We start from the raw sequence: 50,537 nt of genomic DNA on the forward strand, positions 1-50,537 counted from the left end.
AGATTATCAAAGCTTTCGCGCAATATTGCTCTGGCAATGCTTACCGGAGGTGTTATTGGTGTATCCTCTCTGGCTTATGCTCTTTCCGGTGACGAGGGGGATATTATCAGAAGCGGTCAGGTAGCCACCAAGCCCATGAATGTGGCCGGGCTTTACGTGCCGCCCTCGGTAATGCTTGTTATGGGCCGAGAACACAATCTTTTTGCTGAGGCCTACGATGATGCTTCGGACATCGATGGCGACGGCTATCTTGACGTGATGTACGATCCCTCCATCACCTATGAGGGTATTTTCGATCCGACGGTTTGCTATTCCTATAACAACAATACGAATAATCTTTCCCAGGCTCTTCCCGGCAATATCATAAATGGCTACTGGGTTCCGGCTGCCAAGGCGACCTACGAAACCAAAACATTTGAAAAGCTGTGGCATGCCGGAACCGAAAAGGGAACTGCCAGAACCGTTCCGGTGTGCAATGCCGGAGGCAAAACTCACCACTGGCTGGGCAACTTTCTTAACTATGTTACTACGTCTCGTATCGATGCCATAAGAAAGATCCTTTACGGCGGAACCAGACTTACGAACTCTCATCTCACCAGCGCAAACTCGAAGCCGGTGCATTACAAGGGAACCGACAAGGACGGCAAGTCTTATAAGGCCGCAATTTTGAAGCACTCCCGGGTAATCCGCGACGGGCATGCCTGGGGCAAGGTTCTCGGTGATGCCATGTACAAAGAGGGAGGCAATCAGGTTTTTCGGGTTAAGGATTTTACCGGTTTAAGCAGCAACAGCAAAGATTCTGCCGGAGCGTATTTCTTTGGCATTGCTTCCTATGACAGCGATAAATTCACTGACAATGCCTTTGGTCAGGGACGATTCATGCGCATAGTCTACAACAAAAGCGCCGGCATGCCTGGAGTTAAAACCTCCGGTTCAAAGAATATCTGGGACTGGGTAAGCCGGCAAACCGACAATTCCTGGATCGGGGCTGTGGGAACCAGCAGTTCGGCTACGTCATCGGGGCAGGCATGGACCGGATTTCCTTCAAGCGATATTGGCGGCATTCCCATAAGCACTGTCTATGACAGCGGAGCCAGTACAAATATGGCGGAAGCCAGCGTGGCAGTGGTTGTCTGCACCCCGGATTTCCATTCCGAAACTGACTGCAGGAACTATTCCTCCGATCGCGCCAATCCGGAGTGGCAGCCTGCGGGGCTCCTCCAGCAATATGGCGAGGGCAGCAGTCCCAGAATCAAGTTCGGTCTTATTACCGGAAGCTGGAAAAATAATCTGGGCGGAGGCGCACTAAGAGCCAATCTGGGAGATTTTGCGAGTGAGGTATATACCTCCAACCCTCCTAAGGATTTCAGGCTCGGTGATTTTAATTACAGCGCTGTTACCTGCGCCAGCGGCAGCAACTGCGGTTTCGTAAAAGCCATCGATAATATGAACATTGCAAGAAAAAATGATGGCGATCAAAGCAGTGGTAATTATGATGGATGTGACCGCAGCATGTCTGATGGGTCAGATGGTGTTTATAGAATTGCGAAGATTCAAAACGGCACCTGCAATGACTGGGGAAATCCGGTAGCCAAGCTTCTTTACACAGCTGCGCTTTACTTTAAGAACGAGCCTATTTCTCAGGAAGCTGACAACATGTCAGCCTTTGGCTCTTCTTCCGTCAGCATCGGTCATGTGCAGCAGAAGGATCCCTACACTCTGGTGGATTATTGTTCCAAGCCGGTGGCTCTCCTGATTGCCGATGAGAATATTTCCTTCGATTATGATAATGCGTTTGGCGGCGCCAAACCATTCGGCTCTGATAACAATAACATAATAACAGAGCTTAACAATGTTGTTTCTGCAAAAGGGTTTAAGGCCGGGGACTATATTGTCGGCGGCAATGCCACTAAGCAGAATGATATGTACTACTACGTGCCCTCAGTGAAGCAAATTGACAAGCTGGGAGATGTGGAAGGCATTGCCCCTTCTGCGGCTTACAGCCACGGAAGCTACAACGTAGCCGGTGTGGCTTCATACTACAGCACTCATGTAATAAGAACGGCAGAGTCTTCTGAAAATGAAGAAAACAAGGAAGATCATTACATGAAGACCTATGTGGTGGCCATGAAACCAAATCTTCCGGAGATTAACATTAATGTTGACGGGAATCTGGTGACCATTCTGCCGTTTGCCAAAACCATGGGAGATGTGAACAAATGGTGCAAGCTTAATGACGCCGCCAGCGATGATCAGAAGAAGGTAAGACAGTGTCAGTCCACTAACCAGATTGCTGACTTTTATGTTCAGGAAATTACTGATACTTCCGGTGTGTTCCGTATAAATTACGAGGATTACCAGTACGGTTCAGACTACGATATGGACTGGGTTGTTGAATACGACTACGAGGTTATCAAGGGCTCTGAAGGTTCATATGTCAGAGTGGTGACCCGGCATCTTGACGGTGATAAATATGCGCCGCAGCATGCCGGATACCTGATAACCGGTGTTGAGCATGCGGGAGTTTACGTTGATTTGGGCAAAACAACGGCGCATAACCCCACCGGCGATGCTTCCAAAAACGAAATCGGTTACCCTCAGGGCAATACCGACGAGGCGAGTGAAGTATATAATTTCTACGATCTTGATACGATTATAAGCGATTACAATATTATTAATTGCCGGGAGCTTAAGTATGCTTCCACCAGGGATTTTAACAGCGAGGTTCCTTGCCGTTTCCAGGGAACTTATAACAGCAAGGCTGATTATAAGCTGGATGGGCAGCAGCTTAATTCCAGTAATATTGACAAATATTACGGTTATATAACTAAACAGGATTTCACCGTAACCGCTAATGGCGTGACTGAAAATATTAATCTTTATTACGCTAACAGACTTGATATTGCCAAGGTAATGAATGTTTTGGAGAGCAACGACAAAACTGAATGTTCAAAGGGTTCTCACGTCGGAAAGAAGGATAAGGCCGGTATTACGGCAAGATGCTTTGATCCCGGTGATAATGCCGGCAGCAAGTATATGTGCGGCGGTCATAACCGTTTCAAGCATCTTTTCGGAACTCCGTGCCGCAGAGATCATGGCAAAGCTGCCAGCCGTGTCTTCAAGGTTGCCTCCTCCTCCAAAAATTACTGGCTGAAATCCCCCCTGTGGTATGCCGCCAGATTTGGTCTTGGGACGGTTAAAGATACCTTTGATCCAAGCGATGCAAAAGAAAATAATATTGCTAACTACTATGAAGTAACTAACATGACCAAGCTTCGCGACGGTATTGCCAGGATGCTTGATCAGATTAAGAACGTGCATTCCAGTTCCGGATTCTCGCCGGTGTCCAATGAAACCAAGGCGGGAATTTTCATCTATCCTTCGATATACGATCCTTCCGTCTGGTCTGGCGATGTTTATCAGGCCACGGTAAGCTCCGTGGGAGGATATGACCTTTCCGGAATTCGCGACAGAACATCAGCTGCATCCGGATTTAATGCGGTTTCCCCTGATAATCGCTTCGTCTTTACCTACGATGTTACCGCTGCTGATACAAACAGGAGACTTGTGAGATTTTATTCCGCGGAGGACACGACAGCTGACGGAAACATCGCCAAAGGCGCATTCAGCAATCTTACCTGCAACATTATCAGACAGATCCTGCAGGAGGGCGGTGAATGCTCCGGAACCGGAGGAGAGGGTGCCACCCAAACATATGACGGGCAGTACTATTCTCTCGATGACAAGTACTCCAGGATGTTCATGAACCGGTTTGTGCGCTGGGTGCTGGGAGAGCATGACAATGAAGGACTTAATACTTCAGATAACGCCTCCAAGCGTCTTCCTCTTAACGGCGGCGGCCGCGGCTTTGAGGGCACTCCTCTGAGACAAAGAATTGCCGATGGCAAAAATTTTGTCCTGGCTGATATCATTAATTCCACGCCGACATATTTTGCTGACGGCGAAAAAGGATATCTGGCCGTAGGCGCCAATGACGGCATGCTGCATTTTATTGACACCTCAACCATGCAGCCGGTGCTTTCATACATTCCTTCTGCGGCATGGAGTCATATGAAGCAGCTCACTTCGCAGTCTTATGATCATTATTCGTTTGTAGACAGCACTCCTCAGGTGTACAAGCGGGGCAATAAGACTTACATTTATGGTTCCTTCGGGCTGGGACTCAGAGGGGCGTACCTTCTGGATGTGACCGGCATTTCTTCTTTCGCCTCCAAGACTGATGACGGGAAACTTGCTTTCGCAAACGGTATGCTGCAGTGGGAGCTTACTGACAAGTTTAAGATTGCCGACGATGTCTACGCCGGTTCCGACTATGTAGGCAATTATCAGGAGGCTCCTACCCTGATTAATGCCGGCGGCAACAAGGATAATGTTCATAACAAGCCGTATCTTATCTTTACCGGAGGTGTTAATTCCGTGGCATCATCTGCTTCCGGCAAGGCTCCGGGAGTGTTTATTGTCAATATGCTTGGTGAGACTGCCTCTGATGAAAGCTGTTATGTGAGCAATGAATCCGGGGAATTTAATGTCCCGAAGACCGCTTCGGTTGTAAAAGGTCTTAAGCTTCCCTGTGTTGTAGCATCTCAGGCGCTTGCTGATGCACAGCATGTTCACGATGCTGACATTCACGCATTTTCCGATCCCTGGGATTTGGGCAGAACTCCAGATTATACCAGTGTCAGACTGGCTATCGTCTCCGGCAATGATGCCAATGCGCTGGGATTCTATTTCGGAGATTCCTTCGGCAATCTCTGGAGACACTCTCTCGGAAATGATGCCTATGTCAATAAGCCTTACAACTGGTTCAAGAAGTGCGATTCTGACTGCAGTGACACCGTCATCGCTCCTAAGGTGATGTTTGTTGCCAGGGATTCCAGCGGCAGAAATCAGCCGATAACCGTAACTCCGGAAACCGGCTATTATGGCGGCGACGGCATTGCGGTGGCGGTGGGCACCGGTTCCTACATCTACACCTATGATTCCAATGTGGTTTCCAAGGTATACAACTCTTCCCAGTCAGTATATCTCCTGAGAGACATGGGATCTGTGGCTGCCTCCGCTGCCGAATTCAAGGGCAGATGCGGCAGCAAGACCGATGTTAACTGTCTGAAGCCGCTTAATGTATCGTCTGCAGTGAAGGATGATAAGTATTATCGCTCGGCCACCGTGAATACTGAATACAATAAAACACAGAACTACGGCTGGTATATGGATCTCATTCCTTATGATGCTAACGGGCCGATAAGCAATTCCGGCGAAAGAATCGATACCAACATGCTGATTATTGATAACAAGCTGACCATTACGCCGAACATTCCGGCGGTGGGCGATAACTGTCGTGGCAGCGGTACTTCATCTCTGCAGCAGATCGATTACATGGCAGGCACGTTAAGCACTGAGAAGGAAATTGATGCTCTGGTTACGCACCTTTCCGCTACCATTCATTACGATGAAAATGGCATGCCCGGCGTAGTAATTCATGCTACGGTAGATAATGCGGAGAAGAAAGAAGGGGACGAAGCCATTCATTCCATCGAGCTTACTCAGGATGTGAATCCCACCAGAAGCTCGTCCTGGATTAGACTGTTCTAGTTTTATCTCCTGTTGATGGGTTATTAAGAAAGGGGGCAGAAGCCCCTTTTTATGTCTGGTGTATTCCTCGTTTCTCGGGATTTTCCTGCCATAGAGTTTTACTCTTTCCTTCTTTATTCGCATGCTGCGCGGAAACAATTGCCCGGTATTGTCTTCTCATGGTTCAGTGTCAAAGCAGGATCTCCGCGCTTTTCGGGGAGGAACGCCGTGATGGTCAGGAGACCTGCCATGCGTGATTTTGCTTCTGAGATAGAGTAAAATACCTCCGGATTTTTAAGGCTCTGTTCGCATGGTCATGCCGGACAGGTTTTTGCTATGATTATGAATACAGGGAGCTCCGGTAAAGGATTCACTACTGTTCCGGCTCCGGTTTTTCAGTAAAAGATAAGAAGACAGCCATGGAAAAAACATACAACCCCAGCGCCATTGAGAAGGCTATTTACGAAAACTGGGAACAATCCGGATATTTCAAGCCCAGCATGGACACCCTGCGTCCTTCCTACAGCATCAGCCTGCCGCCCCCTAATGTGACCGGTTCTCTTCACATGGGACATGCTTTTCAGCAAACCATCATGGATATCCTGATTCGCTATCACAGAATGCTGGGTGACAATACCCTCTGGCAGGCGGGCACGGATCATGCGGGCATTGCCACTCAGATGGTAGTTGAAAGAAAAATTGCCGCCGAGGAAGGCAAAACCAGACAGGATTACGGTCGGGATGCCTTTATAAAGAAGATCTGGGAATGGAAGGAAGAGTCCGGCGGCACCATTACGAGACAGATGCGTCGTCTCGGGGATTCCGTTGACTGGGACAGAGAGCGCTTCACCATGGATGAAGGACTGTCCCGGGCTGTCCAGGAAGTTTTTGTCCGTCTTTATCAGGAGGATCTGATTTACCGCGGAAAGCGTCTCGTGAACTGGGATCCCAAGCTCCGCACCGCCATCAGCGATCTGGAGGTGGAGAACCGCGAGGTCAAGGGCTCCATGTGGCATATCCGCTATCCTCTGACTGACGGCAGAAAAACCGCTGAGGGTCTTGATTATCTGGTGGTGGCCACTACTCGTCCGGAAACTATGCTGGGCGATACCGCCGTGGCTGTTAACAGCGCGGATCCCCGGTACCGGGATCTTATCGGGGCCAAGGTAACGCTGCCGTTTACCGGAAGAGAGATCCCGGTGATCGGCGATGATCATGCGGACATGACCAAGGGCACCGGCTGCGTGAAGATCACTCCGGCTCATGACTTTAACGATAATGAAGTGGGCAAGAGACATGCTCTTCCCATGATAAACGTGCTCACTGAAGATGCCCGTATCAGAGAAAAGGCCGAGGTGTTTAATGTAAACGGCGAGCCTTCGGATGCGTACAGCCCGGAACTTCCGGCCAAATACCGGGGGCTGGATCGCTATGAAGCCCGGGAGGCCATTGTGCAGGATCTTAAGGAAGCCGGACTTCTGGTTAAGATCGAAGAGCACACCCTGATGCAGCCCTACGGCGATCGCGGCGGCGTTCCCATTGAACCCATGCTTACCGATCAGTGGTATGTCCGCGCTGCCATTTTGGCCAAGCCGGCCATTGAGGCTGTGGAAAAGGGCGACATCCAGTTTGTGCCGAAGCAGTATGAGAACATGTATTTCTCCTGGATGCGGGATATCAGAGACTGGTGCATTTCCCGGCAGCTGTGGTGGGGTCATCGCATTCCGGCCTGGTATGACGAGAGCGGCAGGGTTTATGTGGCTCACAGCGAAGAGGAAGCAAGAGAGCAGAATCATCTGGGCCCGGATGTGGTGTTAAGACAGGATGAGGATGTTCTGGATACCTGGTTCTCCTCCGGACTCTGGACCTTCTCCACCCTGGGCTGGCCCGATAAAACTCCGGAGCTGGAGATGTTCCACCCCACCAATGTTCTCGTTACCGGCTTTGATATCATCTTTTTCTGGGTAGCCAGAATGATCATGATGACCATGCACTTTATGAAGGACGAGGACGGCAATCCTCAGGTGCCCTTCCGCAAGGTGTATGTAACCGGCCTTATCCGCGATGAGGAAGGCCAGAAGATGAGCAAGTCCAAGGGCAACATTCTGGATCCTCTGGACATGATTGACGGTATTGACCTTCAGGGACTTCTGGATAAGCGCACCAAAAACATGATGCAGCCGCAGAAGGCTCAGAAGATCGCAAAGCGCACCGAAAAGCAGTTCCCGAAGGGCATTGAGGCTCACGGCACTGACGCTCTCAGATTCACCTTGGCCGCGCTGGCTTCCACCGGCCGGGATATCAACTGGGACATGAAGCGTCTCGAGGGCTACCGGAACTTCTGCAACAAGCTCTGGAACGCCAGCCGTTATGTTCTGATGAACGCCGAGGGCAAGACTTTGACCAGACCGGATCCCGAAGATCTCACTCTGGCGGATCGCTACATCAGAAGCAAGCTCTCCAAGTGCATTGCCGATGTCAGAGGAGCCTTTGATAACTACCGCTTCGATCTGGCAGCCTCCGCTTTGTACGAATTTATCTGGAACGAGCTCTGCGACTGGTACATTGAGCTTACCAAGCCTATTCTCTGGGCTAAGAACCCCACCTCGGGCTTCGGTTCCGAGAAGCAGAAGAATGCCGTTCTCTTTAATCTTCTGGAGGTGCTGGAGGTAACTCTGCGTCTCGCCCATCCGATTATGCCGTTCATTACCGAGGAGATTTACCGGTCTGTGGCTCCTCTGGTATGTCCGGATTATAAGGAAGGCGACACTATCATGCTGAAGTCCTATCCCGAAGCCGCTGATTATCCGGTGGATGCGGATGCCCTGAAGGAGCAGGATTACATCAAGGAGTTTGTGGTGGCCGTGCGGAATTTCCGCGCTGAGAAGAATCTCTCTCCGGCCCAGAAGCTGAGTCCGTTTATGAGAGGCGATGCCGCTGAAATCGACATCATTAACAGAAATTCCGAGTTTGTTAATGCTCTGGCCAATCTGGAATCCGTATTCCCGGCTGACGGGGACATTCCTCCGGTTATCGCGGTAATCGTGGGCCGGAGCGAAATTCTCTTCCCGGCTGCCGGAGTGCTCAACAAGGATGCGGAACTGGCCCGGATTAAGAAGGAAATCGCCTATGTGGAATCCGAAATTGCCCGGGTGAATCAGAAGCTCGGGAATCCGGCCTTCACCTCCAAGGCTCCGGCTCAGGTTATCGAAAAGGAAAGAGCCAAGCTTCCGGGCTATGAGGAAAGTCTCGCCAAGCTCAGGGATCAGCTTAAAATGGTGGAGAGTCTCTGAATCGGGATGATCCCCTAAGGTATTTCATGAACAGAAAGGAGCGGCCTCAGGTTTGGATGTCGCTCTTTTTTTGTAATTGAAGACAGGGTTAAGTTCTCCGTTTCCGCAATGTGCTATATTGACTGGGGCGCCCGTCCGCTGAAAGTCAGTGTGGCGCGGGAGCAGGCAATACCGCCAAAAGCCCCGGGCAGTCAGTGTATAATGCTCCGGTTTATGCCAGACTGTTTTTTAGCTGCAGCCTTCCCTTCCTGTGTCGGAGCGTTTTCCCGTCCGGGAATTACGCAGCGTCCGGACAGTTTGAGAGAAGATTTTCCAGGAGTTTTTCGATGCGTTTTTTTTGTGGTCTCCTTATCCTCTGCTTTACCGCAGCAGTTGTCTGGGCCAGCGGCTTTCTGACCTGGCAGCTCGGCAGCATAGAATTTACCGTAACGGACAATCCCGAACCGGCATTGGTTACGGTTAAACGCGGAGACAGCGCCGGCACGGTGATCCGGGAAATTTTTCATGACCGGTTTGACAGCCGGGTGCTCCGGCTCTGGCTTAAACAGAATCCCGGACTTACGAAGCTCAAGGCCGGCACCTATGAAATCCCTCCCCGGACCGGAGTCAGGGAGGTTTTGGCCATTATCCTTTCCGGCAAGGAAAAGAGCTATCAGATCACTTTGGTGGAGGGAACTCGGGTCAGCGATATTCTCAGGGTTCTTCAGGGCGCTGAGAAGCTTAAGCATGAGCTTCCCCAGGATGCGAAGCCGGAGGATCTCCCGAAGCTTCTGGAAATTTCCGATCATCCGAATCCCGAGGGACTTTTTCTGGCAGACACCTATCAGTTCCGTTTGGGAGATTCCGATGTTTCCGTGCTTAAAAGAGCCTACGAGGCCAGTCAGAAATTTCTGGAGCAGGAATGGCAGCGCCGTGATGCAGACCTTCCTTATGCTTCTCCCTACGAAGCCCTTATTATGGCCTCCATTATCGAAAAGGAATCCGCAGTCAGCTCCGAACGGCCGCAAATCGCCTCGGTGTTTGTCAACCGGCTCAGAAAGGGAATGAAGCTCCAGACTGATCCCACAGTGATTTACGGCGTGGGAGACCGGTATCAGGGAAAAATTTACCGCAGCTTTCTGGAGGATAAGAACCCCTATAATACTTACGTTATTGAGGGCCTGCCGCCCACTCCCATTGCTGCTCCCGGCAAGGATGCCATAAAGGCGGCTTTGCACCCGGATGCCACGGACTACCTGTTTTTTGTGGCCCGGGGGCCGGACAGCAGGGAAGGGCATGTGTTTTCCAAAGATGACCGCTCTCATAGCAAGGCGGTTTCCGATTATCGCAAGGCCGTGCGGGAATATAAGAATGATCATGCTGCGGAGATCCGGGCCGCCTCGGAAAAACCGGATACCGCAGCGGATAAGGTGAGCCCCGAAGCGGCTGACGCCAAAACAGGAGCTGTCCCCGGGGCAAATGAGACTCAGGCTCCGGGAGATAACGGGGCCGCTTTAGAAAGCGAAGACGGCAAGGACAGCAAAGACGGCAGCAGCTCTGATTGAGCGCGGAAATTCGAAACCAGCAATATTGTGTGAACAGGGAATAGCAGGGAAATGCCAAAAGGACGTTTTATAGTTGTGGAAGGGGGCGAGGGCGCCGGCAAAAGCACCATGATCGCTGAAATTGTCAGCTATCTCAGGGAGCATGGCGTGCCGGACAGCGCTATTGTTAAAACCCGGGAGCCGGGGGGCACCCCCATTGCCGAGGATATCAGAAAAATTCTCAAGGATGTCCGGACTGATGACCGGCTCTGCGCCGAATCCGAGCTTCTTTTGATGTACGCCGCCCGGGCGCAGCTGGTGAAGACGGTTATTATTCCGGCTTTGGAGGCCGGACAGTATGTGGTTGGGGATCGTCATGATCTCTCCACCCTGGCCTATCAGGGCGGCGGCCGGGGGATTTCCCGGCAGCTCATAAAGAGCATTCGGGATGCGGTGCTGGGGGACTTTTATCCGGATCTCACCATTCTCATGGATCTGCATCCCGCCGTGGGGCTGGCCCGGGCCGGGAAGCGCGGCGCTCCGGATCGTTTTGAAAAGGAACAGCTGGACTTTTTTGTCCGGGTCAGAAATACCTTCTTAAGCGAATATGAGGCTCATCGCGATCGCATCTCTTTGGTACGGGCTGACCGGGATATTGAAACGGTGCGGGCGGATATCAGGCAAATTCTGGAGTCAAAATGCATAGCTGGCTGATTCCCGCTTTGGGCATATTTACGGAAATGCAGTCCGGAAACCGGCTGCCTCATGCGCTTCTGGTCACTGCGGCGGCGGGACTGGGAGGCACGGATCTGGCCATGGAAATGGCACGGCGCTTTCTGTGCTCCGGGGACAGAGCCGAGGGGTGCTCCTGTCATTCATGCAGCATGTTCCGTGTCGGGGGGCATCCGGATCTCACCCTGATTTCCGGAAGTCAGAGCGGCACCATTGGCATCGATGAAATCCGGCAGGGGATTTCCGCCATGGAGAAGACCGCCACCAATGATCACGGTAAGGCTCTCATGATCCCGGAGGCTGACAAAATGACGGAGGCGGCAGCTAACGCTCTTCTGAAAACTCTGGAGGAGCCGCCCCCGGAAAGTCTTATCATTCTCACCACGGGAAATCAGCGGAATCTTTTGCCCACAATTCTCAGCCGCACCATGAAGATCCCGGTGCCGGTACCGGGGATGCAGGAGCTTCAGGCTTTTGTCAAGGAAAAAACCGGCCGGGATCAGGATTTTCGGGCAGAGATATTTCTGAGCGGACACTCTCCTCTCAAAGCGGCGGAGTATGCGGAAAACGGCACCGGGGCAAAGGTTCGTCAGGCTCTGGAGCAGTTAAACGGGGTATTAGCCGGCTCCTGTTCCGTGCCGGATCTGGCGGACTTTCTCCTTTCCGAGCTGGAAAGCCGGGATCTTATCTGCTCCTTTTTTTACGGCATTCTCCGGGATGCTCTCATGCTGGAAACCGGGAGCCGCCATGAGGATCTGGTATTTCTCGGGGCTTACCCCGATCTGGCCGCCCGGGTTTCGGAGCTGGATCCGGATTCCGTGCTGCAGGGCATTAAGAGGCTTAACGACCTGAAAATGGTGAAAAGCAATCAGTTTTCCTTTGTCCGGAGCTTGCAGATCGCCTCCTGGATAGAGCTCCTGACGGGTAAAAACTGAACAGAAAATGTATAATGTCCGGCATGGTGATGACAAAAACACGGAGCCGGTTCCGGGGCTTCGGGGTTTTTGTTTTTCCTGTAAAATTCTGAACTGAGTCTGGCGCTGTGAATACCATATCGAAATACATACTTAAAAATACTCTGAAGACCCAGGTGGTGATTTTCAGCATTCTGATGCTGATTTTCATGAGTCAGTCGTTTATCCGTTTTATCAGTCATGCCTCCCGCGGCAAGATTCCGGCCGAGCTGGTGACCCAGCTTATGAGTCTGGCGATTCCCGCCATGGCAAATTTCATGCTGCCCCTGTCATTGTTTCTGGCGATTCTGCTGACCATGGGCAATCTCTGCTCCCAGAGCGAAATGGTGGTCATGCGTTCCGTGGGCTATTCGCAGAACAGAATTCTGGCCATTGTGCTGTGTCTGGCCTTTATTACCGCCGGCATTAACGGGGTGTGCACCGCCTTTCTGGCGCCCTGGTGCGAGGCGAAATCTCTGGAAATCATAGACAATGCCAGAAAGGATCCCTCCATGTTCACTTTGGACAGCGGCCGCTTTCTGAATCTCATGGACAATGTTATCTATATTGAAAACATGGAAGATGCGGATCCCAGCGGCGCCGAGCACAAAGCCGGCAGCGGGGGCAGCGAGCTTCCGGATCATCTTAAAAATGCCTCCTCCGGCAATATCATGAGACAGATTTACATTCTGAGCCAGGGGAATGAATCCCGGCATATTCCGCCTTCCGTAACCATAGCAAACGAAGGCCGGGTAAGATATGACAAAAATTTTCTGCCGTGGCTGACATTGAAATCGGGACTTCGCTATGAGGGGCCTCTTAAGGACGGACAGTTTGAGGTGCTGTATTTTGATAAGTACACGGCTCTGATTCCGGAGTCGCAGAAGACCTTTGAACCGGCTAAGGTTTCCGCCAAGTCCACCAGGGATCTTCTGAAAACAAGCGCCACCGTTCCGGAAAAGGCCGAACTGGAATGGCGCATTGTGCAGCCCCTGAGCGTGCTGGTGCTGTCTCTCATGGTGGTGCCTTTGTCCATGGTCAATCCCAGAAAGGGGCGTTTTGCCAAGGTGATTCCGGCCATCATGTTCTATCTCAGCTATTATCTCTTTGCCTTTGGCATTAAATCAGGCATGACCAGAGGACATGTTTCCCTGATGCCGGGGCTCTTTATCCTGCCGGTGATCTATCTTCTGCTTTTTGCCATTCCCTTTAATTTGTCAGATACGGAGCGCTTCAGAAGACTGGGGAGCCGTTTCAAGCGGAGGAGAAGCAGCAATGTTTAAGGTGGTTGACCGGTATGTGGGGCGCAACGTGGTGGTCTGGGCCTGTTCCTCCACGCTGGGCCTCGTGGCTTTGTCCTCCCTTATCAAATTTGTGGATCAGCTCCGCAACGTGGGCCGGGGCGATTATGACATGGCGGCCATTGCCGAATATGTGTCCTGGACGGTGCCGGGACAGATCTGCATGTTTTTCCCCATGGGGGTTCTCATCGGCACGGTGCTGGCTTTGGGCAATCTGGCCACGAGCTCCGAGCTTATCGTAATGCAGGGCCTCGGGAAATCCCGGCTGGGCATTGTGTCTTCTGCCTGCTTTTGGCTCCTCCCGGTGGTTATTGCGGTTTTTCTCATGGGCGAGTTTGTGGTGCCCGATTCGGAAAAGAAAGCCGAAAGCGTGCAGACCGCCGCCATTTCCGGCGGTCAGGTGGCGGTCACGAGCCGCGGTATCTGGTTCCGGGAAGGGAATTCGTTCATTAATATTGCCAGGGTGCTTACCGACGGCAGTCTGGATGCGGTGTACCGGTATGACTTTTCAGATACGCTGCCCAAGCAGCTTACCCGTTATATGGTAGCCCGGAAGGGGATCTGGCAGGACGGCAAATGGCACATGACCGATGTTTCCGTGTACTCCTTCAGCATGGATCGGGTGGTGAAGGAATTCCCGGAATCTGCCGACTGGGAGCTTAATCTGACCCCGGAAAAGCTTGACGTGGTAGGCGTGGGAGCCGATGAGTTCAGTATCCGGGGGCTGGTGAGCTACATTGATTACATTACCAAGAACGGTCAGAAGGCGGATCGCTACTATCTGGATCTCTACCGGAAGATCATCGCTCCCTTTATGACTCTGGTAATACTGCTTCTGGCGGCCAGCACGGTGTTCGGGCCTTTGAGAAGCGCCACCATGGGAGCCCGGGTGGTAGTGGGCATTGTGGTGGGCTTTGCCTTCTACGCCATAAACGAAATTCTGGCCCCCTTCACTATTTTCTGGGGCATTCCTCCCGTTATCTGCGCGGTGATGCCCACCGTGCTGATGCTGGGGGCGGGCATCTATCTTCTGAAAAGAAGCTCTTCCTGAGGAAAGGCTCCGGGCGGCATTTTTGCGGCCGGGCGGAGCCGGTATTCCGGGGCTCCTCCGGCTCCGGGACGCAATCCCGGCAGAAAAAACGAAATTTCTTGCAAAGCCCGCGTTTATCTGTATAATTGACTTGCTTTCAGCGGGCCAGGATGGCGGAATTGGTAGACGCAGTGGATTCAAAATCCACCGGTAGTGATACCGTGAGGGTTCAAGTCCCTCTCTTGGTACCAGCAGATCTGGTAATCTCTCTTTTTGCTCTTCTTGTATCGTTTTCACCTCATATCCTCGCATTTTTTCTTTTTTCGTAATGACGGCTTCCGGGTATTCTGCCCGAAAATTGTGGATAAAACGGCCTCTTTTCCTTAAAATTACCGCAGATCAGATAACGGATTTTTCCTGGTTATGGCGGGATTCTGCCGCTGCGCTGCGGGATAAGTTCGATAAGACTTTTTGTCCGGGGGATTTATGAGATACAGACTGCTGGGATGCCTGTTTTTGGGGCTGGGGCTTACCGTATCAGGCGCGGCAGCTGCCGCCAGCGATATTAACGGTGATTCCTGCTTTCAGGCCGTGTCCGAAGAGCGTTATGACAATGCCTTTACCCTTTGTGAAAACGAAACCGAGAAGGGCGATGCCGAGGCTGCCATGCATCTTGGGTATATGTACCTTAAGGGAAAGGGCACCGTAAGAGACTGGGATCAGGCCCGGAAGTATCTGGAGCAGGCGGTGGATCAGGGAAATCTCATGGCCTACAAATATCTGGGCGTGCTTTACTGGAACGGACTCGGCGTGCCCCGGGATATTAACAAGGCCCGGGATCTGTTCCGTCAGTGTCTGAAATTCGAACCCGGCGAGGATCTGTCCTGCACCGCTCAGTTTGCGGAAACCCTGACCTTCGGGTCAAACTCCCGGCAGAATGCCATGGAAGCTGCCGAGCTTTACAGTACCCTTCTTAAGAATCGCAATTACGAATACGCCTACTATCTGGCCAAGCAGCAGGTTGAGCTTCAGGAAAATGCCGCGGCTTTTAAGAATATTGAATTTTTTCTGCTGTGGTCCAAACGCTATGGCGATCTCTCGGCCTTAAGAAAGAATATTACCTCCGCGCAGAAGCTGGAGAACTCTCTCCGGGGCGTTATCGGCGATCAGGAATCCCGGGACGGCTTTAACTGGGCCCGGGATCTTATTTATGCCATCAATCACGAGGATCTCCCCCGGGAGCTGGCTCTTTTAGGGTATTCCGCAGATGAAATTCCCGTGAAGATTGAGAAAATCAAAGAAAGCGATCATAAAAAGCAGCCGGAAAATGACAATCAGGCATCTCCGGCGCCGGATAAGCAGGAGTCCGGAGATCCGGCGGCGTCAGGCAAATAATCAGATCTGCCGTTTTTTCCGGGGCCAGACGTTTGTTCCCGGCTGTTCTCCCGGAAGCGGCTTAGCTCTTTTCCGGAAAAAGCCGCAGACTCCCGCGGTTTTTCGATGATTTCTCAGCGCTCTTAGGAGTTTTACATGTTTCGCCGTCTCACTCTGGGGCTCTTCAACTTTAATGAAAAATCTCCCTTCAAATGCTTTCTGGCCTTGTTTTTTCTGGCCGGAATTCCCATTTACTTCGCTCTCGGCGATTCCCGCTGGGGCTGCGGGCTTTATCCTGAGACCTCAGAGGTCTTTTATGTCAGCGATTACAGCGGCGCTCTGACCCGGGAAACGGAGGACTATATCACCCAGGCGGCGCGGCGTCTTGAGGATGCCACTACCGTGCAGATCGCAGTAACGGTGATGCCCACCATTAACGGCGATATTCTGGAAAGCTATGCCACGGAGCTTTTTAATTACTGGAAGCTAGGGCAGCAGGACAAAAATAACGGCCTTATGATCCTTTTTGTTCAGGATGTCGCCAAGGTGCGTCTCGAGGTGGGGGCCGGCCTTGAGGAAAGCATTACCGATGCGGAGGCGGGCAGAATTCTGGATGATTATGCCGTGGAGCCCAAGAGCAAGGGGGAGTGGAACCGGGCGGCGGCCAATACCTTTACCGCGCTGGCAAACAAGGTTTATGCCATCTCCGGAAAGGAGCCGGATCCGGCCCTCCGGTTTATCGATAAGGAAATCTCCGGCAGCAAGGAGGGCGGGCCTGCCGATGCCGTGTTCAGTGATGATCCGGCTGCCTCTCCCAATGGCGGAATCTTTCTTTTTCTTAAGCTGTTATGCGGCGGTGTCGGCGGCTTTTTCTTCTGGCTCCTCACCATAGCCATTAATGCCACCATTGTGGAAAGCATCGATCCCGCAGCTTACCGGAGATCCAGCTGGGCTAAGTACTCCGGTTCCGGCGGAAGTTCCGGATCCCGGAGGAGTTCGGGCCGGAGCAGTTATTCCTCCGGGAGCTATTCCGGCGGCAGCTCCCGTTCCTCCGGGGGCGGCGGCCATTCCCGGGGCGGCGGGGCTTCCCGCTGATTATGGATAAGGACGCTTCCATGAATACCAGAAGACCACTTCTGCCGGACGCCCGCCTTTCTCTGGCGCCGATGCTGGATCTTACGGATCGGCATCTCCGGTACTTTCTGAGAACTCTCTCCCGGCATCTTTATCTCTATACCGAAATGATCTCCACCGGAGCCATTATTTACGGCAGCCGGGATTACCTCCGTTTTGACGGCAAGGAGCATCCCATAGCGCTGCAGCTAGGCGGTTCCGACCGGCATGACATGGCCAAAGCCGCGGCCATCGGAGCCGCCCGGGGCTATGATGAAATCAATATCAATGCCGGCTGCCCCTCCTCCCGGGTGCAGGCGGGAACCTTCGGGGCGGTTTTGATGAAGAATCTGCCCCTGCTTTATGATGTGGTCAGGGCTGTTAAGGACGCTGTTACCGTTCCGGTAACTGTCAAAACCCGGCTGGGAGTTGATGAGCTTCAGGGGTATGATTTTACCAGAGAGCTGGTTAAGACCATTTATGATGCCGGAGCGGACGGGGTGATCCTGCATGCCAGAAACGCCTGTCTTAATGTCAGTCCCAAGGATAACCGCGAAAAGCCGCCCCTGGACTATGACGCGGTGTACCGGATAAAGCAGGATTTTCCGGACATGTTTGTGGGGATTAACGGCAATATCATGGATCTTTCCGCCGCAGAAGCTCATTTGAAACGGGTGGACGGAGTGATGATGGGACGGGCTCTTTACCGGGATCCCTATATTCTGGAGGAGGCCGATTTCAGAATTTTCGGGGAATCCCGGAGTCCCGGGCAGGGCCCCCGCTCCCGGGCTGAGGTTATCAGGGCCATGTATCCCTACATTGAGCACGAGCTTGCAGCGGGAGAGCCTCTTAAGCATATCGTGAGACATTTTACCGGCATGTTTCAGTCCTGTCCCAATGCCCGGAAATTCCGTCAGTACCTGAGCCTCCATCAGCATCTCCCCGGGGCCGGCATTGAGGTTTTGGAGGAGGCGTTAAGGCTGGTGGAGGAGCCGTCTCTCTCCGGCGGGGAGAACTCCGGGCAGGAGGCAGTAACGCCGTAAGTCAGGGTGTTCCCCCCGCGCAAACATCCTGCTGGCTGAAAAAAGACCATCAGGAAGAAGAGAAAGCGCCAGCCGGGAGAAGAGATAACCGAAAGAAGCTGTAACAAAAAGAGGGGCAATGCGAGGCTGAGAAGCTGAAAGAGAGAACGGAATAAATTATATAAACCCGCTCTGTCTGAAATGGCCTCCCCAACAGGAATCGAACCTGTAACTGCCCCTTAGGAGGGGGCCGTTATATCCATTTAACTATGGAGAGAAAGCACCGCAATTATAGCAAGTTGCCGGTGTTTGTCCATTGTTTTGTTTGCGTCTGCGTCTATTCCAGCCTGATTTCAAAGGATACCGGTTCGCCGCTGTTTTCTCTGGTGGCGACCGTTGCCTGAGCGCTGTCCGCTTCCTCATCACCGGGATCCGCTTCCGGATCCAGCGGGGAGCTGATGGTTAAAACCTGATTTCCGATTTCCGCGGCCAGTTCTTCTTCCTCCTTCCTGAAAAATATCACCACCGCGGTTTTGAGAGCGGCGATGCTCTGGCTGAGCTCGTTCATTAGAGCGAGGTACCAGTTCCAGCGCTGCGGCGCCCCCTGATGGGATCCCGCATTTATCAGGATGGTGTTTTCGGTTTCATTTTTGAGGCAGCGGGCCAGAAGAAGATTCAGTATTTGCCGGGCGGCTTCCTCCGGAGCAAGGCCGTCCCGGAGAGCGAAGAGCTCGATTTTCGGGAACTGCAGGGAATACTTTTCCGAAAGGAGCCGGGAGCTTTCGTAGATATGCTGCCCCAGAAGCTCCCAGTCCCTTTCTCCGGAAACATAGATGTAGCGCATGGCTTCCGGATCGGCATGAGTGACCCAGACTGCCGTGAGACGGCGTCTTACCGCCGGGGAACAGCAGACGGCATAAATGCCCGGCAGGAATGAAGGCTCCAAAAAGCTTTCCTCATCGGTAATGGGATCAAAATGCAGGATCTCCGGCAGACGTTTTCCGGCGGCATGAATGATTTTGTCCAGATGGCCCAGGCGGGCGGCAAAGTCCTCCCGATCCCGGGTGAGATATTCCGCCACGTTCTGCCAGGGGTACGCCAGATTCAGCACCTCGCACTTAATGTTAAGCGCGGCAAGCTCGTTTTTGATAATGTCATAGAGGCCGCGCCAGTCCGGATCCTCGGAATCCGTGAGATAGCAGATGCGGTTCCGGGGCATCTGGCTCATGACGGTGATAAGCTCGCTGATGTTGGAGCTGTTCCCGAGAGCGATGACCGGAGCTCCCAGCTCCAGCAGGGCCAGGGCCTCCAGCTCCGTGAAGGTAATGAAGATTTTTTCGGCGTTTTCCGGAATCAGGGGATTGAACAGACTGTCCCGGCCGTAGTAAAGCCGGAAGGCGCTGTCCTCGGGTTCTTCGAGATTAATGGCCAGAAAGCCGTAGATGCCGTGGGGAATAATGACAGCCGGAAAGGTATCGCCGTTGGCTCCCTTGAACTCGGGATCCATGCCGAGATTGTATTTCTGGATGATATCCGCCGAGATGCCGATATCCCGAAAATAGTCCGTCTGGGTAACTCTTCTGGCGCACTCCCGGAGGTAAGCGGAATAATCCACCGCCTTTTCCGGCTGGGAGCGGGATCCCAGCTGGCGGATTCCGGCAGCGCGGATCTGAGGCGGCTGAATGGCCTGTTCCGGCAGAAAAAGCTCGCAGGCCCGGTTAAACTGTTCGGCATAGGAGTTTAAGCCATAGTCAAGGCCCAGCACCCCGAAAATGTCATAGGTGGCCCCGCAGCCGAAGCAGTGCACCGTATTATCCTTGGGGTTAAAGCTCATCATGGGCCGCGGGTCGCGATGAGCGGGATTCAGGCAGTTAAAGTATCCGCTGGGCAGTATCCCTCTTTTCTTAAGATACTGGGGCAGCATGCTTTTCAGATATTCCTTGGCCTTTTCACGATCCATAAAAACCTGTCTCCGTTTCTGCTCTGATACTATGTTCCGGAAGTAATGGCAGCCTTATGCCGGGGCTGCTCCCGGGTCTCCCGCCAGCCTTTTCAGTACCTCGCTTCCCATCATAAGTCCCTGGGAAGCGGTCACGCACATCAGAGCTCCGAAGGGCGGGATATCGCTTCCCTCCGGAGAGGCCTCCCGTCCGGAAATGCCCTTTTCGGAGCTGAATACGGCGGTAAGTCCCATGGGGGCCGGAGCGGGCGGGTAGCCGAAATCTCTTCTGAGGATGCTCCGAAGCCGGGAGAGCAGGGCGTCATTAAAGGAGGCGGCGAGGTCAGCAGTTTTCAGCAAGCCGGGGTTCCTTTTGCCGCCGGCGCCGCCGGAAACGATAATGGTTTTTCCGAGATCCCGGTGCGCAAAGCTGATAAGAGCCGCCTTGACCGGCAAATCGTCAATGGCGTCAATATAAATGTCGGCATCAGGGGGGACGCATTCCGCGAGATTGGCAGCGGACAGCCTTTCGGTGACGATGCTGATGCGGGCTTCCGGATTAATGTCGCGAAACCTTTCCGCCAGAGCTGCGGCTTTAAGCCGGCCCAAAGAGCTTTGCATGGTATGAAGCTGCCGGTTGGAATTGCTGTCCTCGATGGTGTCGCAGTCCAGCATGGTGATGCTGCCGATGCCGGAGCGGATCAGGGACTCGGCGCACCAGGAACCCACGCCGCCAACGCCGGCAATGAACACATGAGCGGCGGCAAATTTCCGGAAGGCGTTTTCTCCGTATACGGCCCTGATTCCTCTGAAACGATGCAGAATAGTATCTGTGATAATCATGACTTAACCTGCGCGGGGAACGACAAACAGCCTGAGTTTCCAGGAAATGCCGAAAATTGGCATTTCAGCAATAAATAATTCCCTGTTTTGTTGTATCATTTTATCAGAAAGCTGGCTGAGCGTGATAAGAATAAATGACCCCGGCGGTTCAGCTCCGGCCGGGCCGCTCCGCTCGCACGGGATAAGCGGAGTGTTCGAGTTTTGCAGTTTCTCGGGATATGTTTGGAACTGCTTGGGCTATTTTCTGGTTTTGCGAGATTATTCATGGCATCTATTTCTGATTTGGACATGCTTGTCAACAGGCTGGCGGCTTCTCTGAAAAATGACAATCTGATTATTCCGGCCATGCCGGAGCTGGTAACGAAGCTGAGCCGTCTGGTAGGAGATTCTAATGTCACCACCAAGGAGCTGGCCCGGGTGATCGGTTCCGATACAGGGGTTACCGCTCAGGTTATCAGGCTGTCCCAGACTCTGAGATATTCCAATCCCGGCACCACCATTACCTCTCTTCCGGCCGCCATCAGCCGCATCGGTCTTAACAGCACGGTTTCCATGGCTCTGGCTCTGGCCATAGAACAAAGCTTCTATTTCAGAAATTCCGTGGTGGTCAAATACTGTCATGATGAAATTTCCCGGAGCTTCATGGTCTGCTCGTATGCCCTGACCATTTGCGCCATCCGTTACGGCATCATGCCCAACCTGGTTTATGACTATGTGGTGCTGGCCAGCTCGCTGCTCAATATCGGATACCTGCCGTTTCTGGTGGAGGTCGATACCTATGTGCTGGGGCAGGGGAAGGGCTACAAGCTGGATTACGAGGATCTGAAAACCGCTGCGGAAAAAATTAAATATCCGCTGGGCACCGCCATTCTCAGACACTGGCATTTTGACAAGTCCTTCGAAAGCGTCATGTGTCAGGAGCCTGACAATGCGGTGGAGTTTTACGCCAATTCTCTGGCTTTTGCGAAGCAGTTCATTGAATATGCCGAAGCCCGCGGCCTCCGTCTCAGGGTTCCCAAAAACCCGGATGAGGCTTATGTCAGTCTGACAGATGAGAAAAGCATTGCGGACATCCGGGAGTGGATGAAGGAGCAGGGACTGGTGGAGGAACGGGAGTAGCGGTCATGAACACCGGCGAGCTTAATGAATTTTTTGATATGCTGGAAAAAAGAATCACTGACTTCAGGGCGGCGGAAAAGGAGCGCGATGCTCTGAAGGCTGCTCAGGGGGATCTTTTGCAGGAAAAGCAGGCCCTGGAAGCGGAGCTTAACGAGGCCCGGTGCCAGAATCTGCGCATTACGGAAAACCAGAAGAACTGGACGGAACGGGTGCGGAGCCTCTTAAGCAAAATGGAGGCCGAGTAACAGCAACAGCCAAGTAACAGGAAGGCCGGCTTTCGCCGGCCTTTTCTATTCACCCCGCCGCCATTTTCAGCCTATTCAATATGGGCGATATCGTCAATTTGCACGTTGCCGTTGGCTGTGCCCAGGGGAGTCAGCAGGGCGGTGTCTTCGTAAACCTCTGCGGTTCTGAGTGGGGTTCTGGCCCGATCCTCGGTAAAGCGCAGGTGGCCGTCCTTGTCGGTAAACATGCCCCGATGGTCAATAAAAAACCGCGTGCCCTGTTTCAGGTTGTTTCTGCTGCCCATGTTGATAAGCACGCTGCCGTTCCCCGCATCCACCTTCAGGATCCGGGCCAGCGGCTTTCTGCAGGCCACGATCTCCGCGGCCTCCCGGGCTCCCCGTTCCAGGATCTTTTTGATTTCCTGACCGTAGGGCGAGGTCCAGAACTCCCGGCTCTGCACCCCGGCTCCGGAATCAGGATTCCACACGGCGGCGGCATGGTAGTCGCTGCCGGAGATCTGCTCTCCCGAGAGACCGTCAAAGAGATAGAAGCTGATGCTGAACTCACGGATTTCATCGCCGAAGGCGCTAAGCCAGCCGTCGTCGGAGCGGGAACGGGAGAGGTCTCTGATGACTCCGGTGAGGAGGTATTCGGCGTCAAAATTCCGTGACAGCTGTCTCAGGGTTTCCTCAAGCTTTTTGCTGTCGGGAGCGCGCTTCAGGGGATCAATGCCCAGGTTTCTGTCGTAGTAGGATTTTGTTATCACGCCGCCCAGGCCGGAGAGCATGCGGGTAACCTCTCTCGTGACGGCGGCATTTATGCCCTGAAGTCCGTGCATGCTTTCCTGAAACTGCTCCCGGTCATAGATAAAAAGAACCGGCATAATGGTCTTTTTCCAGGCTGCTCCCAGACATTTATTCTGCACGGTATCCACAAATACTCTTATTTTTACCCGGAAGAAGCTGCCGTCCTTCTTTTCAGAAAGAAGAATGTACTGTCTGATATTGCCGGAGGATGCTATATTGAAGCTGTCATCCGATATCACCCCGTCCCGGACATTCTGACTGGAGGTGACAAATGACCCTGATTCCAGCATTACCTGACGCATGGCATCGTCAATGGCCTCCTGCCGGGCGGCCGGGGTGTCTCCGTTGCGGATCTGCGCGGATCCTTCGGCCTCGAACCACTGGGCGAAGGCGGTTCCCATGCCTGCAATAAAGAGCAGGAACAGCAAAATGATGTGTTTCAGCATAACGATAACTTCCTGAAAAATTGACTCCCGGCATAATCATTGCATTATACATACCAGAGAAAATGCGCCAAAAAAATATCGCGGAGATACATGACATCAGAGGTATTCATGAATCAGCGTACATATATACGACAGCAGCGCGCATGACAGAGGACAGAGTTATGATAAAAGCGTTCTTATACACCATGGCGGCATTTATGCTGCTCTGCCTTGCCGGATGCGCTTCCCCGGCTCCGGCGGCAGCGCAGAATCCGGAAGCTGCGCAGCAAAAAGCTCCGGATCGCCGTTCGGGAGAAGGCCTGAAGCCGTATGCGGACAAGCTGGTAACGGAGGTGGTCGCATCCATTAATGACACCGGCAACCGGCCCCGGGTCGCCATTGCCACCCCGGTGGACGTGGCATCTCTGGAGCATACGGACTGGCTGGGCCGGGAGCTTGCGGAGCAGTTTGTGGCCGGTCTCCACCGTCATGGCTATCAGGTGCTGGAATACAAGCTCACCGGCTGGCTGGAGATCACCCCGAACGGTGACTATATTTACAGCCGCAACTGGCAAAAGCTTGCCGGCAAGGCCAATGTAACCCACATTTTAAGCGGCACCATGAGCCGGAATGATGACGGGGTCATGGTGTACGGCCGTTTGGTTAATCTCCGTAATTCCGTGGTGGAGGGAGCATCGGACATCTTTATCCCCTATGACACCCTGCCGGAATGCTACCGCAAGTATCCCAGAACCTGCGGGGACAACCCGGTATATGATCCGGCCATGGCCGCCGCCGGGAACAGCCAGGCGAAAAAGAACGTTCCGCCGCTCCGCAATTTAAGCAGGGCTCCCGCCAAAAAGCCCGCTCCGGCTCCCCAGAGAGCGGCAAAACCCGCGGCGAAGCCTGCTGCCAAGCCGGCTCAGTCCGCCGCTCACAGAAATAATTCCGGAAAACCATCCTCCGGAAAGCCTCTTCCGGCCTCTTCCGGCACGGAAAATGCTTCATACCGGGTGGACGGCACCTCCGCCACCAGCCGCGGCAATGCGGACATTCCCTGCTCCTACTGCAACGGCATGTCCTCCTGCCGGGCCAAATGCGTGAATCCCGAGATCTATCCGGCCTCAAGCTCGCTTTACCATGATGCCATTATCCGGGATGTCAGGAACCAGAGTCAGTATGACAGAAGATAGGAGAGGTTATATGAAAACTCTAGCTGCGGCAGGCCTTTGCTTCCTGCTCTTTATTGCGGGAGGGTGTTCTTCCTCCGGATATGAAAGCGGTGTTCAGGAGCTCTCGCGCTATCCTATCATGCGGGCTACCGGTTATGCCGTGATTTCCCGGCAGCCGGGGCCTACGGGAGATGACCGGATTCTGCAGGCCATGCGGGCGTCCAAGCTGGATGCCTACAGGGAGCTCAGCGAGCAGGTGTATGGTCAGCAGCTTATTGCCAGCACGGATCTCCGTGACAATATTCAGACAGACAACGAGCTTAAGGCACGTACCGCCGGCATTATCAAGGGAGCCCGGGTAATCAGGTCATATCCTTTGAATAATACCTATGTTACCGAGCTGGAGCTGGACAGCCGTCTTATCTACGATCTTTACAAAATGCGGGGAGCTCTTTAACCGCATCCCGGGCTTCGGGAGTCCCGGGGAATCCCTTAACGCAGCCTGCGGCAGATTTTTGCCGGTGGCTGCCGCGCAGATCTTAAAGCTTCCTGACAAGTTGTTTAAGGATGCCGGTCAGGCTTCAAAATCCAGATGAAGTCCGGCCAGGGCGTTTTTGTTTCCTCTCTCGTCATAGGTAAGAGTGGTGGTGTCCCGGATCTGCACCAGGGACGCTGACAGTCTCCGGCTGGCTGCCATGTTGAGCTCAATAAGGCGGCCGTTGACGTCGTTCTTCATTTTTACCTCCGCGAGCTTATCCAGAATCATGTTTTTGGCCTTGAGAAGATCGGTCTTGAGAAGATCCCGTTCCGGATGGTTTTTAAGGGAGCTGTCGTTGGTCTGCAGCTTGAGAAGAAGGTCGGTTTTGACTTTGGAGAGCGCGGGAAGCTCCAGAGCCTTGCGCTGCTTTAAAAGGCCGCATTCCTGATCCAGAACCTCGCTGAGCCGGTCAAGAAGCTGAACCTGTTCCTTTAGAATATCCCTGATGGTGCGTTCCGCCATATAATCCGTCCTTTCTTCCTGTGAGGCTGCCGCCTGTTTTACGTCATGAGCTTGTTACATGGTACTCCCGCCGGGGCGTTTCCGAAAGAAAAACCGGGTATTTCTCAGGCAGGGATCTTATTGTGACGGGAATATGGAGAGCAGCAGCGCCAGCGCAAAAACCGCGGGGGCCGCGGTTCTCGGATGCGTTATGAGCAGGGATCAGGAGAGAGCTTCGGCGAATTCCTTTTCGCTGGCCAGAATGTGATTTGCCATCTTTTCAAAATCGATGCGGTAGCTCCCGCTCTCAATAGCCTTGCGGATGGATTCGATTTTTGCGGGATCGATGCCGTCGGCCTTCTGAGCCCGGGCTGCCGCGGCGCTCATGGTCTGCGCGGTATCAGTAATTTTCACGTCGTCGCTGTCTCTGCTTGCCGTCTCGGCAGCCTTTGCGGAAGAGCCGGAGTTTTTCACATAGCCGGTCTGCATCTGCCGCTGCACGGACAGATTCTGGTTGTTCATAATATCAATGGACATTTTGCACTCCTCAGCCCCAGGGGCTTTCGTCGTAATGAGGGTTGTCTCTTAACCCTGTAGCGGCCCGGAGGGAAAAATCTTTAGGATGATTTTCGGGATTTCTGCAGAAATATGATCCCGGCAGCCTTTCAGGGCGATTTCAGCAGCGTGACTTTATCAGCGCTTTCCGAAATTTTCGCCGGGATTTACATATCGATTCTGGTCAGAGAGGAGTCGATAACCCGGGCTTTTACGGTTTTGCCGCTTTTCAGATTCTTTACTCTGATGAAATCGCCGTAGGAGCCGTCCTGCATGGCCTCGCCTCTGGTGCGGATGCTGAAGCTGCCCCCGGCGGCCTCAATGTCGATTTCATCTCCCTGGCAGATGACGCAAATCTGATTGGAGTGCACCGGCTGGCCGGGTTTAAGATCCCTTTTGGTGCGAATGCCGTCCAGAAGCGCGGGATCCGAGAACGTGGTGCCGCGGTTCAGCACCTTGTCCATGTAGGCTATGGTCAGATTGTCCCGGCTCAGCATGCTGTTTTTGGGGACGGCGTTTATTACGGTCACAAAAGGGGTTTTGATGACAACTCTGGCGGTGAGGTAAAAATGCCATGGGGTGGTATCGCTTTTGCATTCGGTTTTAATGGAATTGTTTTTGCGCACCTTGCCGGCCGCAACAGAAAACTCCACCGGCCCCTCGCACACGGGGTAATCCCGCCGGGGGGCGGAGGTAATGGTAATTTCCGCGGTTTCGCCGTCCTCCAGCGCGAGCTCGCCTTCCAGCCATTCCCGGGCCTCTTCGCAGAGCTCCTGATTGTATTCGCTGTCGGCCGGACAGCTTGAGGGAGCTGCGGACAGGCATGTAACAGCGGCTATGAAGGCAAGAGACTTAAAAAAAGTGTTATCCATTTTATAAAATCGCTCTTTGGAAATACCAGAACTGTCGATTACATGACAATATTATATGACATGGCTGATTTCTTCTGTACAGATAACGGCATGCAATATCAGCGCTATGCGATGTCATGATCATGCCGCCCCTGTTTTGTTTTCGAAGAGTATTCCCGATTAATGTTTTGTGCCGGCGGCAAGGAGAGTAGTTTATGGCTGGAGTTTTGGATTCGGTCAATCAGCTGACTGAGCTTGTGGGGCAGAACCGCCTGGAGCTTCTTCTGTTTCGTCTGCCGGGCCGGGATCAGCTTTACGGAATAAACGTATTCAAGGTCAAGGAGGTGCTGGAGTGTCCGCGTCTTACCGCTATGCCGCGTCTTAACAAGAATGTCCGCGGCGTGGCCCATGTGCGGGGACAGACCATTTCCATCATTGACATGGGGCTGGCCATCGGCGGCCGGATGAATCACGAGCTGGAGCACAGCTATGTCATTATCACGGAATACAACCGATCCGTGCAGGGCTTTCTTGTAGGAGGCGTTGACAGAATAGTCAATCTGGACTGGAGCTCCATTATGCCTCCCAAGGTGGTGGGGAAGACCAATTACCTCACGGCGGTAACTCAGGTGGACAAGCAGCTGGTGGAAATTCTGGATGTGGAGAAGATCCTGGATGAAATTTGTCCTAATGATAAGAACGTCAGCGAAGCCGTGGTGGAGGAGTTCCGGAAGGAGGATTCCGAGGCCGAGGCTGCGCAGCCGGACAGACCGAAGCTGGTGAGAAAGGTTATGGTGGCCGATGATTCCTCGGTGGCCCGGAATCAGGTCAAGAGAGCCCTGCAGTCCATCAATATGGAAGCCATTGTGGTGGAGAACGGTCTTCAGGCTCTGGAAAAGCTGCGGGAACTGGCGCAGAACGGGCCGATCCAGGAGCAGATCGGACTTCTGATTTCCGATATCGAAATGCCTGAAATGGATGGCTATACCCTGACGGCAAATATCAGGCAGGATCCCAAGCTGGCCGCTCTGAAGGTGATTCTGCATACCTCTCTTTCCGGCGTGTTCAATCAGGCGATGGTAAAAAAGGTCGGAGCGGACAATTTTATTGCGAAATTCAATCCTGACGAGCTGGCCAAGGCCGTGCGTCATCTGATGGATGAGGGCGAGGAAGAACTTTTTCAGGCGATTAGGAACAACTGATGAGCGATCAACAGACAGCCGGCTCAACTGACAGCAGCGCCGCAGACTGGTCAATCAGTCCTGATGCGTACAAAGCCTTCTGCAGCTTTCTGCAGGAGCGCTGCGGTATTGTGCTGGGAACCGGCAAGGAGTACCTTATCAGGAGCCGGCTGGTGCCGCTCCTGTCCCGCTATGACGCTGTCAGTCTGGATCAGCTTCTGGACAAGGTAATCCGGGGAGATAACCTGTCTCTGGAAAGAACCGTCATTGATGCCATGACCACCAACGAAACCTTCTGGTTCCGTGATGTTTATCCCTATGAAATTCTCGGCAGCCGGATCTTGCCGGAGCTTGTCCGGGAGCGCCGCCGCATCCGGATCTGGTCAGCGGCCTGTTCCTCGGGACAGGAGCCTTATTCCATCGCCATGGTGATTCAGGAGCAGGCGGAACGGCTCCCGGATCTTAAATCCGCTGCGGTGGATATCGTGGCTTCGGATATTTCCGATTCCATGCTGGAGATGGCCCAGAAGGGGGTTTATGATTCTCTGTCCATGTCCCGGGGCCTTGATTCGGAAAGGAGACGGCGGTTTTTTCAGATTCATGACGAGACTGCGGGTTCCTGTCAGATCTCCGAAAGCATTCGCAGCATGGTGTCCTTCAAAAGACTGAACCTCCTGGGCAATCTGGCGGTTCTGGGGAGTTTTGACATTATCTTCTGCCGCAATGTCCTCATCTATTTTTCAAGAGAAGAAAAGCTGCGCATTATCATAAACTTTGCCAGAATGCTCAGACCGGGCGGTTATCTGTTCCTGGGCAGCTCCGAGTTTATGTCCGGCATTGAAGAGTACTTTGAGATGATCCGGCTGAATCCGGGCATTATCTTTAAGCGCCTTGGCTAAGCTCCGGAATCATGGCATGATTCTTGAATCAATCTCTCCGGAAGTAACTGCGGTGTCAGTGATTTGGCGGAGACGGATCTATGAGTATTTCATTCGATAATATCTTCGGGGTGCACTCCCGGGCTCTCAATCTCAGAAACAAAAGAGCGGAAATCCTGGCCGGCAATCTGGCCAATGCCGATACTCCGGGCTACAAGGCTCAGGATATGGATTTCAAGGCGGCTATGGATCAGGCTCTCCGCAATCAGAACGGGGGATCCGGCACAAATCTTGCTTTAACAAATCAGAAGCATTTCGCAGGATCGGCTCTGATGCCCGATGGCACCCGGGTGTTCCGGGAATCCCTGCAGCCGGATACCGGTGACGGCAATACTGTTGATGTCAGCGTGGAACGCATGGCCTATATGGAAAACAGCATTGACTATCAGACCACCCTGACCTTTCTGAACGGCAAAATCAGCAATCTCAGAAGAGTGCTCAGCGGTGAATAAGAGCAAATGACAGAATCAGAGCGGTAACAGAATTAAAGGAGTATTTAAAATGAGTCTTTACGGAGTTTTAGATATTGCCGGCTCAGCCATGGCGGCGCAGTCAATTCGTCTTAATGCCACGGCATCAAATCTGGCCAATGCGGACAGCATCACCTCCAATGCGGCAGATACTTACCGCGCCAGACGGCCGGTTTTTGCCACCGCTCTTATGGAGGCGGAGAAGAACATGGGCTCGGTTCAGGGCATGGGAGTGCAGGTAAAGGATGTGGTGGAGTCCGCTTTGGATCCCATCAGAGAATACATGCCGCATCATCCTCTGGCAGACCAGGACGGTTATATCTTCCGTCCCAATGTCAATCCCGTGGAGGAAATGGCCGATATGGTCAGCGCCAGCCGTTCCTATCAGACTGTGGTGCAGGTGGCTGACAATGCCAAGCAGATGCTGCTGCAAACACTGAAGCTGGGCAGCGCCGGCTGATAAGGGGGTAGTTTATGTCAATTTATGAAAGCATCGGACTCAGTACGGTAAGCTCGGTTAAAGCTCAGGCCGAAGCGGATGCGGCAAAGAAGGGAAACAGTACCCTGGGACAGGAGGAATTTCTGAGTCTTCTGACCACGCAGCTTTCCTATCAGGATCCTACCAATCCTGTGGATAACTCGCAGATGGTGACTCAGCTGGCCCAGCTGAACATGGTTTCCGGCATTGCCGACCTTAATAACAGCGTCAGCGATCTTACCGCCAATGTCACTTCGTCTCAGGCGCTGATGGCCTCGGGACTGGTGGGGCAGGATGTGAAGCTGAATACCAATACAGCCTACTTCAATGGTTCCGATGCCACCCAGTTTATGATTGATGCCGGATCCGGCGCGGTGGGGATGAAGATAAGCATTACAGATGCCGCGGGAACTCTGATAAATGTTATCGATCTCGGCGACGGCAGCGGAGACATTAACCTCTACTGGGACGGCACTGACAAGAACGGCAATACGGTACCCAGCGGGAACTACAGCTTCTCGGTAACCGGACGGCAGAACGGAACCAGCGCCGCCATTCCGGTGTACGGCTACGGCACCGTATCCAGCGTGACTCTCGGGAACGGGCTTAAGGATACCGTGCTGAACCTGCAGGGCGGCGGCACCATCCAGATGTCCGAGGTCAGAAATTTCGGATAATGCAGCGGCTGCGCCTGAAATATAGCCGCGCCTGAAATACGGCATCGCGTGAGACAAACGAACATGATAATGAAAGGGCGGGATCCTGGTGATGCCGCCTTTTTGCTATTTCATAAGATGAGCGTTTTTGGCTGATGCGGCAGCCTTTTTGAGGAGATCTGTTTCCGCCTCCCGGGCCAGCTTGTGTCCGATAAGCTGGCAGGCGGTGGCCTCTGTTCCCAGAAACCACAGGAGAAAAACAGATGTCCACAGCTTATAGGGAATGATGTTCACCGCTCGGGGGAGATACCAGGTTTTCAGAATGAGTTCATCATTAATGATCGCATAGGAAAGCTCTGCGAAAATCATGAACAAATTGAAAATCCAAAAGAGGAGCATCATAAAAAAGAGAAGCTGAAAGAAGTTTCCCGCCAGTATTCCGGCGGCGGAGAGAAGAAGCTTTTTCAGGGAAAGCCAGGGGAGGCGGGAACGCAGAGTCAGCGTGAGTATTCCCGGGATCAGCGCCGGCGCCGCCGTCATGATGAGAAGTCCGTACAAAAAGGTCTGCCTTTCCTGATATTGTATGCTGCCGGGTTCATCCGTCAGGATGAGATCTGCCAGAAAGATCTGGGGGATCAGCATGATGGCTCCGGGAATCAGAGCCGGTATCAGCGCGGTTTTAAGGCGTTCCCGGAGATCGGCCCGCGTCCGGGGATCCCTAAGGAGCGGCATAATGCCGGTTTCGGACAAAAGCGGGGTTACGAGAGCGATGCCGGGGCCGGTGAGGGCTCCCAGAAGAAAATACGCAAGATTCCGGAGAAACCGCCATTGGCTGTGAAAGGGACTCAGAAAAGCGGACATGGTGATGCCGGAGCTCCACAAAACCCGCCAGAGATAGTTCCAGAGCTCATATTCGGGAACGCCTGTCGGGACGGGGGTCTTAGGATGCGGTGAATTCATAGGCCATGAGTCTCAGGGGTGAGTTTTCGAAAGGGTTCAGAGGGGATTATTGTAGTGTGATGTTTTTAAAAAGCAAATTTCTGATCCTGAACCCGGAGCAGGCTTACACAGCGCCGGAAGTTCTGGCAAATAAGGGAAATCTGGGCAAGAGCGGCATGGGTAACAGGGGATGTGAGTGAGAGCGGGGCTGTGAGCGGGGGTGTGTGCTGGAGCGCGGAAGATTAATGCGATGCCCTCCGGATAATCTCGGCAGAATCCGCCGGTTTTACGCTTTTTCAGTTTTCCTGAAAGCAGAAGAGGACTCATCATGAGTCCGGTGCAGCGGAACTTCCCTGTTCCGGCTCGTAACGGCGGCGCTTTTCATCCTGAAAGCTGCTTCGGAACGTCCCTGTCCGTCCGCCGGCCTCTACATTCTATAGTGCTGTGATTTTATGGCAACAGCGATCACGGCGGTTTCCTGCCGGATCTTCCGGAAAATATTGCCGCGCTCCCGCTAAACCTTTGCAGCAAGGGGCCGGGCGGCATTTAAAGCGGTGCCCGGAAGTTTATATTTTCAGATAATTCGGCATGAATGCATGGCTGATATCGCACAATCTTGTGAGATATCAGCTAATTCTTTCTTTTCACCGGAAAGCCGGTTTTGCCCTGATTGGGGCAGCAGCAGCGGGGCTGCGGCAGAAAACCGGCAGAGCTGTTCTTCCCGGGCGGCAAAAACATGTCAGGGGGGCAGATCTTCTGCCGCGGCAAGGCCTGCCCCCTTAGGGAATGCCGCATTTTCAGCAGTTTTCCTTCCTGCTTTCTGTCCATTATGTGTCTGTTGCCGGGCTATTTCCGGACTATTTCCGCTCATAGGCCGCTGCGGTTTTGCGGCAGTGACAGCTTTTCGGCTGGAATTTTGGGCCATAACCGGCAAAAAACCGTTATTATTTTGATCTTATTCAAATTTTTCAGACTGTTTTGGCAAAAACGGAGATGTGGCACAGGGGTTGCATTAAATCCAGTGCATTAGCAGATGCGTTAACAGATTAGCAGAAATGCCAGGAAGCAGCAGTCCTGAAAAATTTTTTTAAGACGACAACGGAAGGAGAGTTCGTATGTCCATGAGTATCTCAGTAAGCGGTATCAATGCAGCTCAGAAGCACCTTGATGTCACTTCTAACAATATTGCCAATGTTAATACCATCGGTTTTAAGAATTCCCGCGCTGAATTTGCCGATATGTACGCCAATTCGATTTTCACCGATAACCGCACGGCAGTAGGCAACGGTGTGCAGACCGCCTGCGTTTCCCAGCAGTTCAGTCAGGGTTCCCTGACCACCACCAAGAACGCTCTGGATCTGTCCATTAAGGGCGACGGCTTCTTTGTGCTGTCTCCGGATGCCAATTCTCTGGATCGCACCTATACCCGCGCCGGCGCTTTCCAGTGCGACAAGGACGGCTTTGTGGTGAATTCCATGGGCAATTATCTTCAGGTTTATGATGTGAATGACGACGGCTCCGTGAAGTCGGTAAGTCTGGATTCCACGCACCCCCTGAGAATTCCCAGCTCCGCAGGCTCCCCGGAGGAAACCACCAAGGTGGAATCCAGCATGACCCTGCCGGCGGATTCCCCGTATATGAATGTCAGTCTGTTTGATCCGCAGGATTCCAGCACCTACAATGCCTCCACTTCGGTTAAAGTCTATGATTCCCTGGGCGAGGCTCATACCGCCACCTATTACTTCATCAAGGATCAGGAGGCTCAGGGCGCCGCCACGGATGCCAATACCTGGCAGATGTTCATGTTCATCGATGACAAGCCGGTGGATATAGAGGTTACGGATGCCGGGGAATTGGCTTCGCAGACCAAAACCTTCCAGTCTCCTTCCTCTCTGGCAAAGGACGGCTTCACTCTGACCAGTGCCAAGCTTGTTTTTGATGACAAGGGCAATATCAAAACCGATGCTACCGGCAACATAACCGGCTACACCCCGGCAGTTATTAAAACCGTGCCTCTGGGCACCGCTCCCTCTGACGCCTACGGCAGCGACAAGGTTATTACCACCGGAGCCAACGGGGAGCAGCAGGTGGAATTCCTGTTCGGGAAGAATCTTCACATGTACGGCGGCACCTCCTTCTCGGTTGAGGCTATCAGCCAGAACGGCTCCACGGTAGGTCAGCTTACCAACGTGCAGATTAACGACAAGGGCATTGTCAGCGCTACCTATTCCAATGGCACCAGCGCCAAGATTGGTATGGTGGCCATGGCTAACTTTGCCAATGTGCAGGGACTGACCCAGATCGGCGATACCTGCTGGAGAAAGTCTTTGGATTCCGGGGACGCTATTCCCTGTCAGGCTACCGTAGGCACCGCCGGAGCGATTCAGTCTTCCGCTTTGGAAGAGTCCAATACCGATCTCGCCACTCAGCTGGTGGAGCTCATCACGGCCCAGAGACATTATCAGGCCAACTCCCGGGCGCTGGAGGTTAATAATACCGTAATGGACAGCATCCTCAATATCCGGTAATACCATGCTGCTACTGACCGTCCCCGGCTCTCTCCCCGGGGCGGTTTTTTGTCATGATCATCATGATGCGGCATAAATCCGTCAGTTTCGGAGAGCAATCATCCCTTCTTTGTTTCCGGCTGTGTCCAGCTGTTCCCGGCCCTGTCCCGGATCCCGCTTTCTGCGGTATTCCCGGCATTATTATCCGCCGTTATTTCCGCGGCTTCTCCCCTGTTTTTTCCGCTGCCACGATTTCTGGCATGACCTTTGCTTAAGCATTAATACCAGTTAAAGAGGTAGTGATTATGGACAGAATGCTCTATATCGCCATGTCCGGCGCGAAGGAAAATTTTCATGGCATCGCTCTCCACGGCAACAACCTGGCCAATGCTTCCACCACGGCATTCAAGGCCGATCTGGAGCAGGCCCGCACCATCAATGCCTACGGCCCCGGTTTTCAGTCCCGGGCTTTTTCCATGACCGAGAGACCCGGCTACAACCTGGAGTCCGGCACCCTGATAACCACCGGACGAGATCTGGATCTGGCCGTGCGGGGAGAGGGATATTTTGCCGTGGTGGATCGGAACGGCGAGGAAGCCTATACCCGGAACGGCAGCCTGACCATCGACGAAAACGGTCTTCTTAAAACCAGCAACGGTCAGCCGCTTCTGGATGATTCCGGAAACGAGATCATTCTCCCGGTGCCGCTGGAAAAGGTCTCCATCAACAATGACGGGGTTATCAGCGGGAGACCCGCCGGAGCCGACCTTACCATTGTGGAGGAGTTCGCTCAGATCAAGCTGGTGAAGATCCCGGACAATCTTACGGTTAAGGGCGCGGACGGACTTTTTCGGCCGGCTCAGGGGGGCACGGTGCCCTTCAATGATGATGTGAGCGTCACCGGAGGAGCTCTGGAGGCCAGCAACGTTAATGTGGTGCAGGAAATGACCAGCATTATCAGCCTGCAGCGGCAGTTTGACATGCAGATCAAGATGATGCGGAACGCGGAGCAGAATGACGAGGCGCAGAACAGCCTCCTCAGAATGTCATAACCGCGTCAGAATTTTAGCGAAAACAGGCAAAAGAATGGTGGCACGGTCATTGCATTACCTGTAATACCGGCGAAGATCGCGCACCAGCAGTTTATCAAAAAGCAGCATAACAACAGAGGCAGGAATATATGATACCGGCATTGTGGATTAGCAAAAGCGGACTTGACGCGCAGCAGACCAACATTTCAGTTACTTCAAACAACCTGGCCAATGCTTCCACCGTGGGCTACAAGAAGGGCAGAGCCGTGTTTGAGGATCTGCTTTATCAGAATGTAAATCAGCCGGGCGGCCGTTCCTCCGCGGACACCACCCTCCCTTCCGGCCTGATGCTGGGCGCCGGCGCCAAGGTTGTGGCCACCCAGAAGCAGTTCGGCCAGGGTGATGTGCAGACCACCAATAATACCTTGGACCTCATGATTTCCGGGGACGGCTTCTTCGAAATTCAGATGCCGGACGGCACCACCAAGTACACCAGAAACGGTCAGTTTACCCTGAATCAGGAGGGCACCATTGTTACCGTGGGGAGCGGCTACCCGCTTCTGCCGGAAATTCAGGTTCCGGAAAACGCCAAGAGCATTACCGTAGGCAAGGACGGTCAGGTGAGCGTTACTACGGCGGATCAGGCCGAATCTCAGGTGCTGGGTCAGATTACCGTCACCACCTTCGTGAACAACACCGGCCTGGAGCCCATCGGCGAGAATCTCTTTGCGGAAACCTCCGCCTCGGGAGCTCCCATGCAGGGCATTGCCGGCACCGACGGCGTGGGCACCATTAATCAGTGCTGCCTTGAGGTTTCCAATGTGAATGTTACTGAAGAGCTGGTAAACCTGATTACCGCCCAGAGAGTTTATGAAATGAATTCCAAGGTGCTCCATACCGTAGATCAGATGATGGGGAACCTGGTACAGACGCTGTAGCGGTCAGGACTCAGGATAATTGAATAAAACGTAACAGAGCTTAAATAGCGCCCGGGCTCAGTCCCGGAAAGAGAGAAAAAACATTTTAGGGGGAATTATGATGAGAACAGCGTTAGCCCTGGTATTTATGACTGCGGCGGCTTTGACCTCCGGGTGCGCCAGCATGATGGATCCGGTTCCGGATGACCCCAAGTTTGCTCCGGCTCTGCCCGAGGATACCGTGGCGGACATCGTTCCTGACGGTTCGATTTTTGGGATTGCCCGGCCTGACAACCTTTACACCGATATTAAGGCCCACCGGGTGGGAGACATTATCAGCGTGGAGCTCAAGGAAAGCACCCGGGCCAGCAAGAATACCAGCAACGAGACCGAGAAGTCTAACAAGAACAGCATCTCCGCGCTGACTCTGGGGGGCAAGCCGGTAAAGATCGGCGGCTACACCACCGAAGCCGGCATGGGGAGCTCCTCGGACTTTTCAGGATCTGCCAAGGCTTCGCAGAGCAACAGCCTGACCGGCAACATTTCCGTCAGCGTGGTTAAGGTGCTGGCCAACGGCAACCTGGTGGTGCGGGGTGAAAAGTGGGTGATGCTGACCAACGGCAACGAGTATATCAGGATCACCGGCATAGTCAGATCCGAGGATGTCAACGCCGACAACACGGTATCCTCCCAGAAAATCGCCGATGCCAGAATTCAGTACGGCGGCACTGGAGACTTTGCCAACACCGCCGAAAAGGGCTGGCTCTCCAAATTCTTCAACAGCAAGTGGATGCCGTTCTGACGTAATGACACAGGGCAGACCTGGATCGTGTCAGGCATGAAGAGTCAGACATGACATAGATGCGAATTTTCAGAATTCAGGCGACAGGGACAGACGGGGCAGCCGGAAGGCGCCCCGTCTTTTTGGCACGTATCTTGAATAATAATTCCAGAGAGAAAATTTCGTCAGGGATCTGACAGGAGTCTGATATGACCAGAAGATATTTAATGATTTTTCTGACGGCGCTGGCGGTGATCGTTTCCGTGGCGCTGCCGGGATTTGCCGAGGCTGCCAGAATCAAGGACATTGCCAATGTGGGCGGGGTCAGATCCAACCAGCTTATCGGCTACGGTCTGGTGGTGGGTCTTAACGGCACCGGCGAGAAGAATAACGCCTTCTCGGAGCAGAGCTTCCGTACCATGCTGAATAATTTCGGCATTAAGGTGGATCCCAGCGTGCGGCCCAAGATCAAGGACGTGGCTCCGGTTATCGTGCATGCCGATCTGCCGCCGTTTGCGAAGCCGGGTCAGGTTATTGACGTTACGGTTTCGGCCATCGGCGAAGCCAAGAGCCTTCGGGGCGGCACTCTTCTGCAGACCTTTCTCAAGGGCGTGGACGGCAACATTTACGCTGTGGCTCAGGGGTCTCTGGTGGTTTCCGGCCTCGGCGTGGAAGGAGCGGACGGCTCCAAGGTAGTGGTTAACACTCCTACGGTGGGCCGCATTGCCAACGGGGCCACCGTGGAAAGGGAGGTGCCCTCGGCCTTTAATATCGGAGACACCATTAACCTCAACCTGGTGAGAGCGGATTTCACCACTGCCAAAAGAGTGGCCGGCGCCATAAACAGCAAATACGGCAACGGCACCGCCACTGCCGTGGACGGGGTTACCATCAGAATTCAGGCGCCCCGGGATTCCAATCAGAGGGTGGCCTATCTCTCCCAGATTGAAAACCTGGACGTGGAGCAGGGCAACGAGGCCGCTCGCATTATCGTTAACTCCCGTACCGGCACCATTGTTATCGGACAGAATGTGAGACTGCGTCCGGTGGCCATTACTCATGGCGGTCTTACGGTGTCCATTAAGGAAAACACTCAGGTTTCGCAGCCGGAACCCTTCACCGGCGGGGAGACCGTGGTGGTGCCCAACAGCAATATTTCGGTTACGGAAAAAACCGGCAAGATGTTCAAGCTGGATACCGGCACCACTCTTGATGATCTGGTGCGGGCCATTAACCAGGTGGGCATGGCGCCGGGCGATCTCATGAGCGTGCTGGAGGCTCTGGAGCAGGCGGGAGCCATTGAAGGGGAACTGGTGATAATCTGATAAAGAAAGGAACCGGATCTACCGTGAAGAGACACAAAACCGGCATGGCGCTGAACCATGCCGGTTTTCATTTTAGGGGAGCTCGGACTGCTGCCCGGATTGCGTTTATTTATTGCGGCCTTTCATTCTGATTTCATTCATTTCCGCGGCATCCCGGGCCGGGGTCGCCCCCTCCAGCATTTTGTTAAGATACGCTATCTGTTCCTTGTCTTTGGCGATATGCCGCTGAAAAAAGTAAATTGTGAGAGCGAGATTCTGGAGCGAGCTCAGTACCACGCTGTCGTTATAGCTGGTGTCGGTGGTAAGAATGGTAATGAAGCTGGCGAGTCCCTGTCCGACGTAGGTATCGTATTCCTCGGGTTCTCCCTGGCAGGACAGCCGGGTGCCGTAGATATAGTTTTCGTATTCGCTGGCCTTGCATTCTCCGGAGGCGGTGAGGTTGGTAATGACATCAGCTGCCGTGATGTCGTTTTTAGGCTCCATGACAATGCTCATAATGTCATGCTCCGGGCACCGGAAGGCGGCAAATATTCCGTCCCGGGTGTAGCTTATAAGGGAGCAGCCCTCCGGCAGTACCGCCGGGGCGGTGTTGCGCAGGGCCTTGGCCAGTGCCGGATTTACCGCGGGATTCTTAGCTTCCGGAGGCGCCGGGAGAATCTGGGCGGAGGTTCCCCCGGTGTTAAGGGCCCTCTGGGCGGCCTCCGTATCAAAGGATGATGCGGGAGCGGCGGTTTCAGCCAGAGCGTAACCGGCGCCGGCAGTCATGAGAATAATCGCCATGGCGGGAAGGAGTGACCGGGCTTTTGTCCGATAGTTTGCTTGATTCATGAGCCTTTCTCCGGAATAGGGGATAAATCAGTGTTAACCCAAAAGGGCTGATTACGGTGCTATGTTAAACCAAAGCTCTGCGTTTTGCAGCAGTTATGCCGGAGATATGCCGAAGATATGCCGGAGAATAGCTGGGATCTCATTTTCGGGAGATCACTTTTTGAGATATCCCAGCACAAAGGCAGTGCTGTAGGTATGAATAAGAGCGTCTCGGGTCTGCCTCTCCCCCAGAATCCCGAAAAACCTCCGGCAGGCTTCCCGGGGCATCGGTTTTGCGGAGACGCCGCTGGCTCCGATTTTGCGGATGGAGTCCAGATAGGCCCGAATACTGGCATACCTTTCCTGAAAAACCCGTTCCTGAGTTATGATGCCGTTGGAATCCTGACTTGAGGCTTTTCCGGCAATGCCGCATTCATCCAAAAGGACGTTAATTTCTGTGAGATTTCGGAATTCCATGCATCTCCCCGGAAGTCCGGCCTTCTCAAGATCCTCTGAGAGCTCCTTCAGGGTTCCCGTTACGGGAATGGCGAGGGCGATAAAGGCTCCGTTCCGGCTGATGCGGCGGATTTCCCGGAACGCCTTTTCCAAACGGCACCAATGAAGAGCCATGGATGAAAATATCAGATCGCAGGAGTCAGCGGGCAGGGGGATATTCTCAATGTCTCCCGTAACAGCCCGGGCAGCGGGCACTCCGGTTCTGGCGGCCCGGGCCGTCATGGCGGGAGAAATGTCGATGCCGATAATGCTTTGGGCCTTTTCCCTGAGGGCTGCGAAGTTCACTCCGGGACCGGAGCCCAGATCCGCTCCCCGGAAAAAACCGTCCGGGATTTCCTGAATAAGGGCGGCAGCGATTCTTTTCTGCACTGTGGCCAGAGAGGCGTAGCTGTCCGCCCCTCTGGAAAAATGCTTTTCCGCCATGCTCATAAATTTTCTTCCCTGTCCGGAAAAGCTGCTCCGGTGTGCTGTTCTGCCGGCGGCTGAGTCCCATAGCCTTCCTGTCCCAGCCTTCGGATAATCTGATGAAGCTTTTCCGCAAGAAAATCCGCATCCTCCTCCCGGTGTGCGGCGGTGAGGGTGATCCGGAGGCGGGCGGAGCCCCGGGGCACCGTGGGCGGCCTGATGCTGCCTAAGAGTATTCCTGCCTCTTTAAGCTCCTCTGATACCCGCATCATGACGCCGGCGTCCCCGATAATGACAGGCTGGATGGCGGTTTCCGAGCCGGGGCAGCATTCCGGAAGGAGGCTTTTCATGGCGTTCTGAAATCTTCTTATGAGAGCCCTGAGATGACTTCTGAGTTCTGCTCCTTCGCTGCCTTCAATGATGTCCAGGGCCTTCAGGGTACCTTGAGCCAGAAAGGCCGGAGCCATGGTGGAATAGATATACTCCCGGGAGGTATTTACCATAAAGTCCGTAAAATCGCGGTCGCCGGCCGCAAAGGCTCCGGATAGCCCCAGAGCCTTGCTGAAGGTGCCCATGTAAACATCGATGTTCTGAAAGCCCGTGCCCTGATAATCCGGGCTGCCGTGTCCCTGCCGTCCCAAAACCCCGAAGCCGTGGGCATCATCAAGGATCAGTGGCGTCCGATACTGTTCCCGCAGGGACAGGAGTTTTTTAAGAGGGGCCTGATCCCCGTCCATGCTGAAGACTCCCTCAGTGGCAATTACCCCGGGGCCCGGGGATTTTCGGAGCAGCTTTTCCAGATGAGCGGCATCATTGTGCCGAAACCGGGAGATCCTTTTGGCATAAAAGGCCATATCCTGCATGGAGGCATGAGACAGGCGATCCAGATACAGTCCCGCATTGAGAGTCATAAAGGCCTTCATAAGAGCCTGATTGGCGCTGAAGCCGGTGCTGAAGAGGAGGACGCCCTCTTTTCCGGTAATTGCCCGGAATCGTTCCATAAGCTCCTCATGAACGGGGCAGAGGCCGGTAACCAGAGGACTGGCTCCGGAACCGGCCCCGTATTTTTCCATGCCTTCCCGGAGAGCCCGGAGGATTGCGGGATGAGTTGAGAGTCCCAGATAGTCGTTGGAGGCAAAGTTAAGGAGGGGGCCGGATCCGGTCATGGCAAAGCGGCTTCCGGATTTGCCGGGATCCTCATCGTCCCAGATTCTGGTTACTGCCGGGCATTTCCGTAACAGATCCTGCTTCTCCAGATCCTTAAGGATCTCCCCGGTATTAAAGATGCTATTGATAAGACTCACAGATGTTTTTCCAGACTGTAGCACTTATGATCCGAAAAGCTGTCATGGAGGCTGTCATAGATTTTCCGGCCGTCCTCTTCCGGAGTGCCTTCGGGGCCTTTAAGGGTGGTTTTTACCCCCAGTTTCCGGAGCAGGGCAAAGTCGGAATCCTCCCTGGCATTGGGGGTGGTGAGGAGCCGGCAGCCGTAAAACACGGAATTGGCTCCGGCCAGAAAGGCCAGGGCCTGAGCCTCGGCGCTGAGAGATTTTCTGCCGGCGGACATGCGCACATAGGATGTCGGCATGATGATCCGGGCGGTGGCAATCATTCTGATAAAGTCCAGCGGATCCACGTCCGGCTGGTTTTCCAGAGGGAGGCCCTTCACTTTGACCAGAATATTTATGGGAACAGATTCCGGATGGGGATCCAGATTGGCCAGGGTTTTCAGGAAGCTGGCCCGGTCATCAGCGGATTCTCCCATGCCCACAATGCCTCCGGAGCAGATTTTAATCCCGGCCTTCCGGACATATTCCAGAGTTTTCAGGCGATCCGCAAAGGTGCGGGTGGTGATGATCTGGCCGTAATATTCCGGAGATGTGTCCAGATTGTGGTTGTAGTAATCCAGCCCGGCCTCTTTAAGTTCCCGGGCCTGGTTTTCCGTAAGCATGCCCAGAGTCATGCATGTTTCCAGTCCCAGCGCTTTAACCATCCTTATCATTTTGGTGAGATACGCCATATCCCGATCCCGGGGATCCCGCCAGGCGGCCCCCATGCAGAAGCGGGTGGCTCCCGCATCCCGGGCCTCCTTGGCCTTTTCCAGCACGGTATTGAGATCCAGAAGCCTTTCCGGCTGAAGACCGGTGGGGTTATGAACGCTCTGGGGGCAGTATTTGCAGTCCTCGGGACAGCTGCCGGTTTTAATCGAGATGAGAGAGCTTACCTGCACCGTACCCTCCGGAAAGTACTTCCGGTGCGTTTCCTGAGCTCTCATGATGAGCTCCAGAAAAGGAGCGGTCAGTATTTCCTTTACCTCCCGCTGAGTCCAGTCGTGTCTGATTTCGTCCATGGGGCCATCCTGCTCTTAATGAAAAAAAATTCGGGATTGCAGGGTTTTTCGGCCCGGGCAGCCCCGAATAAAGTCGGAATGTATTTTTGAGTTTAATCTTTGGGAGTATACTGTCAACGTATTTTAAATCATAAGGTTTACAGAAGTATAAAACATGAACAATGAATTACTGACCTTTGCCAGAAATCATGTCTGGCATCCCTATGATTCCCTTAAGGATCCTATTCCGGCGCTGGACGTGGTTCGGGCTGCGGGAACCACGCTGTATTTAAGCGACGGCAGAGAGCTTACGGACGGCATGTCCGGCTGGTGGTCGGTCTGCCACGGCTACGGCCATCCTGTAATTATTTCCGAAATGGAGAAGCAGCTTCGCAGAATGTCTCATGTAATGTTTGCCGGACTTATCCACGAGCCGGCGGCAGAGGTGGCGCGGAGGCTGTCTGCCATGACTCCTCAGGGCCTAAACGATGTCTTTTTTGCGGATTCGGGTTCCGTGGCGGTGGAGATTGCTCTCAAAATGGCCGTGCAGTATCAGGAAAGCCGGATGCCTTCCCGGAAGAGATTTCTCACGGTGCGGGGCGGCTATCACGGAGATACCCTGGGAGCCATGTCCGTTACGGATCCCGGGAACGGATTTTCCGGCTCCTTAGGCCGGTATATTCCGGAGCAGATCTTTATTTCCCGGCCGGGGATTCCCTTCGGGGCTCCGTGGGATGCCGGAGCCATGGATGAGCTTCATGAGGTTCTGGAACGCTATCAGGACGAGATTGCCGGATTTATTCTGGAACCCGTGATGCAGGGAGCCGGCGGCATGTATTTCTACCATCCGGAATATCTCCGCGCAGCCCGGAAGCTTACCCGGGACTATGACGTGATTTTTATCTGCGATGAAATTGCCACCGGCTTCGGACGCACCGGTGAAATGTTTGCCTGTGATTATGCCGGGATCTCTCCTGATATCATGACATTGGGGAAGGGGCTTACGGGGGGCATGATTTCATTAAGTGCCGTTCTTACCGGAGACAAAATCCGGGAGGGGGTGCACCGATCCTCGGCCCGGGCCCTTATGCACGGCCCCACCTTTATGGCGAATCCTCTGGCCGTCAGCGCGGCTCTGGGGAGCCTCAAGGCCCTGGAAAGCTACGACTGGAGAGCCCGGGTGCATCATATTGAGGAGATCCTGAAACGGGAGCTCGCTCCCCTTGCCGCGTCTCCCCTGGTACGGGAGACCCGGGTGCTGGGGGCGGTGGGAGCAGTGGAAATGCGGCAGCCGGTGCATACCGCGGCGATGCAGGCCTTTCTGACGGGAGAGGGAGTCTGGCTGCGTCCCTTCGGGAACATCGTTTACATTTATCCGCCTTTTGTGATTACGGACGAGGATCTTCTCCGCTGTGTCCGGAGCGTAGAAAAGCTTATTCGCGGCATGGAAAAGGGCGTTATCCGGGGCTTTCGGGAGTAACCGAGAGGCAGAGCAGAACAGGGGCGGAGTTTAGCCCGCTCCTACTTGCACTCTTTTCCGGCCACCAGATTGGTGATCTCGCGGTTATTGATAATGCCGTGCCACTTCATCTTGTCCAGCATGGATATCAGGTGCCGGGAGCTTTTGCCCTTGCAGGCTTCCCGGTACATCTGCTCCAGATAGCCGTCCAGAACCTCCGCGGAATTCCTTTTGTCCTCCCCGGGGGCCGGGGTGTACTGCACGTAGAAGTGGATCTCCGAACCGGGGCCGATGGCCGCCCGTTCCAGCACCAGATTGGGCGCCAGCCGGCGGGGGAGATTCTTTTCTAAAAGCGGACGGTAGACCCGGTTCAGAAAGTCCTCGTCATAATAGCCCTGCTTTTTCTGCTTCACCATGGCCTTGGTGGTGTTAAAGCTGTTGCCGCTGTTTTCTTTGCAGAAGCCGTCATTCAGAAGGTGCCGGGAGATCTCCTGTCCGGAGCTGTCAAGATAGACCAGGCTGAGATAGCTTTGCTTGTTGATGTAGCGGGAAAACTGGCCGGAAATCCGGGAGCCCTGACAGAAAAATCCGGTCAGAAATTCGGAGCTGGCGGAAGCGAAAGTATCCGCGCTGTCCTTTTGTTCCTTGAGGTTCAGGCTGTTTTTCTTAACGGTTACCTGGATGCCCTTGCCGTCGGGCAGGGGAGATACTTTGGTTTCATTATCCGGATCCTGAGGGAGCAGCTTGGTGAGATCCTTCATGAGGGTTTCCTGATCCTCTGCCGGGGAGCATCCGGTCAGCATCATGACAGCAATTCCGGTAATAGTCAGATATCTCTGCAGTTTTTTAAGCATGCCGTTATCCCTCCTCCGATGTCTGATGGAATTCATCTTAGCACATTCTGCTCTTCCGGATTTTGACTTAGGCTGAGTCTTCCGGAAAATCTCGCCGCAAAAAAACGCGGCCCTGAGAGGAGAGTCGCGCTTTAATCAGATCAGCGAAATTACCGAGTTATTTTCCGATCTTTTCCCGGAGGAGGTTCCGGATATCGGCCAGAGGCACCTTGGTCTTGGCGAGATCCTTTCTGGCTTCGTATTCCACCGCCCCTTCCTGCAGGGTCTTGTCTCCGATGATAACCAGGTGCGGAATGCCCAGAAGCTCCATATCCGCAAATTTAACCCCCGGTCTTTCGTTACGGTCGTCCAGAAGCACCTCGGCGCCGGCCTTGATAAGATCCTCGTAGAGTTTATCCGCAGTCTCTGTCACCTGAGCGCTCTTGCCGTAGTTCAGCGGAATTATTGCCACCTGGAACGGAGCCAGAGCATCCGGCCAGATAATGCCGCGGTCATCGTGATTCTGTTCGATGGCGGCGGCGATTACCCGGGTAACGCCGATGCCGTAGCAGCCCATTTCCATGGGGATGTTCTTGCCGTTTTCATCGAGCACGGTGGCCCCCATGGCAGCGGAGTACTTGGTGCCCAGCTCAAATACCTGGCCTACCTCAATGCCGTGCTTGAGGATCACGGTGCCCTTGCCGTCCGGACTGGGATCTCCGGCCACGATGTTGCGGAGATCCTGCACCTCGAATTCCGGAATATCCCGTACCAGGTTGGCCCCGGTGTAGTGGAAGCCGGTTTCATTGGCTCCGGTGCAGAAATCGGACATTACGGAGGCCGCCCGATCCACGATGATGCGTCCCTTAAAGCCCACCGGCCCCAGAGAGCCCGGAAGAGCGCCCAGAGTTTCCTGAATTTCCTTTTCAGTGGCGAAGGTCAGCGGCGCGGAAATCCCGGGGATCTTTTCTGCCTTGACCTCGTTAAGCTCATGATCGCCCCGCAGCACCAGCATTACCAGACAGTCCTGGCCCTCCGGAGTTTCCCCGTGCACCACCAGAGTCTTGGCTACCGTGCTGACATCCCGCTTCAGGAAGGCTGCCACCTCCTCCACGGTATGAGCATCAGGAGTGGCCACCTTGGTCAGGCTTTCCGCCGGAGCCTTTCTTTCTTCTGCCGGCATGGGAGCCTCCGCCATTTCGATGTTGGCGGCATAGTCTGACTCATTGGAGAACACAATGATGTCCTCGCCGGCATCGGCCAGCACCTGGAATTCATGGGAATGATTGCCGCCGATGGAGCCGGTATCGGCCTCAACCGGCCGGAAGAACAGTCCCATTCTGGTGAAGATGCGGTTATAGGTGTCGTACATCAGCTGATAGGTTTCATGGAGACTTTCCAGGGTTGTATGGAAGGAATAGGCATCCTTCATGACGAATTCCCGGCCCCGCATGACTCCGAAGCGGGGACGCACCTCGTCCCGGAACTTGGTCTGGATCTGATACAGGTTCAGGGGCAGCTGCTTATAGCTTTTAACTTCATAGGAGGCCAGCCAGGTCACTACTTCCTCGTGGGTGGGGCCGAGCACAAAGCTGTTTTCCTTTCTGTCCCGGAAGCGGCAGAGCTCGGGGCCGTACTTTTCCCATCTGCCGGATTCCTGCCAGAGCTCCGCCGGCTGCACTACCGGCATATTTATTTCCAGAGCTCCGGATTTGTCCATTTCCTCGCGGATAATGTTTTCCGCTTTGTTCAATACTCTAAGTCCGGCGGGAAGCCATACGTAGAGACCGGAGGCCAGCTGCCGGATGAGACCGGCGCGGAGCATAAGCTGATGACTGGCAACAGAGGCTTCGGCGGGAACCTCTTTCAGGGTTGATATGAGAAATTTACTGGTGCGCATGTTTAGCCTTTAGATTAATCCCTGTGACACAGGTAGAAAAAACTGTCCGCTATTTTAGCAAAAACGGAGCCTTTTGGAGAGTCTGATGCTTCCCGGTTCATCATGCCGTTTGCGGAGGAAAGGCCTGACCGGAACGGCCAAATGACGAAATTGCCGGCCTAAGAAAGCCTATTCATGGTAAAATCATGCTGTTCCGGCGGGAATGCCGGATGTTTTTGCAAAACCGTTCTTTCAGGGGGAATTCCGGAGTGGTACTTTTTCTTTATACGTTTGCGGCGTTTGCGCTGTTCTTTCTTCTGGCCGGTGTGGGCTACATCATTCAGCACAAGATGATTCACGGTTCCTGCGGCGGTCTCGCAAATGCCGGTATTGAAAAGGCCTGTTCCTGCGAAAAGCCCTGCTTTAAAAGAAGAGTGGTAACCAAAATCAAAAGCCTGGCCGGAAAAGACCCCGGACAGAGCTGATGCCTTTTGCTTTTCCGGCGCTGCCGGATCTTCCGGAAGACTTTATCCCGATTCCGGTTTTCTTTATTTTATTTTCACTGACAGCTTGATGCAGGATCTTTAACCTTTAATGAAAAAAATAGCGCTATCCCTTTTAACTGTTTCCCTTCTGGCCGGATTCTGCGCCGGCCTTGCGGGGTGCGACATCGGCACCTCTTCCCGCAGCGAGATCAAAATCGGCGGAAAGACCATGGGCACCTTCTACAATATCACTGTTATCGGGGATTATCCCGGCGGACAGGATCAGCTTCGGCATGAAGCCGAGGAGGTGCTGGACAGCATAAACAAGGAGATTTCCTTTTTTGACCGGAACAGCGAGCTTTCTCATTTCAATCAGCACAGATCCACGGAGCCCTTCAAGGTGTCTCAGGACGTGGCGGACGTGGTTATCGCCAGTATCCGGGCCGGGCAGGAATTGCATGGCGCGGTGGATGTCACCGTAGGCCCCTTGGTGAATCTCTGGGGCTTCGGACATGTAAAGCCCGAAACTCTGCCTCCCGTTCCCGATGATAATGCCATTAATGCGGCCCGGAAACGTGTCGGTCTGGACAAGCTGCATGTGATTGTGGGCTACAATTCGGCGCAGCTTAAAAAGGACAATCCCCAGCTGGAGGTGGATCTTTCCACGGTAGGCGAAGGCTTCGGAGCGGACAAGCTGGCGGAGCTCATGGATCGCCGGGGGATTCAGAACTACATGGTTTCGGTGGCCGGCGCTATCCGCACCAAGGGGCTTAACAGCCGGGGCAAGGACTGGGTGGTGGCTATCGAGCATCCGACCACAGAGCAGGCGGTGGGGCAGCGGCTGGAGATCCCGGTCTGCACCAGAGGACAGGCCATTTCCACCTCGGGAAGCTATCGCAACTATAAAATTGATGAAAAAACCGGCGCGAGGCTCAGTCATATTATCGATCCGGCCACCGGAAAACCCATTACCCATCATACGGTTTCGATTACCGTGGTGGGCCCTACGGCGCTCTGGACAGATGCCATTGATACCGGACTTATGGTTATGGGATCCGATGAGGCGCTCCGCTATGCCAATGAAAGAAGCATGGCCATCTACACCATTGTGAAGGAAGGCAATGAGTTCAAGTCGCACTACAGCAAGGCCATGCAGCAATATCTGGTCTGCGACTAGAATTTTCTGAAGGATGACAAGATACAGAGGGAGCTTTTTAAAAGGGCTCCCTTATTTTTTTCGGGGGCATTTCCTGAGCCGGCGTCCCGCTCTTAATCCGTGATCTCCTGAAGATAAAACTCGCCGTAAACATACAGTACGGCGTATTTGTGAAGATGCGGGATTTCCTTAAGGTGATCATCCGTGACATAAAAATCAAGCTGTGTCCGGGCTTCCTGAAACAGCTTGTCTCTCACGGATATTTTTGTCTTTCTGGCGGCCCGGGAATTCCTTTTGTATTTGAATTCGATAACGTAGCTCGGCCCCTCAGGATCGGTATTTTCAGCTACCAGATCCGCGCGGCCCTTTTTGGTGTTTGCTGCCATTACATGCGCACTGCCGGAAGCTTCTTCGGAATTCTGATTCATTGCTGAATCAGCCAGAGCGCCGTCAGCTAATACCGGGATGCCGTTATGCCGGACATAATATTCTCTGGTCAGAATAAAGGAATTGTCAGGATTCCATTTCATGGCAAGATAAACTGCCAGCGCGAGCTGATATTCGGCTTCTGCGGCAATATCGGTCTGAACAAATGATGAGGCCACTGATTTCAGGAGACTGACAATCTGAGTGAGATTATTTGTTCGGGCCGCTTCGGAAAGCTGCACCTGACCTTCAATACTGTCAGCGGGAATCTTCATTTCCGCCAGAGAATACCGCTCAAAAAGCCGTTTGAAATACTCATTGGCAATTTTGACAAAGGTGCCGTTCATCGGTTTTCCGAAATAGCATTCTGTTTCTGCCGGAGACATCAGGGTCAGAAATCCGAGATGATAAAGAAGCGAGATGCCCTGATATTTGCTGAGACCGGCTTTGGGGGAAGCGAGTTTTATGGTTACCGGTAAAACGCATGACACCGGAGCTCCTTTTCTTAATGAGCGGCACAGGGCCTCTCGGTCCTCCCGTTTCATCAAATTCAGATAACCCGTGAGCTTGGTATAATCAACATCATTGGCAGAAGAAATTTCCAGAACCGGAATATTTGCGTAATCGTTTTTAAGTGTTCTGATAAAATCAAGACATAGCGCTGAATTGTATACCGGTTCCTGGCAGTTTTTTGCGAAACGGTAGCCGTCATATCTGTCCTTCATGACATTTTTAAGCTCTTCATAGGAAAAAGGGCATTTCCGGCTGTCAACGGTTTCCCGGAGCAGGGTAATAACTTCATCATCGGTAAATCCCGCCAGGCTGCCAAGCTCCGGACGATCGGAAAGCTTTGCCGATACAAATCCCGACACTGCCGTATCCATGGTAATCGGGAGGACTCCCGTTATAAAAATCCGCTGAACGACTTTTCTTTGATTAAAGTTGCGGAGGACATTATAAAACGCTCCGATTTCTCCGTCTTTTCTTGATATGTCGGCAAACATTTTTAAGTCGCGGCTTAAAATATCATTGGTGAAATTATCATATTCATCAATAATAATCATCAATTTTAATAAGTTTTTCTTTGAGATAAATTTGGTTAGGAAATGCGTGACTATCTTTGCCGGAGAATTAAAAACATTTCTGTCATCATAAAAGGTGACAACGGCATTTACGGGATCCTGAATATCAGCTGACTGCAATTCCGGAATAATTAACTCCGGGTATGCAGTATAAAAATCTGCAATTCCGGCAACGATCTGTTCCATGAAAGAATTGATGGCATCCGTTACGCTGTCCAGAGTTCTGATACCGGAAAAGTCAAATTTCAGCACATGATAGGAATTTTTAAGCTCTGTGGGATGATCGGCAATCCAGGTTCCTTTGAAGAGCTTGTCTGCCACAGGCTGACTTGCCTTGTCATAGTAATAGCTGAGGATCTCGGTGAACATGGTTTTGCCAAACCGGCGGGGTCTCAGCAGCAAGGCAACATAGGTGTCCAGATCCTCGTATTCCTTAATGAATCTGGTTTTATCGATATACGCAAGATTTCTGTTTCTGATGAGTTCAAAATCGGAGACGGAATCAGGAATATTTTTCATTGAGAACCTTCGGGCAAACTGGCTTTTCCGCATCCTGAAGGAGTGATGCGCTTAACTTAAGGCGAAGACGGAGGCATATAAAAAGGGACATCCCTTGACAGAACTTTTGATTTTCTGACAGGAGGTAAAGGGATGCCCCTCGCTAAGTATACTAAAAACCGCGCCGAAACGGAAAACATTTTCCCATAGGTGAGAAATGCGCGAGGAGAAGGTCAGAAAGGAGATCGAGGAAAAGGCTAAGAGAGGTTGTGAAGCCCGCCGGGTCGCTGTTTTGATGCTGAAATGGCGGTGTTGAAAGCGTGATGGCACAGGCTCTCTCAGTTTAATCCTGCAACCGAGTTAACATTAAATGGTCAGAGGCAGAACGCCCCGAAAAAAATAATCACGAGGTGGGTTATAATCACATGATTCTGCACAGCCCCGCAGGAGCTCCTGCGGGGCTTGAGACAGCGTTGTTTTTAAAACTCAGAGACAGACAGGTTATATGCACGTTCATATTTTAGGAATCTGCGGCACCTTCATGGGAGGGGTGGCAGTTATTGCAAAGGAACTGGGCTATCAGGTATCGGGA

42 protein-coding genes and 2 tRNA genes are annotated in these 50,537 nt (G+C 53.3%); 29 read left to right on the forward strand and 15 right to left on the reverse strand.

Annotation, left to right across the window (positions count from 1 at the left end):
* The first annotated feature begins 36 nt into the window (after positions 1–36).
* The 11 genes from ACJROR_RS09500 to dusA all read left to right on the forward strand — a co-directional run bounded on the left by ACJROR_RS09500 (position 37) and on the right by dusA (position 17,954).
* On the forward strand, positions 37–5,613 hold the full coding sequence (locus tag ACJROR_RS09500) for a pilus assembly protein (protein WP_406546880.1): 5,577 nt from the start codon (positions 37–39) through the stop codon (positions 5,611–5,613).
* Positions 5,614–6,011: 398 nt separating this feature from the next.
* Positions 6,012–8,885 carry a valine--tRNA ligase gene (locus tag ACJROR_RS09505; protein WP_406546881.1) on the forward strand — a complete coding sequence of 958 codons (2,874 nt, stop codon included), beginning with the start codon at positions 6,012–6,014 and terminating at the stop codon, positions 8,883–8,885.
* 326 nt (positions 8,886–9,211) lie between these two features.
* Positions 9,212–10,429: an endolytic transglycosylase MltG gene (gene mltG, locus ACJROR_RS09510; protein WP_406546882.1), complete on the forward strand. Its 1,218-nt coding sequence runs from the start codon at positions 9,212–9,214 to the stop codon at positions 10,427–10,429.
* Positions 10,430–10,480: 51 nt separating this feature from the next.
* Positions 10,481–11,122: a dTMP kinase gene (tmk, locus tag ACJROR_RS09515; protein ID WP_406546883.1), complete on the forward strand. Its 642-nt coding sequence runs from the start codon at positions 10,481–10,483 to the stop codon at positions 11,120–11,122.
* Entirely contained in the window at positions 11,107–12,075 is a 969-nt protein-coding gene (locus ACJROR_RS09520; RefSeq protein ID WP_406546884.1) for a hypothetical protein, read from the forward strand. Before tmk ends, ACJROR_RS09520 begins: the two co-directional genes overlap by 16 nt.
* 107 nt (positions 12,076–12,182) lie before the next feature.
* On the forward strand, positions 12,183–13,376 hold the full coding sequence (gene lptF, locus ACJROR_RS09525; protein WP_406546885.1) for an LPS export ABC transporter permease LptF: 1,194 nt from the start codon (positions 12,183–12,185) through the stop codon (positions 13,374–13,376).
* Positions 13,369–14,445, forward strand: coding sequence for an LPS export ABC transporter permease LptG (lptG, locus tag ACJROR_RS09530; RefSeq protein WP_406546886.1), 1,077 nt, complete (start codon positions 13,369–13,371; stop codon positions 14,443–14,445). The genes lptF and lptG overlap by 8 nt, the downstream gene beginning before the upstream one ends.
* 143 nt (positions 14,446–14,588) lie before the next feature.
* Positions 14,589–14,675 (forward strand) — tRNA-Leu (locus tag ACJROR_RS09535).
* 235 nt (positions 14,676–14,910) lie between these two features.
* Positions 14,911–15,819 carry a tetratricopeptide repeat protein gene (locus tag ACJROR_RS09540; protein ID WP_406546887.1) on the forward strand — a complete coding sequence of 303 codons (909 nt, stop codon included), beginning with the start codon at positions 14,911–14,913 and terminating at the stop codon, positions 15,817–15,819.
* Positions 15,820–15,954: 135 nt separating this feature from the next.
* Entirely contained in the window at positions 15,955–16,893 is a 939-nt protein-coding gene (locus ACJROR_RS09545; RefSeq protein WP_406546888.1) for a TPM domain-containing protein, read from the forward strand.
* A gap of 41 nt (positions 16,894–16,934) precedes the next feature.
* Entirely contained in the window at positions 16,935–17,954 is a 1,020-nt protein-coding gene (gene dusA / locus ACJROR_RS09550) for a tRNA dihydrouridine(20/20a) synthase DusA (protein WP_406546908.1), read from the forward strand.
* Between the two features lie 181 nt (positions 17,955–18,135).
* On the opposite strand, the gene ACJROR_RS09555 is transcribed toward dusA, so the two are convergent.
* The 3 genes from ACJROR_RS09555 to ACJROR_RS09565 form a co-directional block, all read right to left on the reverse strand.
* Positions 18,136–18,210: transfer RNA gene (locus ACJROR_RS09555), tRNA-Arg, on the reverse strand.
* 60 nt (positions 18,211–18,270) lie between these two features.
* Positions 18,271–19,893 carry a hypothetical protein gene (locus ACJROR_RS09560; RefSeq protein WP_406041349.1) on the reverse strand — a complete coding sequence of 541 codons (1,623 nt, stop codon included), beginning with the start codon at positions 19,891–19,893 and terminating at the stop codon, positions 18,271–18,273.
* Between the two features lie 54 nt (positions 19,894–19,947).
* Positions 19,948–20,715, reverse strand: coding sequence for a ThiF family adenylyltransferase (locus tag ACJROR_RS09565; RefSeq protein ID WP_406546889.1), 768 nt, complete (start codon positions 20,713–20,715; stop codon positions 19,948–19,950).
* 264 nt (positions 20,716–20,979) lie between these two features.
* Between ACJROR_RS09565 and ACJROR_RS09570 the strand changes: the two genes are divergently transcribed.
* The gene (locus ACJROR_RS09570) at positions 20,980–21,834 is read left to right on the forward strand and encodes an HDOD domain-containing protein (RefSeq protein WP_406546890.1); all 855 of its coding nucleotides are present in this window, start codon (positions 20,980–20,982) and stop codon (positions 21,832–21,834) included.
* Between the two features lie 5 nt (positions 21,835–21,839).
* Entirely contained in the window at positions 21,840–22,079 is a 240-nt protein-coding gene (locus ACJROR_RS09575) for a hypothetical protein (protein ID WP_406041877.1), read from the forward strand.
* A 71-nt stretch (positions 22,080–22,150) separates the two neighbouring features.
* On the opposite strand, the gene ACJROR_RS09580 is transcribed toward ACJROR_RS09575, so the two are convergent.
* A complete protein-coding gene (locus tag ACJROR_RS09580; RefSeq protein ID WP_406546891.1) occupies positions 22,151–23,311 on the reverse strand; it encodes a flagellar assembly protein T N-terminal domain-containing protein in 1,161 nt (386 codons plus the stop codon).
* A 161-nt stretch (positions 23,312–23,472) separates the two neighbouring features.
* Here ACJROR_RS09580 and ACJROR_RS09585 point away from each other — a divergent pair, with 161 nt between their 5' ends.
* Complete coding sequence (locus tag ACJROR_RS09585) at positions 23,473–24,483, forward strand: FlgO family outer membrane protein (RefSeq protein WP_406546892.1); 1,011 nt, start codon at positions 23,473–23,475, stop codon at positions 24,481–24,483.
* Positions 24,484–24,493: 10 nt separating this feature from the next.
* Positions 24,494–24,919, forward strand: coding sequence for an LPP20 family lipoprotein (locus ACJROR_RS09590; protein ID WP_406039995.1), 426 nt, complete (start codon positions 24,494–24,496; stop codon positions 24,917–24,919).
* Positions 24,920–25,036: 117 nt separating this feature from the next.
* Here ACJROR_RS09590 and flgN read toward each other — a convergent pair whose 3' ends face one another.
* From flgN to flgA, 3 genes are all read right to left on the reverse strand, one after another.
* Positions 25,037–25,462 carry a flagellar export chaperone FlgN gene (gene flgN / locus ACJROR_RS09595; protein ID WP_406546893.1) on the reverse strand — a complete coding sequence of 142 codons (426 nt, stop codon included), beginning with the start codon at positions 25,460–25,462 and terminating at the stop codon, positions 25,037–25,039.
* A 201-nt stretch (positions 25,463–25,663) separates the two neighbouring features.
* A complete protein-coding gene (gene flgM / locus ACJROR_RS09600) occupies positions 25,664–25,978 on the reverse strand; it encodes a flagellar biosynthesis anti-sigma factor FlgM (RefSeq protein WP_406040528.1) in 315 nt (104 codons plus the stop codon).
* Between the two features lie 185 nt (positions 25,979–26,163).
* Positions 26,164–26,868: a flagellar basal body P-ring formation chaperone FlgA gene (gene flgA / locus ACJROR_RS09605; protein WP_406546894.1), complete on the reverse strand. Its 705-nt coding sequence runs from the start codon at positions 26,866–26,868 to the stop codon at positions 26,164–26,166.
* Between the two features lie 194 nt (positions 26,869–27,062).
* Here flgA and ACJROR_RS09610 point away from each other — a divergent pair, with 194 nt between their 5' ends.
* The 5 genes from ACJROR_RS09610 to ACJROR_RS09630 all read left to right on the forward strand — a co-directional run bounded on the left by ACJROR_RS09610 (position 27,063) and on the right by ACJROR_RS09630 (position 30,591).
* Positions 27,063–28,049 carry a chemotaxis protein CheV gene (locus ACJROR_RS09610; protein WP_406546895.1) on the forward strand — a complete coding sequence of 329 codons (987 nt, stop codon included), beginning with the start codon at positions 27,063–27,065 and terminating at the stop codon, positions 28,047–28,049.
* Positions 28,049–28,927, forward strand: a complete 879-nt coding sequence (locus ACJROR_RS09615; protein ID WP_406546896.1) for a CheR family methyltransferase — start codon at positions 28,049–28,051, stop codon at positions 28,925–28,927. Before ACJROR_RS09610 ends, ACJROR_RS09615 begins: the two co-directional genes overlap by 1 nt.
* Before the next feature lie 80 nt (positions 28,928–29,007).
* Positions 29,008–29,418 (forward strand): flagellar basal body rod protein FlgB, encoded by a 411-nt coding sequence (gene flgB, locus ACJROR_RS09620; RefSeq protein WP_406546897.1) that lies wholly within the window; start codon positions 29,008–29,010, stop codon positions 29,416–29,418.
* 49 nt (positions 29,419–29,467) lie between these two features.
* Complete coding sequence (gene flgC, locus ACJROR_RS09625; protein ID WP_406040518.1) at positions 29,468–29,896, forward strand: flagellar basal body rod protein FlgC; 429 nt, start codon at positions 29,468–29,470, stop codon at positions 29,894–29,896.
* 14 nt (positions 29,897–29,910) lie between these two features.
* On the forward strand, positions 29,911–30,591 hold the full coding sequence (locus tag ACJROR_RS09630) for a flagellar hook assembly protein FlgD (protein WP_406546898.1): 681 nt from the start codon (positions 29,911–29,913) through the stop codon (positions 30,589–30,591).
* Between the two features lie 105 nt (positions 30,592–30,696).
* Here ACJROR_RS09630 and ACJROR_RS09635 read toward each other — a convergent pair whose 3' ends face one another.
* Complete coding sequence (locus ACJROR_RS09635) at positions 30,697–31,530, reverse strand: hypothetical protein (RefSeq protein WP_406546899.1); 834 nt, start codon at positions 31,528–31,530, stop codon at positions 30,697–30,699.
* 1,094 nt (positions 31,531–32,624) lie between these two features.
* On the opposite strand from ACJROR_RS09635, the gene flgE reads away from it, so the two are divergent.
* The 5 genes from flgE (at position 32,625) to ACJROR_RS09660 (ending at position 38,070) form a co-directional block, all read left to right on the forward strand.
* Positions 32,625–34,037 (forward strand): flagellar hook protein FlgE, encoded by a 1,413-nt coding sequence (flgE, locus tag ACJROR_RS09640; RefSeq protein ID WP_406546900.1) that lies wholly within the window; start codon positions 32,625–32,627, stop codon positions 34,035–34,037.
* Between the two features lie 284 nt (positions 34,038–34,321).
* The gene (locus ACJROR_RS09645) at positions 34,322–35,068 is read left to right on the forward strand and encodes a flagellar basal body rod protein FlgF (RefSeq protein ID WP_406040510.1); all 747 of its coding nucleotides are present in this window, start codon (positions 34,322–34,324) and stop codon (positions 35,066–35,068) included.
* Positions 35,069–35,196: 128 nt separating this feature from the next.
* Complete coding sequence (gene flgG / locus ACJROR_RS09650) at positions 35,197–35,985, forward strand: flagellar basal-body rod protein FlgG (protein ID WP_406040508.1); 789 nt, start codon at positions 35,197–35,199, stop codon at positions 35,983–35,985.
* A 97-nt stretch (positions 35,986–36,082) separates the two neighbouring features.
* A complete protein-coding gene (gene flgH / locus ACJROR_RS09655; protein ID WP_406040506.1) occupies positions 36,083–36,766 on the forward strand; it encodes a flagellar basal body L-ring protein FlgH in 684 nt (227 codons plus the stop codon).
* Positions 36,767–36,972: 206 nt separating this feature from the next.
* Complete coding sequence (locus tag ACJROR_RS09660; RefSeq protein ID WP_406040530.1) at positions 36,973–38,070, forward strand: flagellar basal body P-ring protein FlgI; 1,098 nt, start codon at positions 36,973–36,975, stop codon at positions 38,068–38,070.
* A 105-nt stretch (positions 38,071–38,175) separates the two neighbouring features.
* On the opposite strand, the gene ACJROR_RS09665 is transcribed toward ACJROR_RS09660, so the two are convergent.
* The 4 genes from ACJROR_RS09665 to bioB form a co-directional block, all read right to left on the reverse strand.
* The gene (locus ACJROR_RS09665; protein WP_406040504.1) at positions 38,176–38,898 is read right to left on the reverse strand and encodes a hypothetical protein; all 723 of its coding nucleotides are present in this window, start codon (positions 38,896–38,898) and stop codon (positions 38,176–38,178) included.
* A gap of 153 nt (positions 38,899–39,051) precedes the next feature.
* Positions 39,052–39,822 (reverse strand): methyltransferase domain-containing protein, encoded by a 771-nt coding sequence (locus ACJROR_RS09670; protein ID WP_406546901.1) that lies wholly within the window; start codon positions 39,820–39,822, stop codon positions 39,052–39,054.
* Entirely contained in the window at positions 39,819–41,102 is a 1,284-nt protein-coding gene (locus ACJROR_RS09675) for an aminotransferase class I/II-fold pyridoxal phosphate-dependent enzyme (RefSeq protein ID WP_406546902.1), read from the reverse strand. Before ACJROR_RS09675 ends, ACJROR_RS09670 begins: the two co-directional genes overlap by 4 nt.
* Positions 41,099–42,148, reverse strand: coding sequence for a biotin synthase BioB (gene bioB / locus ACJROR_RS09680; RefSeq protein WP_406546903.1), 1,050 nt, complete (start codon positions 42,146–42,148; stop codon positions 41,099–41,101). The genes ACJROR_RS09675 and bioB overlap by 4 nt, the downstream gene beginning before the upstream one ends.
* A gap of 154 nt (positions 42,149–42,302) precedes the next feature.
* On the opposite strand from bioB, the gene bioA reads away from it, so the two are divergent.
* Entirely contained in the window at positions 42,303–43,607 is a 1,305-nt protein-coding gene (bioA, locus tag ACJROR_RS09685) for an adenosylmethionine--8-amino-7-oxononanoate transaminase (protein WP_406546904.1), read from the forward strand.
* 41 nt (positions 43,608–43,648) lie between these two features.
* On the opposite strand, the gene ACJROR_RS09690 is transcribed toward bioA, so the two are convergent.
* Both ACJROR_RS09690 and ACJROR_RS09695 read right to left on the reverse strand, forming a co-directional pair.
* Positions 43,649–44,440, reverse strand: coding sequence for a hypothetical protein (locus ACJROR_RS09690; RefSeq protein ID WP_406040494.1), 792 nt, complete (start codon positions 44,438–44,440; stop codon positions 43,649–43,651).
* Between the two features lie 157 nt (positions 44,441–44,597).
* Entirely contained in the window at positions 44,598–46,319 is a 1,722-nt protein-coding gene (locus tag ACJROR_RS09695; RefSeq protein ID WP_406546905.1) for a proline--tRNA ligase, read from the reverse strand.
* A 248-nt stretch (positions 46,320–46,567) separates the two neighbouring features.
* Here ACJROR_RS09695 and nqrM point away from each other — a divergent pair, with 248 nt between their 5' ends.
* Both nqrM and ACJROR_RS09705 read left to right on the forward strand, forming a co-directional pair.
* Positions 46,568–46,783, forward strand: coding sequence for a (Na+)-NQR maturation NqrM (gene nqrM, locus ACJROR_RS09700; RefSeq protein WP_406040490.1), 216 nt, complete (start codon positions 46,568–46,570; stop codon positions 46,781–46,783).
* A 109-nt stretch (positions 46,784–46,892) separates the two neighbouring features.
* Positions 46,893–47,960, forward strand: coding sequence for an FAD:protein FMN transferase (locus ACJROR_RS09705; RefSeq protein WP_406546906.1), 1,068 nt, complete (start codon positions 46,893–46,895; stop codon positions 47,958–47,960).
* 92 nt (positions 47,961–48,052) lie between these two features.
* Here ACJROR_RS09705 and ACJROR_RS09710 read toward each other — a convergent pair whose 3' ends face one another.
* The gene (locus ACJROR_RS09710) at positions 48,053–49,966 is read right to left on the reverse strand and encodes an AAA family ATPase (protein ID WP_406546907.1); all 1,914 of its coding nucleotides are present in this window, start codon (positions 49,964–49,966) and stop codon (positions 48,053–48,055) included.
* Positions 49,967–50,450: 484 nt separating this feature from the next.
* Between ACJROR_RS09710 and ACJROR_RS09715 the strand changes: the two genes are divergently transcribed.
* Positions 50,451–50,537, forward strand: an 87-nt coding sequence (locus ACJROR_RS09715) for a Mur ligase domain-containing protein (protein WP_406546909.1), incomplete at its 3' end; no start/stop codon positions are given.

This window comes from Succinimonas sp. (genome assembly GCF_045225735.1).
GTDB lineage: Bacteria > Pseudomonadota > Gammaproteobacteria > Enterobacterales > Succinivibrionaceae > Succinimonas.

Coding starts and splice junctions, on each gene's coding strand:
- ACJROR_RS09500 (WP_406546880.1), top strand. CDS start 37: ATGCTTACCGGAGGTGTTATTGGTGTATCCTCTCTGGCTTATGCTCTT.
- ACJROR_RS09505 (WP_406546881.1), top strand. CDS start 6,012: ATGGAAAAAACATACAACCCCAGCGCCATTGAGAAGGCTATTTACGAA.
- mltG (WP_406546882.1), top strand. CDS start 9,212: ATGCGTTTTTTTTGTGGTCTCCTTATCCTCTGCTTTACCGCAGCAGTT.
- tmk (WP_406546883.1), top strand. CDS start 10,481: ATGCCAAAAGGACGTTTTATAGTTGTGGAAGGGGGCGAGGGCGCCGGC.
- ACJROR_RS09520 (WP_406546884.1), top strand. CDS start 11,107: ATGCATAGCTGGCTGATTCCCGCTTTGGGCATATTTACGGAAATGCAG.
- lptG (WP_406546886.1), top strand. CDS start 13,369: ATGTTTAAGGTGGTTGACCGGTATGTGGGGCGCAACGTGGTGGTCTGG.
- ACJROR_RS09540 (WP_406546887.1), top strand. CDS start 14,911: ATGAGATACAGACTGCTGGGATGCCTGTTTTTGGGGCTGGGGCTTACC.
- ACJROR_RS09545 (WP_406546888.1), top strand. CDS start 15,955: ATGTTTCGCCGTCTCACTCTGGGGCTCTTCAACTTTAATGAAAAATCT.
- ACJROR_RS09560 (WP_406041349.1), bottom strand. CDS start 19,893: ATGGATCGTGAAAAGGCCAAGGAATATCTGAAAAGCATGCTGCCCCAG.
- ACJROR_RS09565 (WP_406546889.1), bottom strand. CDS start 20,715: ATGATTATCACAGATACTATTCTGCATCGTTTCAGAGGAATCAGGGCC.
- ACJROR_RS09570 (WP_406546890.1), top strand. CDS start 20,980: ATGGCATCTATTTCTGATTTGGACATGCTTGTCAACAGGCTGGCGGCT.
- ACJROR_RS09575 (WP_406041877.1), top strand. CDS start 21,840: ATGAACACCGGCGAGCTTAATGAATTTTTTGATATGCTGGAAAAAAGA.
- ACJROR_RS09580 (WP_406546891.1), bottom strand. CDS start 23,311: ATGCTGAAACACATCATTTTGCTGTTCCTGCTCTTTATTGCAGGCATG.
- ACJROR_RS09585 (WP_406546892.1), top strand. CDS start 23,473: ATGATAAAAGCGTTCTTATACACCATGGCGGCATTTATGCTGCTCTGC.
- ACJROR_RS09590 (WP_406039995.1), top strand. CDS start 24,494: ATGAAAACTCTAGCTGCGGCAGGCCTTTGCTTCCTGCTCTTTATTGCG.
- flgN (WP_406546893.1), bottom strand. CDS start 25,462: ATGGCGGAACGCACCATCAGGGATATTCTAAAGGAACAGGTTCAGCTT.
- flgM (WP_406040528.1), bottom strand. CDS start 25,978: ATGTCCATTGATATTATGAACAACCAGAATCTGTCCGTGCAGCGGCAG.
- flgA (WP_406546894.1), bottom strand. CDS start 26,868: ATGGATAACACTTTTTTTAAGTCTCTTGCCTTCATAGCCGCTGTTACA.
- ACJROR_RS09610 (WP_406546895.1), top strand. CDS start 27,063: ATGGCTGGAGTTTTGGATTCGGTCAATCAGCTGACTGAGCTTGTGGGG.
- ACJROR_RS09615 (WP_406546896.1), top strand. CDS start 28,049: ATGAGCGATCAACAGACAGCCGGCTCAACTGACAGCAGCGCCGCAGAC.
- flgB (WP_406546897.1), top strand. CDS start 29,008: ATGAGTATTTCATTCGATAATATCTTCGGGGTGCACTCCCGGGCTCTC.
- flgC (WP_406040518.1), top strand. CDS start 29,468: ATGAGTCTTTACGGAGTTTTAGATATTGCCGGCTCAGCCATGGCGGCG.
- ACJROR_RS09630 (WP_406546898.1), top strand. CDS start 29,911: ATGTCAATTTATGAAAGCATCGGACTCAGTACGGTAAGCTCGGTTAAA.
- ACJROR_RS09635 (WP_406546899.1), bottom strand. CDS start 31,530: ATGAATTCACCGCATCCTAAGACCCCCGTCCCGACAGGCGTTCCCGAA.
- flgE (WP_406546900.1), top strand. CDS start 32,625: ATGTCCATGAGTATCTCAGTAAGCGGTATCAATGCAGCTCAGAAGCAC.
- ACJROR_RS09645 (WP_406040510.1), top strand. CDS start 34,322: ATGGACAGAATGCTCTATATCGCCATGTCCGGCGCGAAGGAAAATTTT.
- flgG (WP_406040508.1), top strand. CDS start 35,197: ATGATACCGGCATTGTGGATTAGCAAAAGCGGACTTGACGCGCAGCAG.
- flgH (WP_406040506.1), top strand. CDS start 36,083: ATGATGAGAACAGCGTTAGCCCTGGTATTTATGACTGCGGCGGCTTTG.
- ACJROR_RS09660 (WP_406040530.1), top strand. CDS start 36,973: ATGATTTTTCTGACGGCGCTGGCGGTGATCGTTTCCGTGGCGCTGCCG.
- ACJROR_RS09665 (WP_406040504.1), bottom strand. CDS start 38,898: ATGAATCAAGCAAACTATCGGACAAAAGCCCGGTCACTCCTTCCCGCC.
- ACJROR_RS09670 (WP_406546901.1), bottom strand. CDS start 39,822: ATGAGCATGGCGGAAAAGCATTTTTCCAGAGGGGCGGACAGCTACGCC.
- bioB (WP_406546903.1), bottom strand. CDS start 42,148: ATGGACGAAATCAGACACGACTGGACTCAGCGGGAGGTAAAGGAAATA.
- bioA (WP_406546904.1), top strand. CDS start 42,303: ATGAACAATGAATTACTGACCTTTGCCAGAAATCATGTCTGGCATCCC.
- ACJROR_RS09690 (WP_406040494.1), bottom strand. CDS start 44,440: ATGCTTAAAAAACTGCAGAGATATCTGACTATTACCGGAATTGCTGTC.
- ACJROR_RS09695 (WP_406546905.1), bottom strand. CDS start 46,319: ATGCGCACCAGTAAATTTCTCATATCAACCCTGAAAGAGGTTCCCGCC.
- ACJROR_RS09705 (WP_406546906.1), top strand. CDS start 46,893: ATGAAAAAAATAGCGCTATCCCTTTTAACTGTTTCCCTTCTGGCCGGA.
- ACJROR_RS09710 (WP_406546907.1), bottom strand. CDS start 49,966: ATGAAAAATATTCCTGATTCCGTCTCCGATTTTGAACTCATCAGAAAC.